The sequence below is a fragment of the Erwinia piriflorinigrans CFBP 5888 genome, from assembly GCF_001050515.1.
Classification (GTDB): Bacteria; Pseudomonadota; Gammaproteobacteria; order Enterobacterales; family Enterobacteriaceae; genus Erwinia; species Erwinia piriflorinigrans.
The window spans coordinates 1-57,671 of record NZ_CAHS01000005.1; the positions used below are offsets into that span (position 1 = coordinate 1).

The following is a 57,671-nucleotide window of genomic DNA, read 5'->3' on the forward strand; positions in this document are numbered from 1 at the left end:
TCTCCCCATGCGAGAGTAGGGAACTGCCAGGCATCAAATAAATAAGGGTGACATTAGTGTCGCCCTTAAAAATTGAGTGTGCTGATATGGCTCAGTTGGTAGAGCGCACCCTTGGTAAGGGTGAGGTCCCCAGTTCGACTCTGGGTATCAGCACCAGTAAAATAGCGTGAGTTCGGCAAATAAAGAATTTGCCTGGCGGCTGTAGCGCGGTGGTCCCACCTGACCCCATGCCGAACTCAGAAGTGAAACGCCGTAGCGCCGATGGTAGTGTGGGGTCTCCCCATGCGAGAGTAGGGAACTGCCAGGCATCAAATAAAGCAAAAGGCCATCCTCCGGGATGGCCTTTTTGCGTTGTGTGCACTCTGCGGTCTGAAGGCAGTTGCCTGCTCGAAAGAGAGTAGGACAGAAGACGAAGTCTTCTGAACGTCGCGCGCGACGGCCCGAAGGGTGAATGACGGAGTCATTCATAAACTGGCAGGCATCAAATAAAGCAAAAGGCCATCCTTCGGGATGGCCTTTTGCTTTATGAAGTCCGAAAACCCCTGTTAAAAAGCACTGCTTGTCGGTAGTTAGATCCATAAGTGATGAATTGCAAATAAAAACTCCCCCCATTTCTGGAAGAGAGTTTTGTATGTTACCGGGGGAGTGAGCTAAGTCAGTGGATCACCTGCGAGAGGAAAGCGCGAGTACGCTCAGACTCTGGATTAGCAAAAAACTGCTGTGGCGGGGCCTGCTCAACAATTTCACCGCGATCCATAAAGATCACCCGGTCGGCAACGGTGCGGGCAAAGCCCATTTCATGAGTAACGCACAGCATGGTCATACCGTCTTCTGCCAGGCTAATCATTGTATCCAGTACTTCCTTTACCATCTCTGGATCCAGCGCGGAGGTCGGTTCATCAAACAGCATAATTTTGGGTTTCATGCACAGAGAACGGGCAATCGCCACGCGCTGCTGCTGGCCACCCGATAGCTGACCGGGGAACTTATGCGCGTGTTCAGCAATACGTACGCGTTCCAGATAGTGCATTGCCAGCTCTTCTGCTTCCTTCTTCGGCGTCTTACGCACCCAAATGGGGGCAAGCGTACAGTTCTGTAAAACGCTCAAATGCGGGAACAGATTAAAGTGCTGAAATACCATTCCCACTTCAGTACGCACACGTTCGATATTGCGCAGATCGTCATTCAGCAGGGTTCCGTCGACAACAATACGTCCCTGTTGATGCTCTTCCAAGTGGTTGATACAGCGTATGGTCGTCGATTTTCCGGATCCAGAAGGGCCGCAGAGTACGATACGTTCGCGTGGTTTTACCTGTAGGTTGATATCCTTCAGCACATGAAACTGCCCGTACCATTTGTTAACGTTTTCAAGCGTTATCATCATCGCGTTGTCAGCCTGGCTCGTTATACTCGTCATATTATTAACCTTAGTGCGGTGTACGCCCGGTGTGGAAGCGCTTCTCCAGATGCTGGCTATAGCGCGACATACTAAAACAGAAAATCCAATAGATAAGGGCTGCGAAAACATAGCCTTCAGTGGACATCCCCAGCCAGGCGGGGTCCACGGTAGCCTGTTGCACGCTGCTAAACAGATCGAACAGTCCGATGATGATCACCAGGCTAGTATCTTTAAACAGGGCAATAATGGTGTTTACCAGCCCCGGTATAACCAGTTTCAGCGCCTGAGGAAGGATCACCAGTGCCTGCGTTTTCCAGTAACCCAACGCCAGCGACTCGGCAGCTTCGTATTGGCCCTTGGGCAGCGCCTGCAGGCCGCCTCGCACCACTTCAGCGACATAGGCAGACTGGAACAGGGTCACCCCAACCAAAGCGCGTATCAGCTTATCGATGGAGCTGCCTTCCGCCATAAACAGCGGTAGCATCACCGAGGACATAAACAGAACGGTGATAAGCGGAACGCCACGCCAGAACTCAATGAATAATACGCACAAGGTGCGGACAACCGGCATTTGCGATCGTCGACCCAGAGCCAATAGAACGCCTGTGGGCAATGCGCCAGCGATACCGACCGCAGCAATAATCAGCGTCAGGGTCAGACCACCCCACTGACGGGTTTCCACTCGATCCAGCCCCAGCCATCCGCCATACATCAGTAGCCATACCAGCAGTGGATAAAGCAGCGCCCAACCAACAATGTAGCTTCCACGACGCGGCAGGTTTTTCAGGAACATCGGGACGATCGACAGCAGGCCGATGACCAGCGCCAGATTAATGCGCCAGCGCAGCTCATGGGGATAAAGCCCGTACATCAGTTGACCAAAGCGTGCATGGATAAATACCCAGCAGGCCCCCTCTTTGCTACAGTCTGCGCGCGTATCACCTACCCAGTTGGCCTGGAATACCAGCCAGCTGAGAGCAGGAGGAAGCGCTTCCCACATAATCCATAGGCATAACAGCGTTAGCAGAGAATTACCGATGCTTGAGAAAAGGTTTTTTCTGGCCCATGCGACAGAACGTGAGAGTGCATTGCTGTCGGGGGGTGACGTTTCATGAGTGATAACAGTCATAATATTCTCGTCTCTAGCGTTCAATCAGGGCGATTTTGCGGTTGTAGATGTTCATTAACAGCGAAATCGACAGGCTGATGATGAGATAAACCCCCATAGTAATCGCGATGGTTTCAATCGCCTGTCCCGTCTGGTTAAGCACCGTACCGGCAAACAACGACACCATATCGGGATAGCCAATCGCCGCTGCCAGCGAGGAGTTCTTGACGATATTCAGATACTGACTGGTCAACGGGGGAATAATAACGCGCATCGCCTGCGGAATAATCACCTGGCGTAGCGTGACCGCATGCGGCAGACCGAGAGAAGATGCGGCTTCATGCTGACCATATGGCACCGACTGGATCCCTGAACGTATCACCTCGGCAATAAACGTGGAGGTATAGATCGACAGCGCCAGGGTGAGTGCGGCCAGTTCCGGGATCAGGACAAAACCACCACGATAATTAAAGCCGCGCAGCTGCGGGATATCCCAGTGCATCGGGCTGCCTGCCAGCAGAAAAGCCACCAACGGAAACAGGATCAACATAGCGACAGCGGCGGGCCATGTATGACGCAGTCGCCCGGTTTTCAGCTGATGCTGTTTGTTGTAGCGGAACAGGCCTGTTGTCATTGCTATCGCCAGCAGCAGAGCAAGCAGGAAGGGGACGGTTCCTGCGGCATATTCAGGCCACGGAATATAGAGTCCACGATTACTGACAAAGGCCAGGTCGAAGGCATTCATCGCCTGGCGTGGCCCTGGCAGGTTGCGCAGTACTGCAAAGTACCAGAAAAAGATCTGCAACAGCGGAGGGATATTGCGGAACGTCTCGACATAAACAGTGGATAATTTACGCAGCAGCCAGTTGTCAGACAGGCGCGCCAGGCCAACAAAAAATCCCAGTAATGATGCGAAAACGATACAGAGCGCGGAGACCAGCAGGGTATTGGTTAACCCGACCAGAAATACGCGGGCATAGCTATCCCCTTCCGAGTAATCAATCAGATGCTGGACGATGCCGAAGCCAGCGCTACGTTCAAGGAAACCAAATCCGGAAGTAATGCCACGGCTGGCAAGATTATTGATGGTGTTATGGATCAAATATCCTGCAACCAGAAGAACCGTGGCGACCGCAACAATCTGGAAAAGCCAGGCGCGCACCGCAGGATGACCAAGGGAAAAGTCCCTTTTTACGGCTGGGCGTGGAGACATGATAAAACCTCAGTGACGAAAATTCACAGGTGGGCACCGGCATTGCGGTGCCCGCTAATCGGAGGTGTTAACGTACAGGCGGTGCGTATTGAATACCGCCATTGTTCCACAGCGCATTCTGACCACGGGCAATTTTCAGCTGGCTGTCTTTTCCGACATTGCGGTCAAAGACTTCCTGATAGTTACCCACTTGCTTAATGATGTGATAAGCCCATTTGTTGTCCAGCTTCAGATCTTTACCGAAGTCACCCTCTGCACCAAGCAGATGTGCCATATCCGGGTTGGATGGCTTAGCTGACATGCTATCGACGTTTTTAGAGGTAATCCCCATCTCTTCGGCATTCAGCATGGCGTACAGTGACCATTTTACGATGGTAAACCAGTCATCATCATCGCGGCGCACCACTGGCCCCAGCGGCTCTTTAGAGATCACTTCCGGCAGAACGATAAAGTCGTCAGGTTTACCCAGCTTGATGCGTAGCGCATACAGCTGTGACTGGTCAGAGGCAAGAGTATCGCAGCGGCCGCTGTCCAGCGCTTTCGCCGATTCGTCAGAGCGGTCGAAGGTTACTGGGGTGTACTGCATTTTGTTTGCTTTGAAATAGTCGGCGACGTTCAGTTCGGTATCAGTACCGGCCTGAATACAGACGGTTGCGCCGTCCAGCTCTTTCGCGCTTTTCAGCCCTGCTTTCTGGTGGGTTAAGAAGCCGATGCCGTCGTAGTAGTTTACGCCAGCGAAAATAAAGCCCATGCCGCCGTCACGTGAGGAGGTCCAAGTGGTGTTACGTGAAAGAATGTCCACTTCACCGGACTGCAAAGCGGTAAAGCGTTCTTTGGCCGTTAGCGGGGTATATTTCACTTTTCCTGCATCACCCAGCACTGCGGCAGCGGCAGCGCGGCAGACGTCGACATCGATGCCGCTGAATTTACCGCTGGCATCCGCATAGGAGAAGCCAGGCAGCCCGTCGCTGATACCGCACTGAACAAAGCCTTTCTTTTTTATTGCATCCAGCGTGGTGCCGGCATGAGCCTGATTGGCAAGCGAAAGCAGTGCTGCTGCGCTAATCAGCGTGGAGAGCATCATCTTTTTCATAAAGCGTCCTGTGTAGCGATTGCATTTATTATTTTTGGCGTACGCTTTGGTGCGCTTTGCCTGTCTGTAGCCGAAGCCATACACAGCATTGCAAGGAGGATGCCAGAGTTTCATCAGTCTGAATTTATTGAATGTTTTAGGCATTTAATACTAATGATTTGCGGTTTAGCCTGATGGTTTGCACCAGGATAGGGCAAAATTAGTGGGGAAGAGCACAAGCGGTGCGAATCGTTTCAGCTGTGGGGACCAGCGGGCGACATGGGGCTATGGACGAGCAAACATTGGGGTTTTGAGGCGTTCAGCGCCCGCAGGCGCTGAGGAGTAGAGGGCGGGTTAATATAATGAGCTGGCACCGGCAGGTCGTGTTTTAAAACGGCGATGCAGCCACATGTATTGGTTCGGCGCACGCATAATTTCGCGCTCAATCACCCGGTTCATATATTCAGCAGCCTGCTGCTCGCTTTCAATCGGATAATCCTTCAGCTCTGGCTGGATCACCAGCTCGTAACCGCTACCGTCTTCTTTGCGCAGAAGTACCACGGTAATTAACGCAGGTTTGGCCATTCGCGCCAGCATCCAGGTTCCGCTGGTGGTAGCTGCCTCTGGGACGGCGAACAGCGGGGCAAAAACGCTGCCTTTGGGGCCGTAATCCTGATCTGGGGCAAACCAGACGGCTTCTCCATGCTTCAGCGCCTGAACCATGCCGCGCAGGTCACGCCGGTTGATCATTGCCTTATTGGAACGCATGCGGCCTTTTGTCTGCACCCATTCCATCAGTTTATTATTGTGCGGACGATACATCGCCATCATTGGCTGACACATGCCCATAGTGCGGCCGCCCAGCTCAAGAGACATGAAGTGCACGCCGATAATCAGTGCTCCGCGACCATTTGCCTGCGCAGCCTGTAGGTTGTGCAGACCTTTGACGCTAAACCAACGTTTCACCCGACGGTCGGACCAGAACCATGCCATGCCGGTTTCCAACAATCCCATGCCAAGCGATTCGAAATTACCGATAATGCATCGTTCCAGATTGTCTTTGTCCATCTCTGGAAAACAGAGTTCCAGATTACGGCGTGCGATTGAGACGCGGCGCTTCATAAAACGCATTGAGGTTCGCCCCATCCAAGTGCCCAGCTTGTGCAGCAGCGGATAGGGGAGCTGGACCAGCAGAAATAAAACGCCAACGCCAAACCAGGTTAACCAGTAACGTGGATGCAGAAAGCTTCTGTGGAAATTCTGTGACTGCTTCATAAATACTCATTCAGACATTAAGGGTAAGAGAACCTGTAACGCATCATGAAGCTTGGCAGTTGCGATACAATGACTCGGACACCTGTTCAGGACGATGGTTTAGCCACATTCTACTCTTGACGAAAACTTTACACTCGTGGGATGTGCGTGCAGCGTAGTAGAGATGGTGAGGGCTCTGCGAAGAGATGTCCATAACGGGCTATTTTATACATAAGATACCGATTCTGCTTTATGAGATTAACAGGTATTTTCTTAAAACAGCGTTTTATGATATCGCTGGCTTTGTGTTGATTGTTTACGCTGCTTCCCGCTGTCGGCCTGGATAATAAAAAAGCGCTTACCCCTAGGGAATAAGCGCTTTTAAAACAACATGATAGCCGGGGGCTATTAGTTCATGCCGTATTTTTTCAGCTTCTTACGCAGTGTACCGCGGTTGATGCCCATCATCAGGGCTGCACGGGTCTGGTTGCCACGGGTGTATTGCATCACCATGTCCAACAGAGGCTGTTCTACTTCAGCCAGTACCAGCTCATACAGATCATTAACATCCTGACCATTTAGTTGAGCAAAATAGTTCTTCAGTGCCTGTTTGACCGAATCACGCAGTGGCTTTTGGGTCACCTGATCCTGTGAGTTTACGGTAGATACGGTCAGTACGTCAGAATTTACGCGTTGTTCGAACATAGTTCTGTCAGCTCTTTATTTCTAATTACGCAAGATTTTCGAAGTATGCCTCCAACGCCTCCAGCTGTTCGCTGGCATCCTCAATGGCGTTGAATGTGCGCCGAAACTGGTCGTTTGGGGCGTGCTCCTGCAGATACCAGGAGACGTGCTTCCGGGCAATACGGTATCCCTTGCGCTGACCATAAAAGTCGTGCAGTTCCCGTAAGTGCCCGATGAGCAAGCGCTTGACTTCAGCCAATGGCATCGGTGCCAGCAGCTCCCCAGTGTCCAGATAATGCTGGATTTCCCGGAAGATCCACGGTCTTCCCTGAGCAGCCCGTCCTATCATCAGGGCATCAGCCCCCGTATAGTCAAGTACCGCTCTGGCTTTATGCGGGTCAGTAATGTCTCCATTCGCGATAACCGGAATGGATACGTTCTGCTTAACTGTCCGAATGCTGTCGTATTCAGCTTCACCGTTGAACAAACAGGCGCGGGTGCGTCCATGAATGGTCAGGGCCTGAATACCACAACGTTCAGCCAATTGGGCAATCTCTACGCAGTTGCGGTTGTCGCTGTCCCAGCCGGTGCGAATCTTTAAGGTCACGGGCACGTCAACTGCATTCACCACGGCTGAAAGGATAGACTTCACCAGCTCAGGGTGTTGCAGCAGCGCCGAACCCGCCATCTTGCGATTCACTTTTTTGGCTGGGCATCCCATGTTGATGTCGATCACCTGTGCGCCTGATGCAGCATTAATGCGCGCGGCTCCTGCCATCTCTGTCGGGTCACAACCGGCAATTTGCACGGTACGAATACCAGGTTCGTCACTGTGAACCATACGCAACCGGGATTTATCGCTGGCCCAGACCTCGGGGTTCGACGACATCATCTCGGAGACGGTCATACCAGCGCCCATTGCATAGCAAAGGGTTCTGAATGGCCTGTCAGTGATCCCGGCCATTGGTGCCGCAATCAAACGATTACGAAGCTGGTGATTTCCTATGCGCATGAAAAAAAAGTGACCATAGTGTGTCCGCAAGGCGGCGTATATTACGCATTTTTTCAGGAAGATGAAAGGCCAAACTTTGAACAATACACCGTTGCAGAGTAAGGTAAAATGAAATCAGCATCGACCTTATGTAATATTATTATGTTTAACAACAAGTTAGGAAAATATGACCAAATTACGTACAGAGAATTTTCTTTTCTTGTCAGTAAGATATCAACATAAACCACGTTATTTTGCCTGTTAAACAAAACATGTGACGTGAAGAAAGCACTGGCACAGCGGCGACAGGCTGTGCCAGTGCCCTGGCTTAACGCCGTATGCCGGTAATGCGGCACCACTCTTCTTTCTCGGCTACGGCATCAAGCTCAAAGAGATCGGCGTAGGCTTCGCAGACGCCCGAAGCCTGGCTGGAGAGCACGCCAGACAGGCCGAGATGCCCGCCCTGTTTCGGCAGAACGCTAATTAATGGTGCCAGCTCACGCAGCGGGCCTGCCAGAATATTAGCGACGACCACATCGGCAATCAGGTTATCCGGCTGCTGATGCGGCAGATAAAGTGACAGACGGTCTGAAACCCCATTACGTTCGGCATTGTCCCGGCTTGCCTGAATGGCCTGGGGATCGATATCAATACCGATAGCGGCGGCGGCTCCCAGTTTCAGCGCGGCGATGGCCAGAATGCCGGAACCACAGCCGAAATCGATAATTGTCTTACCGGTCAGGTCGAGTCCATCAAGCCATGCCAGGCACAGGGCCGTGGTGGGATGGGTGCCGGTACCAAATGCCAGCCCCGGATCGAGCATCACGTTCACCGCTTCCGGGTCTGGCACGTCGCGCCAGCTTGGGCAGATCCACAGACGTTGGCCGAAACGCATCGGGTGGAAGTTGGTCATCCACTCACGCTCCCAGTCCTTATCTTCAATCTGTTCAATCTTATGGTGGAAACCGCTGCCCAGCAGGGGATGGTGTTCCAGCCCGGCAATCACGTCTGCCATCTCGGTTTCGGCGTCAAACAGGCCGATGACGTCGGTATCGCCCCACAGGCGCGTTTCGCCCGGCAACGGTTCAAACACCGGGTTGTCATGGGTATCCTGGAAGGTTACCGACACGGCACCGTTCTCAATCAGCGCGTCACCCAGCTCTTCAGCCTGAGCGCCGCTGGTATTTATCTTCATCTGTATCCAGGGCATAACGGATCTCTTTATTCAAACAGGGTGGAGGCAGACGTTGTGGCGGCCGCCGGGCGGCCAAAACGGTTGCCAATAATAAACGCCAGTAGGCTGAGCAGCAGCGCTGGCACAATCGGGTGGAATCCCCAGGGTTGCAGTGACAGGCTGGCCAGCAGGGTATAACAGGCAGCTCCGCAGATCATACTGCTCAGTGCGCCAGCGGCATTGGCTTTCTCCCAGTACAGGCCGAGCACCAGCGGCCACAGGAACACCGCCTCCAGCCCGCCAAAGGCCAGCAGGTTGAGCCAGATAATCATCTGCGGTGGATGCCATGCCGCCAGCAGCAGCAGCAGGCCCAGCACCAGGGTAACCAGAGAAGAGAGCCGTTTCAGCCGTGGCTCATTATTCATCTGGTGCGGGTATATCCGCAGATAGAGATCTTTCACAATGGTCGCCGACGATTGTAGCAGCTGGGCATTAATCGTCGACATGATCGCCGCCATCGGTGCCGCCAGAAAGATCCCGGCTGCCAGCGGCGGCAATACCGCGATCATCAGCGTCGGGATCACGCTGTCAGGGATCTGCAAATCCGGGATCACCGCTCGGCCCAACGCGCCTGCCAGGTGCATACCCAGCATCAGCACGGCCACCACGATGGTGCCAAGCAGAATGGCCAGATGGACCGCCTTACTGTCCTTATAAGAGATGCAGCGTACCGCCGTATGCGGCAGGCCAATCACGCCAAAGCAGACCAAAACCGAAAATGAGGCGAGGAAAGTGGGGGTCAGAATGTCGCCCACGCCAGAGGGAGAAACTAGTTGGGGATCGATGCGTTGCAGGGTATTCACCGCGTTATGCAAGCCGCCAGCCGCATGTATCACGGCAACCAGCAGCAGGACGGTGCCAGCCAGCATTACCAGCCCCTGCATGGCATCGTTGAGCACGCTGGCGCGGAAACCGCCAAAGGCGGTATACAGCGCGATAGTGCCGCCAAAGATCAGCAGCCCGCTGTCGTAGGGAATACCTGCCGCCGTTTCTAGCAGGCGCGCACCGCCAACGAATTGCACGGTCATCGCGCCAATAAAGGCGATCAGCAGGCTGATGCTGGCCAGCCACACCAGCAGCGGGCTGCGATAGCGCGCATACAGCATATCGTTTAGCGTGACGGCATGGTAACGCCGTGCCAGGATGGCGAATTTCTTGCCGAGCACTCCCAGTGAAAGCCAGACTGCCGGGACCTGTACCATCGACAGCAGAACCCAGCCCAGACCGTATTTATACGCTGCACCGGGGCCGCCAATAAACGAGCTGGCGCTGATATAGGTGGTCGTCAGCGTCATTGCCAGCACGAAGCCGCCCATTGAGCGGCTGCCAAGGAAGTATTCAGTGAGGAAACTCCCTTCGCGCCGTTTGCGCATCGCCCAGACTGACAGGCCCGCCACCAGCAGCAGATAACCGGCCAGCGGCAGAATAATTTCAAGCTTCACCTTTATCCTCCAGAGGGATATTGCGGAAGATAACGCGCACCATTAACCAGCAAAGAAAAATAAACAGCAGCGGCACCAGCAGGCAGGCCATTTCAAACCAGTGGGGTAAACCGGTTAGCCCCTGCTGGTCATCCAATAGCCAGGCGGACAGCGCCCAGCAGGCGAGATAGGCCACCGCCAGCGCGAACGACCAGCGCGCTTCCCGATGGGCCTGTACAAAACGTTTTTCCATGCGCTTCCCCAATAAGAAGGGGCCGATTAATCGGCCCCTGCATCTGTCGATCTCAACCCGGTGAACCGGGCATCTGCCGCACTTACTTCTCTTGCAGGCCGAGTTTCTTCTCCAGATAGTGGATGTTAGTCCCACCGTGCTGGAAGTTCTCGTCCGACATGATTTTCATCTGCAGTTCGACGTTAGTCTTGATCCCGTCAATGATCAGTTCAGCCAGCGCATTTTTCATGCGTGAAATCGCCACATCGCGGTTTTCGCCATAGGTGATCAGCTTTCCAATCATCGAGTCATAGTACGGCGGCACGCTGTAACCGGCGTAAATATGGGATTCCCAACGCACGCCAAAACCCCCTGGCGCGTGGAAGCGGGTAATTTTGCCCGGGCTTGGCAGAAAAGTATTCGCATCTTCGGCGTTGATACGGCATTCCACCGCGTGACCGCGAATAATCACTTCTTCCTGTTTGATCGACAGTGGCTGACCGGCAGCGATACGCAGCTGCTCTTTGATCAGGTCAACGCCAGTGATCATCTCGGTAACCGGGTGCTCAACCTGAATACGGGTGTTCATCTCAATGAAGTAGAACTCACCGTTTTCGTACAGGAACTCGAAGGTGCCTGCGCCGCGATAGCCGATGTCGATACAGGCTTTCGAGCAACGCTCGCCGATATAGCGGCGCATTTCTTCGGTGATGCCCGGTGCTGGCGCTTCTTCCACCACTTTCTGGTGACGACGCTGCATGGAGCAGTCGCGTTCGGCCAGATAGATCGCGTTGCCCTGGCCGTCTGCCAATACCTGAATTTCGATATGGCGCGGGTTTTCCAGGTACTTTTCCATATAAACCATGTCGTTATTGAAAGCCGCTTTGGCTTCCGCTTTCGTCATGTTTATCGACTGTTCCAAGTCTTTGTCGCTACGCACCACGCGCATACCACGACCGCCGCCGCCGCCAGAGGCTTTGATAATCACCGGGTAACCGATGCGTTTCGCAAAGGCACGATTCTTATCCATATCCTCGGTCAATGGGCCGTCAGAGCCTGGCACCGTAGGCACGCCCGCTTTCTTCATCGCGGTGATCGCCGACACTTTATCGCCCATCAGGCGAATGGTGTCCGCTTTCGGGCCGATAAAGATAAAGCCTGAACGCTCAACCTGCTCGGCGAAGTCCGCATTCTCGGAGAGGAAGCCGTAGCCAGGGTGGATCGCTACCGCACCGGTGATCTCGGCGGCAGAAATCAGTGCCGGGATATTCAGGTAGCTCTTTACTGAAGGAGGTGGGCCAATACAGACGGTTTCATCTGCCAGCAGCACATGCTTCAGGTCGCGATCCGCCGTGGAGTGCACTGCGACTGTTTTAATACCCAGCTCTTTACAGGCGCGCAGAATACGCAGCGCAATTTCACCACGGTTAGCAATTACAATTTTATCCAGCATGGTTGGCCTCGTTATTCGATGACGACCAGCGGCTCGTCAAATTCAACAGGCTGACCGCTTTCGAGCAGAATCGCTTTCACGGTGCCGGACTTATCGGCTTCGATCTGGTTCATCATTTTCATTGCTTCAACGATGCACAGGGTGTCACCGACGTTAACTTTCTGACCGACTTCCACAAACGCCTTTGCGTCAGGGCTTGGAGTGCGGTAGAAAGTACCGACCATAGGAGAACGCACGATATGGCCACTGATCTCGGCAGCAGCAGGTGCTTCCATCGCTGGAGCGGCGGCCGGAGCGACGGCGGTTGCCAGAGCGGGCTGCTGCATCATTGGGGCTGCATAAGCCTGCTGCATCATTGGGTAACCGGTATTGACCGGGGCACGGCTGATGCGAACGGACTCTTCGCCTTCAGAGATTTCCAGTTCAGCGATGCCTGATTCTTCAACCAGTTCGATCAGTTTTTTAATCTTACGAATATCCATGAGTGTGGTTCCGTACTCTGTTTAATTAGATGGTGACAGGCGTTTAACTGCCGTCTGTAAAGCCCAGGAATAACCGTCGACGCCAAGTCCACAGATCACACCGGTAGAAATATCAGAAAGATACGAGTGATGGCGAAAAGGCTCGCGAGCATGCACGTTTGACAGGTGAACCTCAATAAACGGTATGCTGACGGCCAGTAACGCATCACGCAGCGCCACGCTGGTGTGGGTGAACGCTGCCGGGTTAATGACGATATAATCGACATTGCCTTTCGCCTGATGAATGCGGTCGATTAGCGCATGTTCCGCATTGGACTGGAGATGGCTAAGCGTGACGCCCAGCGCATTGGCCTGCCGTGTCAGCTCACTGACAATCTCGTCCAGCGAGGTATGGCCGTATTTTTCCGGCTCACGCGTACCCAGCAGATTCAGATTGGGGCCGTTCAAAAGCAGTACATGCAACTTGTCGCTCATTTTGCTGCCATCTCCCGCGATAATTTAGGCATCGCACAAAATACATGGCTAAAGCCAGTTTGTCACCTTTTCAGATGAAAATTGGTGAAAGGCGGCCGGGAAAGGCGGCCATTGTAACCATATCAATGCATTTCGCCGATAAGTCGGGGGCGTATCAGCGAAGTTGGTTATCGGCAGCGAGAGACTGGCAGCAAGAAGCCGGTGATAAAGCACCGTTTACGTTAGCGCGCCAGCCACTTGCGCAGCTTTTTATAGCGCCATGCCAACAGGAACGCGGCGATTAACGCGTAAATCCACGGCTGGGGCGAATACGTTTTTACCGACCACAAATAGTGAATCGGCGCGAGTATTGCCATCAGATAGATGGCGTTATGCAGCGTTTGCCAGCGCTTACCGAGTTTGCGTTGCGCACGCTGGAATGAGGTCAGCGCCAGCGACAGCAAAATCACCCAACTGACAATGCCCAGCGTCAGATAAGGACGCGAAATCAGCTCAGATCCCAGCAGACCCAGGTTATTGATGCCGAGTTCTAGCAGAGAGTAGCTCACCAGATGCAGCGATGCCCAGGCAAAACACCAGAGTCCGAGCAGACGCCTTACGCGGATCAGCAACGGCTGTTTAGCGTAACGCGCCAGCGGGGTCACCGCGAGTGTGGCCAGCAGAAACTTCAGCGCCATCCTGCCGGTAAAATGCTGAATATCCTTCGCCGGATCGGCGCTGAACCCACCCTGATTGAGGGTAAGCAGCAGCCACAGCAGCGGCAGAAAACCCGCCAGATGCAGCAGCACCTTCAGCCAGCCGATCTGGGGTAGGGTCAGGCGCACCATCTCAGAAGTTCTCCCGCAGGTCGAGACCGCGATACAGTGAAGCTACCTGGTCGGCATAGCCATTGAACAGCAGAGTCGGCTGGCGCTGCACATCAAGAATACCGCCGGAGCCAATCACGCGTTCAGTCGCCTGTGACCAGCGCGGATGGTCAACGTGTGGATTGACGTTAGCGTAGAACCCATATTCATTCGGTGCTGACAGGTTCCATGTGGTAGGCGGCATCTCCTTGACCAGGCTGATTTTTACAATAGATTTAATGCCTTTAAAACCGTATTTCCACGGCACGGTCAGGCGGATCGGTGCGCCGTTCTGCGGCGGCAAAGCCTTGCCATAAACGCCGGTGGTTAACAGGGTCAGGGGATGCATGGCTTCATCCAGCCGCAGCCCTTCAACATAAGGATAATCCAGCCCACCGCCAATAAAGCGATCCTGTTGGCCCGGCATCTGGTCCGGCGCGTACAGCGTGTGGAAAGCCACAAAGCGGGCGTTGCTGGTGGGTTCGGCAGCCTGCAACAGCTTGCCCAGCTCAAAGCCAACCCAGGGGATCACCATTGACCAGCCTTCCACACAGCGCATGCGATAAATACGTTGCTCCTGCGCAAAGCGTTTAAAAATGTCATCCATGTTTAGCGTCAGGGGTTTTGCCACTTCACCATCAATTTCAATTTTCCAGTCGGTGGTTTTCAACGTTCCCGCATGGGCGGCCGGGTCGGCTTTATCCAGCCCGAACTCATAGAAGTTATTGTAACCCGTCACTTTCTCTTCCGGCGTCAGCGGCAGGTTGGCCTGGAACTGCTGTGGTTGACTGAAATCAAGCGGTCGGCCTGCAGCGGCGCGCGGACGATCGCTGCCTTTAAACCATGAAAGGAGGTCGGCGTGCGCAGCACCGGGCAGGGACAGCGCCGCCGCGCTCAAACCCAGCATTTTTAGCACCGCACGGCGACGAGCATGAAACAGGCTCTCTGGCGTGACGTCATTTTCTGTCAGTTGGTTAACGGCTTTCATCTGTGGCCCTGCCTGTGGTAATGAATCATTGCGTTTTTCGCGAGCAAACGGTTAACGGATACGCACCAACGTGCGCCCGGTTAGCTGATTATTGAGCAGTTTTTCTGCCGCATCCACCGCTTCAGTCAGTGAGACTTCGGTGGTGGCCTGCTGATAAAACGTCGCGGGCAACACCTGCTGCAAACGCTGCCAGGCCTGATGACGGCGTGCGACGGGAGTCATCACCGAATCGACGCCCTGTAGACGCACGTTACGCAGGATAAAAGGCATGACGCTGGTGGGCAGATCGGTTCCCCCCGCCAGCCCGCAGGCGGCGACCACTCCATTATAATGGGTTTGCGCCAGCACGCTGGCCAGCACCTCGCCACCGGCGGTATCTATCGCTCCGGCCCAGCGTTGTTTCTCCAGCGGACGAGATCGTTCGCTGAACGCGCTGCGCGGCAGAACCTCGCTGGCCCCCAGCTGGCGTAGATAGCCATGGGTTGATTCACGACCGCTCACGGCAACGACCCGGTAACCGAGCGCGCTGAGCAGCGCGACGGCAGTGCTGCCGACTCCGCCGCTGGCGCCCGTCACCAGCACGTCACCGCCATCTGGCGTCACGCCGCCTTCCTCCAGCGCCATCACGCAGAGCATGGCGGTGAAACCTGCCGTGCCGACGATCATCGCCTTGCGGGCATCCAGGCCCTGCGGCATCGGCACCAGCCAGTCTGCTTTGACGCGTGCCCGTTCAGCCAGCCCCCCCCAATGGTTTTCGCCAACGCCCCAGCCGGTCAGCAGTACCGACTGACCGCGCTGAAAGCGCGCATCGCTGCTGCTCTGCACTCTACCGGCGAAATCGATACCGGGCACCATCGGGAACTGGCGAATAATTTTGCCCTTACCGGTGATTGCCAGCGCATCTTTGTAATTAATCCCGGACCAGTCAATGTCGACGGTGACATCGCCCGGCGGGAGGCTGTCATCAGGCAGGTGTTTGAGTGTGGCGATGGTTTCACCTGAAGACTGTTCAAGAACCAGTGCTTGCATAAGGATCTCCTGAAAACGGGATAATCATTCTCTAAAAGCGGTCAGCTGTGACTATACTCGCCAAAATGGATATTGATCTGATTCGAAGCAAGCATTTATTGGACACGATGTGTTATTTTCATCTGCCGCTACAGTCTGACATCCTGTTGCCTACGATCGTTAACAAACAGTTCGCGGTACTGTGTTAATGACATGTCGCCTACCGCATTTAACTGGCATAAGAATGCGATTAACTACCAAACTCTCTGCAATTATTACCCTGCTGTGTTCACTGGCAATGCTGTTAATGTTGGTCGGCTGTGTGCTGAGCTTCTTTTATCTTAGCAACCAGCGGGCAGAGTATCGGGTTCAGCTTATGGCTGATGAAGTTGATAGCGCATTATTTACCCAGTCTCCCCAAGAGATCGCCTCCTGGCTGCGTCCGGTCATGAGTCCGTTGCGAATAGAACGCATAGAGCTTATTAAAGACAACAGGCCGCTGTTTGAGGTGATACGCCATCAGAGGCCGCTGTTGGAGGATGAGCCTAACCGCTATCGCCAAACCGTACTGTTGCTGGCGCAACATGGGGATATGGTTATCCGTATCCAGTGGGTCGACTCTACGCTCACCTGGTTTACGTCATTAATTGGTGCCTCAAGCCTGTCGGCGATTATCGCCGTGGTGGTGATTATGATGCTGCTGCTGTTGCAGGCGCATCGCTGGCTTTACCGGCAGTTACAGGGAATGGAACGCCTGGAAGCGCGCGCCGGGGCGGTGATTAAAGGAGACAGGGCCAATGTGAGATCCGGGTCGGTTCATGAATGGCCGCCGCTGGCCAGCAGCGCCATCGATCTGCTGTTGTCCGATCTTAAAGAAGCGGGCGAACAGCACAACCGTATCGATACGCTGATACGCACTTTTGCCGCACAGGATGCGCGTACCGGCCTCAATAATCGTCTGTTTTTCGATAATCAACTGACCACATTGCTGGAAGATCCCGAAGCGGTGGGGACGCACGGCATGGTGATGATGATCCGTCTACCCGATTTTGACACCCTGCGCGAGCGCTGGGGGCATGTCGAGGTACAGGAATATCTTTTTGCTCTGGCCAATATGCTGTCAACGTTCGTTTTGCGTTATCCCGGCGCATTACTGGCGCGTTATTTCCGCAGTGACTTTGCCGTTTTGCTGCCGCACCGTAGCGTAAAAGATGCGGACGGGATCGCCTCACAGCTGATTAAAGCGGTCGACAGCCTGCCGTCGACACGTATGGTGGATCGCGACGATATGATCCATATTGGTATCAGCGGCTGGCACAGCGGGCAGAGCACGCAACAGGTGATGGATAACGCCGAGCTGGCGACGCGCCATGCCATGTTACAGGGCGGTAACAGCTGGTCAGTCGGCGAAGGTGGGCAGCAGGATCTGGCACGTGGTAGCGTCAAGTGGCGCACCCTGCTGGAGAATACCGTCAATCATGGCGGCCCGCGACTGTACCAGAAGCCCGCCGTAAACAGGCTGGGCCAGGTGCATCACCGCGAAATCATGCCACGTATTTTTGACGGTGAGAAAGAGCTGTTGTCGGCCGAGTATCTGCCCATGTTGCAACAGCTGGGCCTGGCTGAACGCTACGACCGCCTGCTGGTGAAGCGCATCGTGACGCTGACGGAATGGTGGCCTGAAGAGACCCTGACAATTCCTCTGACTCTCGACTCACTGTTGCAACGCCCGTTCATGCGCTGGCTGCGCGATACCCTGCTGCAATGCCCCCGATCGCAAAGAAAACGTATTTTATTTGAACTTGCGGAAGCAGATGTATGTCAACACATTAATCGTCTGGAGCCTGTCTTCCGCTTGCTTTATGGTTTTGGTTGCCGTGTTGCGGTTAATCAGGCGGGTTTGAAGGTGGTGAGCACCGCTTACATCAAACAGTTCCAGATTCGGCTGATTAAACTGCATCCGGGACTGGTGCGTAATATCGACAGACGCACCGAAAATCAGCTGTTTGTACAAAGTCTTCTTGAGAGTTGTAAGCAAACCGCCGCCCACGTTTTTGCGGCAGGTGTACATTCCAGAGAAGAGTGGCAAACGTTGGTAGAGCTGGGCGTTACCGGGGGGCAGGGGGACTTTTTCGCCACTTCCCAACTGGTTAACACCAGCGTAAAAAAATATTCGCAAAGATATCGAGTTTAGTCTCACGCTCACCGGGTTTTCACGTAGAATACCTACGCGGTCGTGGTTGAGAGCGGCGTTATCGCCGACCGAGGCAGAACTAAAAATGTTAATTTTTATGTATGTTATGTCCGTTTATCCGTCTTGAAACCAAGGCTGAATGCCGTAATGACGGCCTCAGTTGCGCCAAATGGCGTACAGGTTGTGTTCTCGGCACGAAATAGCATGATTTTTCACCGGAGCGGGACATTTTTGCGCCTTGTCGCTGCTCCGCGTGGTTGGTAGAGTAAGCGGATTTTATTTTTCGCCCCCAGCTTGCAGGATTATCCTTTAGTATGTTTAAAAAATTCCGTGGCATGTTTTCCAACGACTTGTCCATCGACCTGGGTACTGCCAATACCCTGATTTACGTGAAAGGGCAGGGTATCGTGCTTAACGAGCCCTCCGTTGTTGCTATCCGTCAGGATCGCGCCGGTTCCCCCAAAAGCGTAGCGGCAGTCGGTCATGATGCAAAGCAGATGCTGGGGCGTACCCCTGGCAATATCGCCGCTATTCGCCCGATGAAAGATGGCGTGATTGCCGATTTCTTCGTCACCGAAAAGATGTTGCAGCACTTTATCAAACAGGTGCACAGCAACAGCTTTATGCGTCCCAGCCCGCGCGTGCTGGTCTGCGTGCCGGTCGGTGCCACTCAGGTAGAACGCCGCGCCATCCGTGAGTCCGCTCAGGGCGCGGGTGCGCGTGAGGTGTTCCTCATTGAAGAGCCAATGGCGGCGGCTATCGGTGCAGGTTTGCCGGTTTCTGAAGCAACCGGTTCTATGGTGGTTGATATCGGTGGGGGCACTACTGAAGTGGCGGTGATCTCGCTGAACGGCGTGGTTTACTCTTCTTCCGTGCGTATCGGCGGTGACCGCTTCGACGAAGCGATTATTAATTATGTTCGCCGTAATTATGGCTCTTTGATTGGTGAAGCCACCGCTGAACGCATCAAGCACGGCATTGGTTCCGCCTATCCGGGCGACGAAGTGCGTGAGATTGAAGTGCGCGGTCGTAACCTTGCCGAAGGGGTTCCGCGTGGATTCACCCTGAACTCCAACGAGATCCTGGAAGCCCTACAGGAGCCGCTAACCGGTATCGTGAGTGCGGTGATGGTTGCGCTGGAGCAATGTCCTCCTGAACTGGCCTCTGATATCTCCGAGCGTGGCATGGTTCTGACCGGCGGCGGCGCGCTATTGCGCAACCTTGATCGCCTGCTGATGGAAGAGACCGGCATTCCCGTAGTGGTTGCAGAAGATCCGCTGACCTGTGTGGCACGCGGTGGCGGCAAAGCGTTGGAGATGATCGACATGCACGGCGGCGATTTGTTCAGCGAAGAATAATTTGCCTGAAGGAGCGATGGGCCGCTGCCCGCGCTCCTTTTTCATGTTGTCGAGGAATACGCCGAGTTTATGAAGCCGATGTTCAGCAGGAAATCTTCCCTGCAATTACGCTTATTTTTAGCGATTATAGTGGCAATAGGCGTGATTATTGCCGACAGTCGTATGGGAGCATTCTCCCGGATCCGCACCTACATGGACACGGCCGTTAGTCCATTCTATTTCTTGGCCAACGGCCCCCGCCAGATTTTGGACAATGTTTCTGAAACATTGGCCTCGCGCCAGCAACTCGAGCTGGAAAACAAAGCGTTACAACGTGAACTGATGCTGAAAAACAGCGAATTGCTGATGCTGGGACAGTTCAGGCAGGAAAATGCGCGCCTCAGAGAACTGCTGGGTTCACCGTTGCGTCAGGACGAGCATAAAATGGTGACGCAAGTGATCTCCACCGGCACCGATCCTTACACCGATCAGGTGGTGATCGACAAAGGTAGCATCAGTGGCGTTTATGAAGGACAGCCAGTGATCAGCGATAAAGGTGTCGTCGGTCAGGTGGTTGCGGTGGGCAAAATGACCAGCCGCGTACTGCTGATTTGCGATGCGTCGCACGCGCTGCCTATCCAGGTACTGCGTAATGATATCCGCGTGATAGCCGCTGGAAATAGCTGTACCGAAGATCTACAGCTTGAGCATTTACCGGGCAACACCGATATTCGCGTTGGCGATGTGCTGGTGACATCCGGTCTCGGTGGACGTTTCCCTGAAGGTTATCCCGTTGCGGTCGTCTCGTCCGTCAAACTGGATACCCAGCGCGCTTATACGGTGATTAAGGCCCGTCCAACAGCGGGTCTGCAACGTTTGCGCTATCTTCTGCTGCTGTGGGGGGCCGATCGCAACGGCACCATGCCAATGGCCCCGGATGAAGTGCATCGCGTCGCCAATGAACGCCTGATGCAGATGATGCCGCAGGTGCTGCCACAAACCAGCGACATGGCCGGTCCTCCGACTCCGCCGGCATCAGCCATCTCACCCGCAGGCAGCGTGGCCCCATCGCCAGCGGTGCAGGGAGCTCAGCCTTGAGCAACTACCGCAGCCACGGCCGTTGGGTGATATGGCTCTCTTTCCTCGTCGCGTTAATACTACAAATCATGCCGTGGCCGGATCAGCTGCTGTACTTCCGGCCCTCGTGGTTATTATTGATCATCATTTACTGGGTATTGGCGCTGCCACATCGAGTGAATGTCGGGACCGGATTTGTGATGGGATCCATCATGGATCTCATCTCCGGTTCAACTCTCGGCGTGCGTGCGCTGGCTTTGAGTATTGTCGCTTACCTGGTCGCCTTTAAATTTCAGCTATTCCGCAATCTGGCACTCTGGCAGCAGGCACTGATGGTGATCGTGCTGTCGCTGGCGGTGGACGTCATTGTCTTCTGGTCAGAGTTTTTGGTGGTGAATGTCTCTTTCCGCCCGGAAATCTTCTGGAGTAGCGTTATCGACGGTGTGCTCTGGCCGTGGCTATTCTTACTGATGAGAAAAATTCGCCGCCAGTTTGCCGTACAATAAAGGACTCATATGCTATCCCTGTATCTGGCCTCCGCTTCTCCGCGCCGCCGCGAGTTGCTGACTCAACTGGGCCTGTCATTCGAACGCCTGACTTTGGATGTTGCAGAGCAACAGGGTGAAGGTGAAACGGCAGAACACTATGTTAAACGCCTGGCACGGGACAAAGCGCAGGCTGGCGTGGCCGTTGCCCCGTGCGATTTACCGGTGCTTGGCGCTGATACGATTGTCGTACTCAATAACGACGTGCTGGAAAAACCTGCTGATGCCACCGCTGCCGCTGCCATGCTGGCAAAACTCTCCGGACAGACCCATCATGTTATGACGGCGGTGGCGCTGGCCGATCGTCAACAGACGCTTGATTGCCTGGTGGTGACCGAGGTGACATTCCGCCTGCTCACACCGGAAGATATCTCCCAATATATCGCCAGCGGAGAGCCGATGGATAAAGCGGGCAGCTACGGTATTCAGGGGCTGGGCGGTAATTTTGTCAGAAAAATTAACGGAAGTTATCACGCGGTGGTCGGGCTGCCCTTAGTGGAAACGGCGGAACTGTGGCGTCATTTTCAGGCGTTACGTGAAGTGAGAGGTTGAAATGACAGCTGAACTACTGGTCAATATTACTCCGTCGGAAACGCGGGTTGCCTATATAGACGGTGGCATCCTGCAGGAAATCCATATTGAGCGCGAAGCGCGTCGCGGTATTGTCGGCAACATTTACAAAGGGCGCGTCAGCCGTGTTTTACCCGGCATGCAGGCGGCATTTGTTGATATCGGCCTGGAAAAAGCGGCCTTCCTGCACGCCTCCGATATTATGCCGCATACCGAGTGCGTGGCCGGTGACGAGAAGAAAAACTTTATCGTGCGTGATATCTCCGAGCTGGTGCGCCAGGGGCAGGATTTAATGGTACAGGTGGTGAAAGATCCACTGGGTACCAAAGGAGCACGTCTCACCACCGATATTACCTTACCGTCGCGCTATCTGGTCTTTATGCCGGGCGCTTCACATGTTGGCGTGTCGCAGCGTATTGAGAGTGAAGCCGAACGCAATCGCCTGAAAGCCGTGGTTGCAGCTTACTGTGATGAGCTGGGCGGCTACATTATTCGCACTGCCGCCGAAGGCGTCGGTGAGGACGAGCTGGCTTCCGACGCTGCGTTCCTGAAGCGTCTGTGGACCAAAGTCATTGAGCGTAAAAAGCGCAATAAGACACGTTGCCGCCTGTATGGTGAGGTGGCTTTGTCGCAACGCATCCTGCGTGATTTTGCCGGTGCCGCGCTGGATCGCATTCGTATCGATTCCCGGCTAAGCTTCGAGCATCTGCTGGAATTTACCAGTGAATACATTCCCGAAATGACGGCGAAGCTGGAGCTGTACACCGGCAAGCAGCCGATATTTGACCTGTTCGATGTCGAAAACGAAATTCAGCGCTCGCTCGATCGTAAAGTTGAGCTGAAGTCCGGTGGATACCTGATTATCGATCAGACGGAAGCGATGACCACTGTCGACATTAATACCGGGGCGTTTGTCGGACATCGTAATCTGGAAGAGACTATCTTCAATACGAATATTGAAGCGACACAGGCGATTGCCCGCCAGCTACGCCTGCGTAATCTGGGGGGCATTATCATTATCGACTTTATCGATATGAATAATGAAGACCATCGCCGTCGCGTGCTGCACTCGCTTGAACAGGCGTTGAGTAAAGACCGGGTGAAAACCGGTGTTAACGGTTTCTCTCAACTGGGGCTGGTTGAGATGACGCGTAAGCGTACGCGCGAAAGTATTGAGCATGTGCTGTGCCAGGATTGCCCGGTATGCAAAGGGCGTGGCACGTTGAAAACCGTTGAGACGGTGTGCTACGAAATTTTGCGAGAGATAGTGCGTGTACATCATGCCTATGAGTCTGACCGTTTCCTGGTCTACGCCTCGCCGTCCGTGGGAGAGGCGCTGAAAAGTGACGAATCACATGCTCTGGCGGAGGTGGAAATCTTTGTCGGCAAACAGGTTAAAGTCCAGGTTGAACCGCTCTATACTCAGGAGCAATTTGACGTGGTGATGATGTAAATCTGTCGCCGGTTATCTAAGAAGATGATTGGTCGTGCGTGCATTTTCGCAGAAAACAAGGAGAGGTGAGTGAGGCAACTGCCGAGGATTTTGTTACTGACCTGTGCAACATTAGTGGTTGTTACCGCGCTAGTGGTCAGTGGCCTGCGTCTGCTGATGCCGCACATGAACAGCTGGCGTACGCCGATCCTTGAGTATGTCTCTGCGGCTACGGGCATGAAGGTGCAGGCCAGCGCTTTACAGGGCAGTTGGGAAAACTTTGGCCCGCGCCTTGAGATTGCCGATATTGAGGCTGCTCTCCCTGATGGCGGGGCGTTGAAGATCCAGCGCGTTACGCTGGCCCTGGATATCTGGCAGTCATTACTTCATCTGCGTTGGCAATTCCGCGATCTCACCTTCTGGCATTTACGCCTCTCCACCAATACGGCTCTGTCATTTGGCGACAACCGCAAGTCAGATGTCACTACCGAACGCCTGAACGATCTGTTCCTACGTCAATTTGACCATTTTGACCTGCGTGATAGTGAAATCAGCTTTTTGACGCCTGCGGATCAGCGGGCCACATTGGCTATCCCACAACTGACCTGGATGAATGAAAAGGCTCGCCATCGTGCCGAAGGGCTGGTCAGTCTCTCCAGCATTACCGGGCAGCATGGCGTTGTACAGGTGCGGCTTGATTTGCGTGACAGCAATGGCTATCTCGACACCGGACGCGTATGGATGCAGGCCGATGAGGTAGACGTCAAACCCTGGCTTGGGCAGTGGATGCGCGATAATACTCGCCTGGAAAGTGCTCGTTTTAGCCTTGCTGCCTGGATGGAGGTGAAAAACGGTGACGTTTATGCCGGGGATATCTGGCTGAAAAAGGGCGGCGCTCACTGGCAGGGCGATGCGCAGCCACATCACCTTAGCGTTGATAATCTCACGGCCCATATCAGCCGTTTTAAAGGTGGCTGGGATCTGAAGGTGCCACAGACCCGTTTTATGCTGGACGATCGGCCCTGGCCCCACGGGCAGCTTTCATTGCTGTGGCTGCCAGAGAATAACCAGTTACCCGGGACGGAGGCGCAACCGGAACTCCGGGTACGCGCCAGCGATCTCGATCTTCAACACGTTGAACCGCTGATCCCGCTGTTTGCCAGGCTATCACCAGAGCTGCTGGAGAACTGGCGTGCCTTACAGCCGCGCGGCCAGCTTAGCGCGCTGGCGGTGGATATTCCGCTGCAACAGCCGGAGTTGACGCGCTTTCAGGCCAAATGGCACGATTTAAGCTGGCGGCAGTGGCGGCTGCTGCCCGGCATGGAAAACCTGGATGGCACGCTGGCGGGTGGCGTAGCCGACGGGCGCATCACTTTTGATCTTCATAAGGCGTCGCTGCCTTACGGAGATATGTTCCGTGCGCCGCTCGAGATCAAACAGGCCAGTGGCGCACTGCGCTGGCAGTATGGGCAGGATGGACTGACGCTCTCCGGTCAGCAGCTGGATGTCCAGGCGCGCTCTCTGTGGGCGCGCGGTGATTTCCGCTATCAGCAGCAGAAGGATCGGGCACCCCATCTTACTATTCTGGCCGGTATTAATCTGACTCACGCCGGTGACGCCTGGCGCTACTTCCCTGAACCCCTGATGGGCAAATCCCTCACCAACTATCTGAGTGGGGCGATTAAAGGGGGCGAGGTGAAGAACGCCACGCTGCTCTTCGCCGGCAACCCCCAGCAGTTCCCGTTTACCCATCACGAAGGGATGTTCGAGGTGGCGGTGCCGTTGCGTAAGGCGAACTTTGAGTTTGAGCCGGGCTGGCCAGCGCTGGAGAACCTGGATATTGACCTCGACTTTGCCAACAACGGGCTGTGGATGCAGGCACCGGACGTGAAGCTGGGGGAGGTTAACGGGCGCAATATATCGGCAGTCATCCCGGATTATCTTCAGCAGAAGCTGATTATTGAGGGTGACATCAAGGGCACAGGCCCGCAGATCCGCAATTATTTTAATCACTCTCCGCTGAAGTCATCGCTGGGGGCTGCGCTTGATGAGCTACAGATTGGCGGAGATGTAAGTGGTCGCTTACATCTCGATATACCGCTGGATGGACAGGACGTTCGGGCTACGGGCGATGTCAATTTGCAGCAAAACTCCCTGTGGATTAAGCCGCTGGATACGCGCTTTGAGCAGCTCACCGGGCATTTTGCTTATGATAACGGCAATCTGAAAAGCGAGGCGATGAGCGCCCGCTGGTTCGGACAGCCGCTCGGCGTCCGCTTTACTACTCAGGAAGGCGATAGAGATTACCGCATTGGTGTGGATCTCAATGCAGACTGGCAGCCGGGTAAGATGAAGCCCTTACCGCCCGCCGTACGTCAGCAGTTGAGCGGTAAGCTGCCGTGGCAGGGCAAGGTACAGATTGCCTTGCCGCACCAGGGCGGAGCCAACTATCAGGTCGATATCGACGGCAACCTGAACGATGTAAGTAGTCACTTACCGTCTCCTCTTGACAAGGCCCCAGGCAATGCGCTGCCGGTAAAACTGGCCGCCAAGGGTGATCTAAAGAGTTTTGAGCTGAGCGGTGCGCTTGGCGACAGCCAGCGTTTTAACAGTCGCTGGCTGCTGGGCAATCAGCTACGGGTTGAACGCGGCATCTGGGAAAATAATACGCAGCACATCCCTGCGCTACCGGACAGCGGCGGTATGCGTTTAACCCTGCCGCCGCTGGATGGCGAAGCCTGGCTGGGTCTGCTGGGAGCCGGAACGGGCGCTAATGCTAAAACGGGTAGCACGCTGCTTCCGGGTGATATTCACCTGCATACCCCGGCCTTGTCGCTGGCGGGACAGCAGTGGCGGGATCTTACCGCCACCATCAGTCAGGGGGCGGCTGGTGAGACGAAGGTGAATGCCACCGGCAAGGATATCAAAGGTTCGCTGGCTATCAGCCAGGGCGCTCCGTGGGCGGTTAACCTGAAATATCTCTACTATAATCTGCAGTGGGACGGTAAAGAGAGTGCATCACCTCTGCCCGGCCACGACAGCACGGTGAACTTCAGCAGCTGGCCAGCGCTACGTCTTAACTGCGATGAGTGCTGGCTGCGTGGACAAAATTTTGGTCGTATACGGGCTGAACTGACCCCGTCTGGCGACACGCTGAAATTGCAAAACGGGCTGATAGACAGCGGTAATGCCCGGTTAACGGCCAACGGCGAATGGGTAAACCGGGCCGGGGAGCAGCGCACGTCGCTAAAAGGCGTGCTGAGTGGCCAGAAATTCGATCGGGCCACCAACTGGTTTGGCGTCACTTCGCCGCTGCGCGATGCGCCGTTTAAGTTTGAATACGATCTGCACTGGCGCTCTACGCCGTGGCAGCCATCCATTGAGACATTGAGCGGCGTGCTGAAGTCCCATCTTGGTGCGGGTCAGATTGCTGATGTTTCCACCGGTCGGGCCGGACAGCTGTTGCGGCTGTTCAGCTTTGATGCCCTGCTACGCAAGCTGCGCCTCGACTTCAGCGACACCTTCAGTCAGGGTTTCTACTTTGATGCGATTAATGCCACGGCCTGGATTGAGAATGGCGTGATGCATACCGATAATCTTCTGGTGGACGGCCTGGAGGGGGATATCGCGATGAACGGCGATATCGACCTGGTACAGCGTCAAATGAATATGCAGGCCACGGTGGCTCCGGAAATTTCGGCTTCGGTGGGCGTTGCCACGGCATTCGTGGTTAACCCGGTGATTGGTGCGGCCGTGTTCGCCGCCAGCAAGGTGCTTGGACCATTGTGGAATAAGATTTCCGTCCTGCGCTACCATATCAGCGGGCCCATCGACAAACCGCAAATTGATGAAGTGCTGCGTGAATCGCGTAAGGCCAGCGGGAAGTGAATTTGACGTAGCTGGGGAATTGCCTCAGGCTATCCCTATTGCCATTAATCCAAACCCAGTTAAGTGATCAAGCCAGCAGCAATGACGGGCTTATCCATATAAAGCGAGAGTTCATGAGTCTGAATCTGGTAAGTGAGCAGTTACTAACTGCGAACAATGTGAGTCAAAGCGACCTCTTTTCCATTCTTGGCCAGCTGTCTGAACGCAAGCTGGATTATGCCGACCTCTATTTCCAGTCCAGCTTTCATGAATCATGGGTGCTGGAAGACAGGATCATTAAAGATGGTTCTTACAATATTGACCAGGGCGTGGGGGTTCGTGCCATCAGTGGCGAAAAGACCGGTTTCGCTTATGCCGATCAGATTACGCTAAATGCGCTGCACCAGAGCGCAACGGCGGCACGCAGTATCGTACGTGATCAGGGCAACGGTCAGTCCCGTACCCTGGGAGCCGTTGCTCATCGTGCACTCTATCCGGCACTGGACCCGTTACAAAGTCTGACGCGTGAAGAGAAAATTGCGCTACTGCATCGTGTCGACAGCGCCGCACGCGCCGCCGATAAGCGCGTGCAGGAGGTTTCTGCCAGCCTGACCGGCGTGTATGAGCAGGTGCTGGTTGCCGCCACAGACGGTACGCTGGCGGCCGATGTGCGCCCTTTGGTACGCCTTTCAGTGAGTGTTCAGGTAGAAGAAAACGGCAAGCGTGAGCGCGGCTCCAGCGGCGGCGGCGGGCGCTTTGGCTATGAGTTCTTCCTCGCCAATGAAGCGGGTGAAGTGCGGGCCGAGGCCTGGGCGCGTGAAGCGGTGCGCATGGCGCTGGTCAATCTGGATGCGGTAGCGGCTCCGGCAGGTACTATCCCGGTGGTGCTGGGCGCAGGCTGGCCGGGCGTATTGCTGCACGAAGCGGTTGGACACGGTCTGGAGGGCGACTTTAATCGTCGCGGCACCTCGATGTTCAGTGGCCAGATGGGCCAACTAGTGGCTTCTGAACTCTGTACCGTGGTGGATGACGGCACTATTGATGGTCTGCGGGGTTCGCTTGCCATCGACGATGAGGGCGTGCCTGGTCAGTATAACGTGCTGATCGAAAACGGTATTTTGAAAGGCTATATGCAGGATAAACTCAATGCGCGGCTGATGGGCGTTGCGCCAACCGGCAACGGTCGCCGCGAGTCTTATGCGCATCTGCCGATGCCGCGTATGACCAACACCTACATGCTGGCGGGCCAGTCCACGCCGCAGGAGATTATCGAAAGCGTCGAATACGGCCTGTATGCACCTAACTTTGGTGGTGGTCAGGTGGATATTACCTCCGGTAAATTTGTCTTCTCTACTTCAGAAGCCTATCTGATCGAAAATGGCAAAGTCACCAAGCCGGTAAAAGGTGCAACGCTAATCGGTTCGGGTATCGAGGCGATGCAGCAAATTTCGATGGTGGGCAACGACCTTGCGCTGGATAAAGGCGTTGGCGTGTGTGGCAAAGAGGGACAGAGCCTGCCCGTCGGCGTTGGTCAGCCTACCCTGAAGCTCGACAAACTGACCGTGGGCGGTACGGCCTAACGATCCAGTGATGCCCCTGCTGCGGGCGTGCGGTCATGGGCGGATGGAAAAAGTGCCTGCCCTGGCCGTTCTGCGTATTTCTCCCCCTGCTAACCCTTGCGAAATTCTCGCCAGATGTCCGCCACTCTGTCGACATAGTCGGTCAGCTAGTTGATACACAACCTGGACGCTCAGCGGCATCTGCTGTGCCGCTGCGGTGAATGCGCCCAGCTTAACCACTTTGGTAAAAACGGACATCCCCTTGCGTCTTTGCACTATTAACCCTGACTTAAAAGTGATTTAGATCACATTTAGTAGATAACTTATAGTCAACCGCGTTACTATAGTGGAGATGAGTTACCGCCAAGTTGTCCCACTGCGGTTATAGGCGGGTTGCGGTTAAGCTATCATTAAAAAGCCGCGCTCCCGATCGATGTCTGAATCACTTTCCGTCGATCGATTATCGTTATCAGCAGGCGTACTACCCTGAAACGGGAGGAGAGCGAGTGACGATAGTGAGATGGCCCGGTAGCGTATTTACAAGGATAAAAGATGAGTGTACTTCCGGTTGTTGTCGTCTTTGGGCTGTCATTCCCCCCCATTTTTATTGAAATTATTGTGTCACTGATGCTGTTCTGGCTGATACGGCGTGTGATTACGCCAACCGGTCTTTATGACTTGGTTTGGCATCCGGCCCTGTTCAATACTGCGCTTTACTGCTGTTTGTTCTACGTTGTATCCCGATTGTTCGTCTGAGGTCATAGTGAAAACGCTAACAAGAAAAATTTCTCGTACTGCCATTACTTTGCTGCTGGTGATTATCGCTATCGTGTTGATCTTCCGCGTCTGGGTTTTTTACACCGAATCCCCGTGGACGCGTGATGCTAAGTTTACCGCCGATGTGGTGGCGATTGCTCCCGATGTCAGCGGGCTGGTTTCCGAAGTGCGCGTGCGTGACAACCAGTTGGTGCAAAAAGATCAGGTGCTGTTTACCATCGATCGACCGCGTTATCAGAGAGCGCTGGATCAGGCACAGGCCGATGTGGCTTATTACCAGGCGGTAATGGGTGAGAAACGGCGTGAGGCGGCACGCCGCAATCAGCTGGGGGTTTCCGCCATGTCGCGCGAGGCCATCGAGCAGGCGAATAATGATTACCAAACCACGGAACACCAGCTGGCAAAAGCGGTTGCGTCACGCGATCTGGCACAGCTGGATCTGGATCGCACCGTGGTCAAAGCACCATCAGCAGGTTGGATTACCAATCTGAATGTCTATACCGGCGAATTTATTACCCGGGGATCGACGTCGGTGGCGCTGGTAAAACAGAACTCATTCTACGTGCTCGCCTATCTTGAAGAGACCAAGCTGGAAGGCATTCGTCCCGGCTATCGCGTCGAGATTACCCCGCTGGGCAGCAATCATGTGCTGCGCGGTTCCGTTGACAGTATTGCTGCTGGCGTAACCAACAGCAGCAGCACCGTTGACGGTAAAGGTATGGCGACCATTGATTCGAATCTGGAATGGGTACGTCTGGCGCAACGTGTGCCGGTTCGCATTCATCTTGACACCCAGCCGGGTAATCTCTATCCGTCGGGAACCACCGCAACCGTGGTAGTGACGGGGGCTAAGGACCGCCAGGATAACGATATGCCGCCGCTGATGAAGCTGATGCATCGTCTGCGCGAGTTTGGTTGAGGCGGGGGGATCATGCCGTTTTATCGTCTGCGCTTTCCGATCAAACTGACCTTCGCTATTCTGCTGGCACTGTTTGTCGGCTTTGAATTCAACCTGGAAACGCCGCGCTGGGCGGTGATGACCGCCGCGATTGTGGCGGGCGGCACGGCGTTTGCTGCCGGGGGCGATCCGTTCTCCGGCGCGCTGCGCCACCGTGGGATGTTGCGAATAATCGGCACCTTTATCGGCTGTATTGCCGCACTGGCGATCATGATTGCCACCATTCGTGCACCGGTGGTAATGCTGCTGCTGTGCTGCATCTGGGCTGGGGTCTGCGTATGGGTTTCTTCGCTGATCAAAGTTGAAAACGCTTATGCTCTCGGACTGGCTGGCTATACCGCATTGATTATTGTGGTCAGCCTGAACGCCAGTGGTTCACTGCTGCTGGCACCGCAGTTTGCCGTGGAACGCTGTAGTGAAATCATCATCGGGATTGTTTCTGCGATCCTCGCCGATATGCTGTTTTCACCGCGATCGATTAAGTTGGATATCGATCGCGAAATTGATTCGCTGCTGGTGGAGCAGTACCGTCTGATGCAGCTGTGTGTGGCACATGCCGATAAAGAAGAGGTCGATAAATGTTGGGCCGGGCTGGTGCGACGTACTAACGCTCTCAACGGAATGCGTACTCACCTAATGATGGAAGCCGGGCGCTGGCATAAAATCGATCCACGCCTGCGGGTGCTTCATACCCTGTCACTGACGCTTATCACCCAGGCCTGTGAAACTTTCCTGATCCAAAATAATCACTCTGATTTTGTCCCCCCCCAGTTCCAGCTGTTCTTTGAAAAGCCGGTCAAAAACGTTGCCGATATTCACAAACGCATGAAAATCATGCGCCGGGTTATCTCCGTCAGCGGCAGCAGAAACACCCCGAACACCATCAGCAGTTGGGTGGTCGCGGCCAGCCGTTACCTGCTGTTGATGAGGGGTATCCATAATAACAGCCGTATCAGTCGCCTGGAGGAAGAGGTGCTGAACGCCGATCCGGTGGTGAAGATGCGACCGGCGGAAACACGACATGCGTTGGTGAACGGCGTGCGTACCTTTGTCGCCACCGCCGTGGGGTCGCTGTTCTGGCTGTGGACCGGATGGACGTCGGGCAGTGGGGCGATGGTGATGCTGGCCGTTATTACGTCATTGGCTATGCGTATGCCTAACCCGCTCATGGTCGCTAAAGATTTTCTGTATGGCATGATCGTCGCTATACCGCTAGGTTCGCTCTACTACATGGTGATCATGCCGAATACCCAGCAAAGTATGCTGTTGTTATGTATTGCCCTGGGGGCGATGGCATTTATCAGCGGGATACTGATCCAGCGGCGTCAAATCGGTACGCTAGGCGCGCTGGTTGGCACCATCAATATCCTGACGCTGGATAATCCGATGAAGTTTGAGGTCAGCACGTTTCTGGATAATGCCCTTGGCCAGGCGATTGGCTGTTTTGTCGCGCTGCTGGTCATTCTGCTGATCCGCGACACCTCTAAGGCACGCGTTGGGCGCACCTTGCTCAATCGCTTTATGTATGCCGCCGTGTCGGCGATGACCACCAATACCGTGCGGCGTAAAGAGAATCACCTGCCTGCGCTCTATCAACAGCTGTTTATGCTGATGAACAGCTTCCCTGGCGATATTGATAAGTACCGGTTGGCGCTAACGTTGATCATCGCACACCAGCGGCTGCGCGCCGCAGATGTGCCGATCAATGCCGACCTGTCTGCCTTTCACCAGCAGCTGCGCCACACTGCCGATCGGGTTATCTCTGCCAGTAGCGATGAGAAGAGACGTGACTATTTTGCGCGTTTACTTACCGAGTTCGATGTCTATCAGCAGAAGCTGCAACAGTACCAGGCTGCGCAAAGCGTGACTGAACCCGTTGCGCGTCTGGCGATAGTGTTAAAGAAATATCAGCAAACGCTGATCCGGGTTTGAGTGTGTCTGCGGCAGGCCATAATGCCTGTAGTACGACCTGGTGCTGCCATGCATGTCTACCGTCTGGTTTTCACTTCCTGGTGGCTCTGGAGTCTGGACAAAAAAAAGCCCCGGCGAACGGGGCTAAAGGGATTTTCTGTCAGGTTTATAGGAAGAGCTGAACGAGCAGTGGCATCAGGATAGCGGCGCTGATGCCCAGATTGACGCAGATTATTTATAAAGCTCGGCTGTGGCGTGGTAGTTACCATCGATACGCGCTTCAATAATTCGATACGCCGATGCGCCCTGCTCATCGGCTTTTTGCGACAGCTGATGACGGATATCTGAGGGTGCTCCGTGAAGGCCACTCACACTCACGCTGCCAACCGGCTGCAAATTCTGACTGTTAACCTGTTCGTTAGTGACCAGGTTCGCCGCATTGGCGGCAAACGAAAGCACGGAAGCAAGCGTTAAGGTCGCAATAGTTAATGTTGTTTTCATGGTGATAGCTCCAGAATAGTGGTTATGCGGTAATCGAAAGGGTTGAAAAACGTTTTTTATTCTTGGGATTACCGTACGGATTAATACGTTGGTTAAATTGACAGCTTCAATTATTGATAAAGCTCGGCCGTGGCGTGCCAGTTACCGTTTTGATAGTTTTCGATCACGCGGTAGGCATTTGCCCCTTTCTCGCGGGCTTTATCATTCAGCGCCTCGCGGATATCCATCGGCGATCCTGCAACGCCACTCACGCTGACGATACCCATTGAATGAAGATCTTTTGCCTGATCGGCGTTGACCAATTGAGCGGCAAAAGCGCCGAATGACAGTGTAGAAAGCACGCCTAAGGCAGCAATAGTGGTTTTGATATTCATCCTGTTTCCCTCGTTAACCGGTGTTAACTTTTAAATGGTTTGATTTACATCACGGAAAGAATTATAGATCTAATAACGTAAAAAATTAATAGCCTGCTAATAATATTAATGCGCGTTTAAGGCATTGGATTAGCGCTTTTAATAACTTTTTGTCATAAAAAACGATGAAATATTGTTCATTTACGGGAAATTTTTTTCTAAAACAGAGCGATGGGTGAATTTATCTATTTGTGCTCTTATTTGCGGTAGATCACATTGTTACGCGGAGAGTTTGCAGATTTCAGATAAAACATCTTCCATTACAGGCAGTGAGATGTGCTGCTATTCACGATCATACCGACATAAAGAAATCAGGGTCGATGCTCGGTTGACCCTGTTTAAAGCGATGAAAGAATGGAAAATGCCTGATGCAGACGGCGCCAGGATCTCTCCTTTGTCCAGTCGCACTAATGAGGGAAGCGGCGCTACGATCTCTTCTGCCAGTAGAATGGCAGAAGTTAAAGTTCCTGTTCGAACAGCACCAGGATCGCGTCATGCAGTTGCTTAACGGTGAATGAACGTGCCGGAGTAATAAAAATGGTGTCATCCCCGGCGATGGTGCCGAGTATGCCTTCCGCTTTGCCGAGTGAGTCCAGCAGGCGAGCAATCAACTGTGCTGCACCCGGGCTGGTGTGGATCACCACCAGTGCGTCATTAAAGTCGATGTCTAACACCAGGTTCTTCAGCGGGCTGGTGGTGGTGGGAACACCGAGTTCAGCAGGTAAGCAATAAACCATTTCCATTTTCGCGTTGCGCGTGCGCACCGCGCCGAATTTTGTCAGCATACGTGACACTTTCGACTGATTGATATTTTCGAAACCTTCTTCCTGTAGGGCGTTGACAATTTCGCCCTGTGAGCTGAATTTCTCTTCTTTCAGCAAGGCCTTGAATGCCTTAATCAGGTCTTCTTGTTTTGATGAATTACGCATAGGTTACCGATAAAAGGGGTTATTAAGGGATACCCGCAGCGGGATATTACATTATTATGCAATTAAATGAATTTTTATTCAAATGTCAAATGATGCGTTGACTCGTTAACTCACCGCAAGGTGGCGGAGTCTAACAAATTTTGGCGAGAAAAAGAATTTACTGACTATGTCGTTCCGCGCACAAAAAGTGAACAAGTTGTTATAATATGAAAGTTGTTCCGGTTAGTGTTAAGGGTGTAATGTATCGCCAAATCACGGTAATACCCTGAATATCTGTAGTTGTCGCTCTGTTTGCCGCCGGTGTTCATCCCCGGTAACCTGGCGTTAACAAAGCCCGGTGATCCTCGCATTCGTTGCTATGCGGCCACTCCCGCCATTTCAGAGCGGTATTTCCGGGTTGCCCGGCTCACAAAATGCGCAAAATATAATAAGGAGTATAGGATGAAAGTTACAGTTCTCGGTGCAGCAGGTGGTATCGGCCAGGCGCTTGCCCTGCTGCTAAAGGTCCAACTCCCGGCAGGTTCAGAACTCTCACTGTATGACATCGCACCCGTTACGCCGGGCGTCGCGGTTGATCTAAGCCATATACCGACCTCGGTTAAGATTGAAGGCTTTAGTGGCGAAGATGCCACTTCGGCGCTGAAAGGTGCTGATGTGGTATTGATTTCGGCCGGCGTGGCGCGTAAACCGGGCATGGATCGCTCCGATCTGTTTAACGTGAACGCCGGTATCGTACGCAATCTGATTGAGCAGGTCGCTGCGACCAGCCCGAAAGCGCTGATCGGTATCATCACTAACCCGGTGAATACCACGGTGGCAATCGCTGCGGAAGTGCTGAAAAAGGCCGGCGTTTACGACAAAAATAAACTGTTTGGCGTCACCACGCTGGATATTATCCGCGCCAATACGTTTGTTGCGGCATTGAAAGGTAAGCAGCCTGAAGAAGTCAACGTCCCGGTTATTGGCGGTCATTCAGGCGTGACGATCCTGCCGCTATTGTCCCAGGTTCCGGGCGTGAGCGTCAGTGAGCAGGAGGCCGCTGACCTGACTAAACGCATACAGAACGCGGGTACCGAAGTGGTGGAGGCGAAGGCCGGTGGCGGCTCAGCAACACTGTCAATGGGTCAGGCGGCGGCACGTTTTGGACTGTCACTGGTGCGTGCGCTCAAAGGTGAAAGCAACGTCATTGAATATGCTTATGTTGAAGGGGATGGAGAATATGCGCGTTTCTTCTCACAGCCGCTGCTGTTAGGTAAGAACGGCATTGTTGAGCGTCGTCCTGTCGGAGAACTCAGCGCGTTCGAACAGCATGCGCTCACCAACATGCTGGATACGTTGAAAAAAGACATTGCGCAGGGTGAAGAGTTCGTTAAATAGCATCCTTTTGTGTGACCGGCCCTGTCGCCCGATGGGGCCAACCCGGCTTGCTTACTGACTCGGTTCCTCTTCTGGATACTCTTGCACAGTGACGGGAAGCGTCAGCTTTTTCTCATTACGACTGATTTCAACGTTAATCACGGTTCCAGGACGTATTTCTGCTACCTGATCCATCGTTTCCTGCGGGGACAAAGCCGCTACGCCATTCAGGCGGGTGATGACATCGTTAACCTGCATACCGGCTGCGTAAGCCGGGCTGCCAGGCTTGACCTCTGTTATGGCAATACCCTGACCCTGAATGTTGGTCATATTGTTATTCGGGTCGCTGAAACGCTGGATCGCCTGCCCGGTAATCCCGATATATCCACGAATAACCCGACCATCACGGATCAATTTTTCCATCACTTTGGTCGCCAGCTTGGTGGGGATAGCAAAGCCCAACCCTTCGGGTGTCTCACCATTACTGCTTTTATCAAATGACAGCGTATTAATCCCCACCAGTTCACCCAGTGAGTTAATCAGCGCGCCGCCCGAGTTGCCGCGATTGATTGAGGCATCCGTTTGCAGAAAATCCTGGCGGCGTGAGGGGCTAAGACCCACGCGTCCGGTTGCACCAATAATCCCCTGGGTTACCGTCTGGCCAATGTTATAGGGATTACCGATCGCCATCACCAGGTCGCCAATATGTGCAACACGGTCTGGGTTGATGGGGATCACTGGCAGATTAGTGGCATTAATTTTCAGCACCGCCAAATCGGTCACATAGTCAGAACCGGCTAAAAGTGCTTCAAAAGATCGCCCGTCCTGTAGATTAACGATAATTTGGCTGGCCGCGTTGATCACATGCTTATTGGTCAGAATGTAGCCGCGTGGGTCCATAATCACCCCAGAGCCGAGGGTATCGCTGGCACCGTTAGCGTTGTGGTTGTAGACATAGACGACGGCGGGCGCGGCGCGGCGTACCCCAGGGTTATAGCTGACCGGCTGCTGACTGCTGCTATCCTCGGTTTGCGAAAACAGATCGCTGCCGAGTCGAAGACCCGGTATCGCTAATAGAAGAATGCCGGCTATAAGGAGCCCGTAGATCGCTGAACGTATGAGTTTGGGAATCATGCTTATTCACGATGAATGAAAAAACGACTGGCAGGATAGCATGAGTTACGCGGACACAGTACCCCGTGTCCGCGCAGGGGCTACTGTAGTAACAGGTAGATGTTCTGGTCGCCGCGCATAACGCTGAGCACCAGCAGCAGAGGTTTCGTCGCCAGTATCTTGCGCAATTCAGCCAGGTTTTCTACCGGAGTACGGTTAACCCCGACAATGACATCCCCCTTTTGCAGGCCGAACTGGGTTGCCGCCGCGCTTTTCTCGACGTTATCCACCATGACACCTTTAGTGCCGTTTTTCGCCGTCCCATCGCTCAGGGCCACTCCCAGTAACGCTGGCGTCATCAGATCAACGTTGGCGCTGGTCTGGATACTGTTATCCAGCGTCACGCTAAGGGTCAGTGATTTACCTTCGCGCACCAGCCCCACCTTAACTGCCTGCCCGGGGGGGGTGATACCAATCTTGACGCGCAGTTCGGCAAAGTTGGCAATCTGCTTATCATCGATGCGGGTGATGATATCCCCGGCTTTTATTCCGGCCTTAGCGGCAGCAGACTGGGGTAAGACTTCATTGACGAAAGCACCACGCTGAACATCGATGTTAAAGGCTTTGGCCATATCGGCGGTCATCGCGGTGCCTTTAATACCCAGCTGGCCGCGTTTGATTTCGCCAAACTGGATCAGCTGCTGCGCCAGGCCCATTGCCATATTGCTCGGAATGGCAAAGCCAATGCCGATATTGCCGCCGCTCGATGCCAGAATCGCCGTATTTAGTCCGATTAGCTCGCCATTCAGATTGACCAGCGCACCGCCGGAGTTACCACGATTAATGGCTGCATCGGTCTGGATAAAGTTTTCCAGCCCTTCCAGATTCAAACCGCTGCGGCCCAGGGCAGAAACAATGCCCGAAGTGGCGGTTTGACCCAGACCAAAAGGATTGCCGATGGCAACGGTAAAATCCCCGACTTTCAGCTGGTCGGAATCGGCGATTTTCACCTGGGTCAGATTGCTTGCGCCGTTTAGCTGAATAAGTGCGATATCGGTTTGCTCATCGCGGCCGACCAATTTGGCGGTAAACTCGCGACCGTCGCTTAGCTGCACGCTGATCTTATCTGCCCCTTTGACAACATGATTATTGGTCAGCACGTAGCCTTTTGCCGCATCAATAATCACTCCGGAAGCCAGTCCCTCAGACACGGGGGGGCGGTTATTGCCGGGTGTGACTTCCTGACCTTTCTGGTCAAAATAGCGTTTCAACGGCGCAGGCATTTCCTGCTGCGGGTCGGCGCCTGGCGCTCCCTCGACATGTACGCTAACCACGGCAGGTAACACCCTCTCCAGCATCGGTGCCAAACTTGGCAACTGTTGCCCCTGAATCTGCGTGGGGAGAGAGGCGCTGGCGGCACAGGTCACGTTCAGTTGCAAACTGATACTTAATGCTAATGCGCTTAACAGATAGGATTTTTTCTTCATCGGAGTCAGCTCTCGCAACCAAAAGTAGGCCAGGTACAAAGTATGGCAGGCAGTGTGTTGATGGGCAGGGTGCGGTCGTCAGGCAAAAAAGGGGTGCTGCGCACCCCGATTTATTTACTTAACGGCGCGATCGCCACGAAGCAGACCAGAGGCGCTGTCCGGGTAATCACGCGGCATCTGCACCGGCACCTGATCGTTATCCGCTTCAGATTCGGTTAGCTGGTAAGCAAACGGGTTCTTCTCTCCCGGCAGATTAGGCAGCAGGTCATTAGATCCCTTTGCCATATGCTGATACAGCTGGCGATAGTCGCGTGCCATATTGTCCAGCAGCTCGGCGCTATGGGCGAAATGGTTGCTCAGTTCCTGATGGTAATCCGCCAGTTCTGCTTTGCTCTTCTCCAGCTCGTACTGCAGGCTATGTTGCTCACGCAGTTTTCGATTACCAAAACGCATTGCCACCGCGCCGATAATAACTCCAACGACTAGTCCAATTAGCGCGTATTCCCAGGTCATAATTACTCCCGTTTTGTCTTCGTTGTTCAGTAGGGCTGTTCCATTCAATACCCGTCACTATAACCGCTAATCTGATGGAAGTGGAATCCTGTGGCGGCTTCGCTTAGTGTAGAACGACTTTTTTTTCGACGAACTGCCATCTGGCCGGGTAATTTTCAGGGAATGTAACTAAATTATGCAAACGATGTCTCCACTGGCGCTCTATCAACAGGCGCTGGACGACGGCGAGTATCAGCCCGATGACGTACAGCATGCCGCCGTCACCCGTTTAGACGGTATTTATCAGGTATTAAGCCATGCCAGCGCACCGCCTGTTCCCGCCAGCGCCGGTCTGTTGGGTAAGCTACATAAGCTACTGACAAAAACGAAACCCGATGTTCAGACACCGGCACGCGGGCTGTATATGTGGGGTGGCGTGGGGCGCGGTAAGACCTGGCTGATGGATATGTTTTTTCGGGCCATTCCTGGTGAGCGTAAACAACGCCTGCACTTTCACCGTTTTATGCTGCGCGTGCATCAGGAGCTGACCGAGTTACAGGGACACAGCGATCCGCTACAAATTGTTGCCGACCGTTTTAAAGCCGAGACCGATCTGCTGTGCTTCGACGAGTTTTTTGTCTCTGACATCACCGATGCCATGTTGCTGGGGACGCTGATGGAGGCGTTGTTCAGTCGGGGTATTACGCTGGTGGCGACCTCAAATATTCCGCCGGACGATCTCTATCGTAACGGTTTGCAGCGTGCGCGTTTTATGCCGGCGATAGCAATGATCAAGCAGCACTGCGAAGTGATGAATGTGGATGCAGGGATTGATTACCGCCTGCGCACGCTGACTGCCGCACACCTTTGGATCACCCCGCTGGGCGCGGAAGCGTCTCAAGAGATGGATAGCATGTTTGTTGCGCTGTCGGGTAGGGCACCCCAGGCTAATGAATCGCTGGAAATTAACCATCGCCAGCTGCCGACGCTGGGCGTGGCTGACGGGGTGGTGGCAATGAGCTTTCTGGCTCTTTGTGGCGAAGGGCGCAGCCAGCACGACTATATTGAGTTGTCTCGCCGTTTTCATAGCGTATTGCTGTATGATGTGCCGGTGATGATCTACAAAACCGAAGACCAGGCCCGGCGTTTTCTGGCGCTGGTAGATGAATTCTACGAGCGTCACGTTAAGCTGGTGGTCTCGGCGGAAACCTCACTGTTCGAGATTTATCAGGGCACACGGCTGAAGTTTGAATACCAGCGCTGCGTTTCGCGCCTGCAAGAGATGCAGAGCGAAGAGTATCTGCGTCTGGCGCATTTGCCCTGAGACAGATGTGGGCTTGATAACATCGCAATTTTATCGCAGAAAACGTTCGATCTTTAAGAGCGACTTCTCTATAATCTTGCGACCCCACGTTACAGCAAAGGTTTTTTTCCCAAAACTCTTTGTGTTCCAGTAACTCTATCCGAAGGGGTGGGCTTGCTGGTCAAGATGGTCGTGTGAGCTCCAACCGTTTATTCAAGCGTTTGGGATTTCACCAACGTGTAACTTAATTTGGGTAAGCTTTTAGATGAAAACTTTTACAGCTAAGCCAGAATCGGTCCAACGTGACTGGTATGTTGTTGACGCAACAGGCAAAACCTTAGGTCGTTTAGCGACTGAACTGGCTCGTCGTCTGCGCGGTAAGCACAAAGCGGAATATACTCCGCACGTCGATACTGGTGATTACATTATCGTTCTTAACGCTGAGAAAGTTGCCGTAACCGGTAACAAGCGTAGCGATAAGATTTATTACCATCACACCGGCCACATCGGTGGTATCAAGCAAGCGACCTTCGAAGAGATGATTGCTCGCCGTCCTGAACGCGTGATTGAAATCGCGGTTAAAGGCATGCTGCCAAAGGGCCCGCTGGGCCGTGCTATGTACCGTAAACTGAAAGTTTACGCGGGCAACGAGCACAACCATGCGGCACAGCAACCGCAAGTTCTTGACATTTAATCGGGATTACAGGCAATGGCTGAGAATCAAAACTACGGCACTGGTCGCCGCAAAAGCTCTTCCGCACGCGTCTTTATTAAGCCGGGTAGCGGTAACATCGTTATCAACCAGCGTTCATTAGAACAGTACTTCGGTCGCGAAACTGCCCGCATGGTAGTTCGTCAGCCGCTGGAACTGCTGGACATGGTCGGTAAATTCGATCTGTACATCACCGTTAAAGGTGGTGGTATCTCTGGTCAGGCTGGTGCGATCCGTCACGGTATCACACGCGCTCTGATGGAGTATGATGAGTCACTGCGTGGCGAACTGCGTAAAGCAGGCTTCGTTACTCGTGATGCTCGTCAGGTTGAACGTAAGAAAGTCGGTCTGCGTAAAGCACGTCGTCGTCCTCAGTTCTCCAAACGTTAATTTTTTCTGCTTCGGCAGATTCAATTATCGGAAAACCCGGTGCCCAGGCACCGGGTTTTTTATTTGTCTCTCGCAACAAAATGCGCCCAAGACACGGGGCTTTATCATTTTCCCGGCAATTGCGTATTCCCATCCCCACAAGCAGGCTAAAATCTGGTAAACTATGTGTCACTTTGTGCCCATTAGTCGGGCAAAGATGCGTCTATCCTGTATGGGTAGGGAGCGTTTGTCTTCAGGCTAATGGCAATGATGAGTCGCCGTGTGATGGCTATTCGCAGTAATTTTCTCGATAAACTTGGAGGTTTACATGGCTGTCGCTGCCAACAAACGTTCGGTAATGACGCTGTTTTCTGGTCCGACTGACATTTTTAGCCATCAGGTACGCATTGTACTGGCTGAAAAGGGTGTGAGCGTCGAGATCGAGCAGGTTGAAACGGATAACCTGCCACAGGATCTGATCGACCTCAACCCATACCGTACCGTACCCACCCTTGTCGATCGCGAGCTGACGCTGTATGAATCGCGCATCATCATGGAATATCTGGACGAACGTTTTCCACACCCACCGTTGATGCCGGTCTATCCGGTTGCGCGTGGTGAAAGCCGCCTGATGATGCACCGCGTTGAGCAGGACTGGTACAGCCTGATGCGTAAAGTCGAAAACGGCACGGCGCAGGAAGCGGAAGCTGCACGTAAGCAGCTGCGTGAAGAGCTGCTGGCAATCGCTCCACTGTTCGCGCGCACGCCTTTCTTTATGAGCGAAGAGTTTAGCCTGGTTGACTGCTATCTGGCTCCGCTGCTGTGGCGTTTACCGCAGATGGGCATTGAGCTGCTGGGCGCAGGTTCAAAAGAGCTGAAAGGCTATATGACTCGTGTATTCGAGCGTGATTCCTTCCTTGCTTCCCTGACGGAAGCGGAACGTGAAATGCGCCTGCACACGCGGGGCTGATACGATGGAAATGACTCAACTGACGGCACGCCGTCCCTACCTGTTGCGCGCTTTTTATGAGTGGTTGCTTGATAACGATCTCACGCCGCATCTGGTCGTCGACATTAATTTGCCCGACGTGATGGTTCCTCTGGAGTATGCGCGTGATGGTCAGATCGTTCTGAACATCGCACCCCGCGCGGTAGGGGACCTGGAGCTGGGCAATGATGAAGTCCGTTTCAGCGCACGTTTTGGTGGCGTTCCGCGCCAGGTTTCCGTCCCGTTAGCGGCGGTGTTGGCGATTTATGCCCGTGAAAACGGTGCCGGCACCATGTTTGAACCTGAACCCGAGTACGATGGAATAGACGAGGATCAGGCCTCAAACGGCGAAGATGGCGGCCCGGAAACGGTCATGTCGGTGATTGACGGCGATCGTCCCGATGACAGCGCGACCGATGATGACGGCCCTGGTGACGAACCGCCTCCGCGCGGCGGTCGTCCGGCGCTGCGCGTGGTGAAATAAAGCACCGTCCAGGTGGCTTAAGTCACCTGAATCAAAACGGTGATGGAATAAGTATCCGGTGACCTGAGGGTTGCCGGATTTTTTTTTTGCTGTATCCGTGCGTTTTCGCCGTCGGCCAATAAAGAACATGGCCGACGGAGGACGTCATCAGGTTTTAGTAGACGTCGCGCAGATAGCGTTTCTCTTTCTTCAGCTGGTCAATGTAATCCGCTGCGCGCTCCGATGACATGCCGCCGAACTGGCTAACTATCTGGTACAGCGCTTTATCGACATCTTTCGCCATACGTGACGCATCGCCGCAGACGTAGAAACAGCCACCTTCCTGTAACCAGGCAAACAGCTCTGCCCCCTGTTCCAGCATCCGATCCTGCACGTAAATTTTATCCGCCTGATCGCGTGAGAAAGCCAGATCGAGGCGTGTCAGCAGGCCGTTTTCCTGCCACTTAGCCAGTTCATCGCGATAGATATAATCATGCTCCTGATGCTGATCGCCAAAGAACAGCCAGTTTTTACCTTTCGCACTTAACGCTTCACGCTCCTCAAGGAAGGCGCGGAACGGCGCGATGCCGGTCCCTGGTCCGATCATAATCAGCGGAGCATCGTTATTCGGCGGCAGGCGGAAGGCTTTATTTGGCGAGATAAAGATGGCTGGCTTTTCACCACGCTTCACGCGTTCTGCAAGGTAAGTCGAGCAGACGCCGCCGCGTGCACGCCCGCCGCTGTGATAACGCACGGAAGCGATGGTCAGATGCACCTGGTTCGGATGCGCTTTCTGGCTGGAAGAGATCGAGTAGGCGCGGTGTTGTAGCGGTCGCAGCAGAGCAACAAACTCAGGAATGCTTAACGGGCGGGTCGTATCGAGCTGTAACAGGTCGAGAGTATCTTTCCCCCACAGCCAGACGCCCAGCGCATCCCTGTCATCGTGTTGCAGCACATGGCGCAACTCCTGATTGCGGGTGTTCTGTCCCACCCATTCGATCAGCTTGCGTGAAGGTTCAGAAATCTCGAACTGATAGGTTAACAGATCGCCCAGGCTTCTCTCAAAGCCCGGCACCGGGGTGTCGTAATCGGATTTAAGCTGGGTCAACAGCAGGTTAACCAATGCAGGCTCGTTCACCGGGATCACGCCTAGCGCATCACCGGCCTCGTACTTCAGGCCGCTGTCGCTCAGATCAAACTCAAAGTGACGAATGTCCTTGCCGGAATCTTCGCCGGAAAGACGTTTGTTGGTGACCAGTGTTGCCGCATAGGGGTTATTTTTGTTGCTGCCGGGGATAACCGGCGCTTCCGGTGCGCTGTCCAACACCTTGCCACTGCTGCCGGCGCTGGCGGCGAACTGCGGCATCGACTGGTCGAGCCATGCGTTGGACGGCTCCTCAAAGTCGATATCACAGTCAATGCGTTCATAGACCCGTTTCGCGCCCAGCTGCTCAAGACGCATATCGATGAATTTACCCGCCTGACAGAAGCCGTCATAGCCGGTATCGCCAATCGCCAGCACCGCAAAGTGCATCTGCTCAAGGCGTGGCGCGGTGCTGGCAGTGATGGCCTGCCAGAACAGCTGGGCATTATCCGGCATTTCACCTTCGCCGTAGGTCGAGGTGATCACCAGCACGTGGCGCATGGTGGCGAATACGTCGAGATCGACTTCATCCAGGCCCTGAACCACCGGCACCAGGCCTTTCGCGCGCGCGACCCTGGCGGCGCTTTGCGCCAGCGCTTCGGCGTTGCCCGTCTGCGAACCAAACAGAATATGCAGCTGGGTGGTGGTGGCCGATGCCGATGCCCCGGCTGCCTGGGGCTGATTTTCCAGTACCAGCAGGCGTGAGTGTAATCCGGCAAGAAAACCTGCCAGCCAAAACTTCTGCTCGCCATTAAATGGCGCATCTTCAGGAATATAAGGAATTTTCATCGCTTTTATTTACTCAATCCCGTTGCTGATTCTGTTGATATTCAGTGCATTATCCGGCTAATTTGCCGACCGCTGCCGCTAACTCCGGCAGTGCCGCTCGGGCAAACAGCTCTTCAAAGTCAGGCAGTCGCCCCAGTACTTCTCTGTTGCGCGCATCCTGATACAGGATCCAGCCATATGTGGCCAGGCTGTCCATCGAACGGATATTACGTTGCGTCAGAGCCGCTTTGTAATCCGCCATGCGTTTGGCACCTATCAGGCAGGCCAGCTGCTCATCGCTGTAGCTTTCAATCGCCGCACGGCCGTGACGCTGCAATTTACCGATCAGAGTAAAGTCCTCTGTCATCAGCAGGTTACGTACCGCTTTCTCCACCGCCGGCTCCTGCACCGGCGTGCCTTTCGGCAGACGGGAGAGCGCCAGCTGCTGTGCGCAGCTCAACACGGTGTAATTATTCAGCAGCACCAGCATTTCAGGGGTGTCCATTGCGCCGTAAACTGGAACCGATCCGTTGGCGATAGGTTTACCCGCACGCCACGCGGCTTTAAATTTCGCCACCTGGTGACCCGCAAGCGAGGTAGACAGCTCTTCCAGCAGGTCTTTACGCGCTTTTGCCTTGAGGATTTCCGCAGCGTCCTGATACAGCAGCAGCGAACGTGGCATCACGTAGACAAAATGCTGGCTTTCCGTTTCCCAGTGGTCGAGTAACCACTGGGCGCGTGGCGAACCGGTGGCTTCCAGGTGCCAGTTCAGCATCGTCAATACCGCCTGTTGATGCACGCGAGCCATCTCATTGTCATCACTGATGGCTCCAAGCATCACCGAGTCAGCGGCAGCGGAACCCGCCAGCGTGCCATACGGATCGTACTGATAGGCGAAACCGCCGCTCATACCGTTACCGAAGCCTGTGCCATAAGTGCCAAGGTTCAGTACCGCGCCGTTGGTCATATACTCACAGCAGAAATCACCAACGCCTTCGACCACCGCCGTGGCTCCCGAGTTACGCACGGCAAATCGGTCGCCCGCCTGACCTTGGGCAAACAGACGCCCGCCGGTGGCACCAAACAGCGCAAAGTTGCCGATCAGCACGTTCCCTTCCGCATCCTGCGAGCCGCCGCCTGGCGATATGACGATAATTTCGCCGCCGCACTGGCCTTTACCCACGCCGTCGTTACAGGTGCCCTGGTGCTGTAGTTGCATACCGTCATTACAGAACACGCCGTACGACTGCCCGGCAGAGCCGGAGGTGACAATAGTCACCGTGGCCGGTGCAAGATAGCGGCGACCGCGATCGTCCTGTAGCGCCGCCGGAATGCGGGCAACATGTTCGGCGTTCAGCTGGTGGTTGAGCAGGCGTTCGATATCGATAGCCAGCTGTCCACCGACGCTTTTATGACGGTTATTCAGGATTATCCCGTTGCCCAGTTCTATCGCGTTCGATCCCTGGGTGACCAGCTGTTCCTGCAAGCGGTCGATCCAGCCGTTATCCAGCGTAAAATCTTTTTCCAGATACACCGGATGGCTGATTTTCATTTCGGGAACCACCGTCAGCATGGCGCGCAGATCGAGCTTGCCCACTTCCAGCGGATGATCCATCAGGTGCAGCAGGTCGGAGCGGCCACGGGCTTCGCGCAGTGAACGCAGACCGAGCCGCGCCAGCATCTCGCGCACTTCGTGTGCCACATTGATGAAATACTGCGCCAGCTGACGCGGATCGCCATCAAACGCCTCGGCGTTGGTGGTCAGTCCCGCCGGGCATTTCACATTACAGTTTTTCGCCATCACGCACTTCAGCATCATCAGTGCCGTGGTGCCGAACTCGAAGCTATCACCGCCCAGCAGCGCGGATTTCACCACATCGCTGCCGGTCTGCTGCGCGCCGGAGCAACGCAGCAGGACTTTCTCACGCAGGCCGTTGGCGCAGAGCGCCTGATGGACTTCAGCGATGCCGATTTCCGCCACGCGCCCGGTGTATTTCAGGCTGGTGACGGAGGCTGCCCCGGTGCCGCCGGTATTACCGGCCACGTTGATCACGTCAGCTCCGGCTTTTGCTACGCCAACCGCAATGGTGCCAATCCCTTCCGAAGAAACCAGCTTGACGATGACGCGCACGCGCGCGGCTTTACAGTCGTGGATCAGCTGCGCCAAATCCTCGATGGAGTAGGTATCGTGGTGCGGAGGAGGGGAGACCAGCTCCACGCCCGGCGTACCGCCACGGGCTGCGGCAATTTCCACCGTCACTTTGGCCGACGGCAGCTGGCCGCCTTCGCCGGGCTTCGCCCCCTGACCAATTTTAATTTCCAGCTCTTCCAGCATCGGGTCAGCCAGATAGGCGGCCCAGACGCCGAAACGACCGGATGCCAGCTGCTTAATACGTGATGCACGGATGGTGCCGTGACGCGAGTAGTGTTCGCCCCCTTCGCCACAGTTGCTCATGCCGCCGACCATATTGGTGCCGTGCGCCACCGCTTCATGCGCCGGAGCGACCAGCGCGCCGTGGCTCATCGCCCCGGAGGCAAAGGTGCGGGTAATTTCGTGCGCTGGCTGTACTTCGCTCATTGGCAATGCCGGGGCAATAGTGAAGATGCGCGCCAGATACTCTGCCGCTTTGCCATGTGCCGTGAGATGCAGCGCGTCTGCTGTCACCTCAGCATGCTCGATGGCATCACCGAAGCGTTTGGTCAGTACGCCGCACAGCGTGGTCAGGCGCTCCTGCTCGCTTTTCAGTCCGGCTACCGCATCGGTCAGGCGCAGTCTGAACTGGCCTTCGCATTCTGCGAGGGCCTCGCACACCAGCCCGCGCACCGCAAAGCCGTTGTTAACCAGCGAGTAACGGCCCAGCTTGCGGGTGAATTCCGCCTCGCTGTCAACGTGGGTTAAATCTGCCGGGAAAGCCAGAATATCGCGTAGCGCCGCCGGACGGCGTTTGCGCTCTTCCAGCATCAGACTGGAGAACTGGCGATAGTCAGCGGTAATGGTAAAGTTATCGATAACCTCGTCAGGAATACGTTCAAAACTGCTGTCGGCGAAGGATTTCGTTTTGATATGAAACGCATTATCCAGTTTTGCCAGCGTCATCAGGCGGATAAAGTTATCCTCCTCGCGCGGTTTATCGGCAAAGCGGATAGGTTGCTCTGTCATATCAATAAAGGTACGCACCGCAATGGTGCCGTAGGAGTGACCTGCCCCTTCCGCCCGCTCTTTGAACAGGCCGAGTAGCGGAACGTCATTTTCCCCCTGCACGCGGAGCGCACTCTGGTGCCAGTCAACCGCCATCTGCGCGATAGAGGCAAAGCCTGCACCGCCTACCGGGGTTTTGATGTTAGGGAAGTACTTTTTCAGCACGCGATCTTCGGTATCAAGGAAGTTCGGCTCAAAGAATTCGCCGCAGCTGTAGCTCTCCACGGTACACAAGCCGACTTTGCCCATCGTTTTCATCAGGGCTTTCTCGGCGGCTTTGGCGTAACGCTTAAAGGCTTTATTGCCGCTTTCACCCTCGCCATATTTCTCTTCGGCACGCATCTGCACGCCCAGTGGATAGATGGCGGAAGCCCCAAAGCCCAGCGCCGCCGCGATATGGTGGGAAGAGATGCTCTGGCCGCTTTCCACCACCAGCGAGACGTCCAGACGCAGACCTTCCTGCACCAGGCGCTGGTTAATGGCGGATACCACCAGCAGCATCGGGATAGCGGCGCTGGTGCTGGAGAGATGACGGTCGGTGATCACCGCGATGCCACCCTGTTCACGGGCGAAATCAACCACCTGCTGTGCCAGCTCATCAATGGCGTGTTCCAGTGCATCAGCATTGGCCGCGCGGCTTGCGGTATCGCTGCCGATCACCGGCGTATAGAGCATTTCAAAGCGAGCATATGGCGCTACGGTCTGCTCACGCAGTTGCAGCATATCAAGGTGCGTCAGGATCGGCGTGGGAACAACGATCTGTTGACCCTTGCTGCGACCTAAATGCGGTTTGGCACCCAGGGCCACCCGCAGGGTCATACCGTCAACCTCACGGATGGAATCCAGGGGTGGATTGGTGACCTGGGCAAAGCGCTGGGAGAAATAGTGCGCCATGCCGCCTTCATGGTCGGACAGGGCGTTGATGGCGTTGCCGTAACCCATGGCGGAGATTTTCTCTGCGCCGGTGGTGAGCATCGGGTCCATCATGAATTTGAAGCTTTCCTGATTGTAGTAGTAAGCGACAAATCGCTGCCAGGTTTTAAGATCGCCGCTATAACGCAATGGCGATCCCTGTTGTTCAGCCGGGATCACCGGCAGATCTTGCAACAGCACGCGGGACTGCGCCAGCAAGGCCGGATAGTCAGCCACCGCCGCCAGTTTTTCCAGCGCTTCAAGCGTGGTGTAGCTGCGTTTTTCGCGGTGATCGTAATACAGCATCCCGCCCGCTTCGATACGGCCACGGCGCAGCACGCTTTCTGGCGGGAAGGCGATCTGACCCGCTTCAGACATGGCACCAATATAGTCGGCGGTTTCCACCGAACGCAGCGGACGCAGGCCGAGGCGGTCCAGACGCGCGCCGATCACTTCGCCATTACCGAAAATCAGCGCTGCCGGGCCGTCGTTCTTCTCTTCATAAAGAGAGAAGTACTCCAGCATGGCGCGCACTTCGGTCGACAGTGTCGGATCGTTTTCCCATGCGGGCGGCATCATGGACACCACGGCGGTGATCAGGTCGAGATTGTCTTCCATCAGGCGGCTGTGGATACTCTGATCGAGACGCGAGCTGTCCGATTGTCCCTTAGGCCGCACGATGTTCTTACCACGCGCCAGCGCCAGTGCGGCTTCCGCAATACGGTTTTTACGGTCGGTGTTTAACTCACCGTTGTGCGCCATGAGCCGGAACGGCTGTGCCATCGTGGTATGTGGATCGGTATTGGTTGAGAAGCGCGTATGGAAGAACAGACCGCGTACCTGATGATCGGTATCGGTCAGATCCTTGAAATAGGGGATCACTTCATTCGAGTTTAGGCGTGCTTTCAGAACCTGAGTGCGCGAGGAGAGTGACAGCGGGTAGAGTCCGCCGAATTCACTTTCGCTAAAGGCGCGGGCTTCGATTTGCAGCAGGGCGCGATAAATGCGCTTCTCAAAATCAATTTGGCTGGTGATATCGTCGGGAGCAGCAAAGATCCATTGCGCGATGGGCAGCTGGAAAGAGATCGCTGCCGGACGTAATACGCTGTTATCCAGCGGGATATCACGCCGGGCAATGATCTTGAGGTCGCAGGCGTGTAGCGTATCTTCAACCAGACGCTCGGCATTGGCGCGCAGCGCGCTGTCCTTCGGCACAAAGAAGTTACCCACGCCAAAACGGCCTGCTTCCAGCGCTTGCCCGGTGATTTTACGGAAGAAGTGCAGCGAGAGATCCACGTTCACCCCGGCTCCATCACCCACGCCTTCGGCAGACATTCCCCCACGATGCGGAACGGTGCACAGGGCGCTGTGTGCCATTTCCAGCACCTCATGAGTTTGCGCGCCATCCTTACGCGTAATGAAGCCCACGCCGCAGCTGTCGCTGTCTTTCGATGGGTCATACAAGCCATAAGGGAAAGGTTTTGAGTTGGACATCGTGGGCCTCCTGAACTTCTTTTGACATTACCTGTATTTTTTCAGGCACAGAGCACAACGGAGTGTTGCCTCAGGCTCTGTATCATTTGCTTGCCGCTAAAATGCGGACACTGTGGCTCCGGGCATTTCATTATCAGACACGTTCTTGCCGTCCTTTAATGTCTTGCTCGCTAAAATCCTGGTCTCAAATTGGAGATAACTTGCATCACGAGGGAATCGTCTTGCTGCATAGATATGCCGACACACTGGCCCATCAGGAAAGCTTCCGGCGAATTCCCAACTTATCGGGAAAGCTGACTCAGGTCAAATGGTCGCTTTACTTATGATTTTTAGCGCTTATTGTGGGTTATTAGATTGATTTGTAAGTGTTTAATGTCTTTTTATTCTCTGTTTAACGGCCGCCCGGCAGGCTAAATAGTGTGAGCTGACTCACTATAGGGCAGTGAGCAAATCTCTGCACCATGCTGGTGCTGGGGGTATTGCTGGCATAATGTGCTGGAAATTTGAGTAAAACTGCATAAACGCACTGTTTTTGTGCTGTCGGTGTATTTGAATAAAAAGGGGCTAAGATATTAGAAAAATTAATTACCAGCGATGTGGTTAATATTTCATAAAATATGAATGGTTATGCGTCAGGCAAGGTTGAAGAGGGCGGTAGTGGTCAGCGCATCGGCAGAAAGAGGCATACTGAATTCGGAACGGCCCTACAGATTATGCAGTTATAAAATTTAGTCAATACTTTTCCGATCAACTTTTCCACAACTGGCAACCTGTCCGATGATGCCGACGGCGAAACAGCGCTTTGCTGGTCTGTTGGTAGGTAGGCAGACGATAATTCTGCTCTATCTTCTGCGTGAGATAAGCTGGGATGCACGATTAACGTGCACAACCGTGGTTCTGCGTGGATTGCACGGCGCATTGGTGTTTGAAACAATTCCGGTATGATTGCCGCTATCAGGCTGAAAAGGACCTTTTATGAAGCAAATTCGTTTGTTAGCGCAGTACTACGTAGATTTGATGGTAAAACTTGGACTCATCCGTTTTTCGCTACTGCTGGCTTCTGCGCTGGTTGTGCTGGCGATGATTGTTCAAATGGCCGTCACGATGGTGCTGCACGGGCACGTTGAAAGCATTGATATGGTGCGTTCGGTGTTTTTCGGCCTGCTGATAACTCCGTGGGCGGTCTATTTTCTCTCGGTCGTGGTTGAACAGCTGGAAGAGTCGCGCCAGCGGCTGGAGCGGCTGGTGGATAAGCTGGAGGAGATGCGTAAGCGCGATCTCGAGCTGAATCAGCAGATGCAGGGCAATATCACCCAGTTAAACCAGGAGATTGCCGATCGTATCAAGGCTGAAGAGGAACGTTTGCAGGTCATGACGCGGCTTAAAGATGAGATGGTGCGTCGTGAAGAGGCGCAGATTGAACTCGAACAGCAATCCTCGTTTCTGCGCTCTTTTCTTGATGCCTCACCGGATCTGGTATTCTACCGCAACAGCGATCGTCAATTTTCCGGCTGCAACCGGGCGATGGAGCTGCTGACGGGCAAAAGTGAAAGACAGCTGATTGGGTTGTCGCCGAAAGAAGTCTATGACGACGATGCGGCCACCAAAGTGCTGGAAACGGATGAAAAAGTCTTCCATCACAACGTCTCGCTCACTTATGAACAGTGGCTGCAATATCCTGACGGGCGCAAAGCCTGTTTTGAAATCCGCAAAGTGCCCTATTACGACCGGGTTGGCAAACGGAGCGGGCTGATGGGCTTCGGACGCGATATAACCGAGCGTAAGCGTTATCAGGACGCTTTAGAGAATGCCAGCAGGGAGAAGACCACTTTTATCTCAACGATCAGCCACGAGCTGCGTACGCCGCTTAATGGTATTGTCGGTTTAAGTCGCATCCTGCTGGATACCGATCTCGATCAGGAACAGCTCAAGTACCTTAAAACTATCCATGTGTCGGCCATTACCCTCGGCAACATTTTTAATGATGTGATCGAAATGGACAAAATGGAGCGACGCAAAGTTCAGCTGGATAACCAGCCGATGGACTTCACCGGTTTTCTTGCCGACCTGGAAAATATCTCCGGCCTGCTGGTCGAGCCAAAAGGACTCAGGTTTGTACTGGAGCCCCAGCTGCCGCTGCCACACAAAATTCGGGTCGATGGCACCCGACTGCGCCAGATCCTGTGGAATCTGATTGGTAACGCCGTGAAATTCACCCAGCAAGGAGAAATTGTGGTGCGTGTCGGCTATCAGAGCGAAGAGTGCCTGCGTTTTGATGTTCAGGATTCCGGCATCGGCATCCCAAAGGATGAGCAGGACAAAATTTTTGCCATGTATTACCAGGTGAAGGATCGGCACGGCGGTAAACCTGCCACCGGCACCGGCATTGGGCTGGCCGTTTCACGCCGCCTGGCGCAAAGCATGGGCGGTGATATCAGCGTCTCCGGCGCGCCGGGTAAAGGCTCATGTTTTACCCTTACGCTTAACGCACCACGTATCGCGGAAGTTTCACCAGACGAGCGGGCGGAAGAGGAAATGCCGCTGCCCGCGCTGCATGTGCTGCTGGTGGAAGATATTGAGTTAAATGTCGTGGTAGCCCGTTCGGTGTTGGAAAAGCTGGGTAACAGCGTGGAGGTGGCGATGACCGGTCAGGGCGCGCTTGACATGTTTGACCCGGATGAATTCGACCTGGTATTGCTGGATATCCAACTACCGGATATGACCGGACTGGATGTAGCACGCGCTATTCATCAGCGTTATCCCCATGCGCAGCTGCCACCGCTGGTCGCGCTGACGGCCAACGTGCTGAAGGACAGGCGGGAATATCTGGATGCGGGTATGGACGACGTCTTAAGCAAACCGCTGGCGGTTCCTGCGCTGACAGCCATGATCAAGAAATACTGGGATGATCAGACAGAGGAGAGTCCGGCGGCTCCTGAGCAGAGCATGGGAGAGAAAGAACTGGCGTTACTCGATTTACCGATGCTGGAGCAGTATATGGAACTGGTCGGCCCCCAGTTAATCCACCAGAGCCTGGCGATGTTTGAGCAGATGATGCCTGGATACCTGGCGGTGCTGGACTCGAATATGATGGCGCGTGACCAGAAAGGCATTGCGGAAGAGGGGCACAAGATTAAGGGTGCAGCGGGTTCGGTCGGACTGACGCATTTACAGCAGGTGGCAAAACAGATTCAAAGTCCGGAGTTGCCGGCATGGTGGGACAACGTTCAGGAATGGATCGACGAGCTTAAACTTGAATGGCGGAATGATATGGAAGTTTTACGGAAATGGGTAACAGACGCTGAAAAAAAATGACCCCGACCGAAGCCGGGGTGCGCGAAGACTGCGCCAACACCAGGGAAATTGGTAATCTGTGCTGTTCTGATAGTTATCATCGGGAGCACAGATTTGGTATTGGGTAAAACTCAAAACGTCCGGTCATTACCTTAGCAAATTCTGAATCACATGTTACCAGATTCATTAAAATGTGTGATGTTGAACAGCGTTTGTCAACAGGAGACCCGAATTTGAACATATAGTCAAGCTCGGAATCAATTTACGCGTTAGATTGCTTGCTTTTTAAGCGCTTCTGTATTTTATTTGACCAAGAAGATTAGGATGAACACGTAACTTGAAGAGGTTTCTCATCGTGACCGATCTTAACTTTGCCAAAATGGCATAAACTCGACTTAACATTCTGTTTTTGTTTATTTTATTTTTTATTTTTACGCAATATCTGAATAGATTTGACTTATGCTGTTGCAAATTATCCGATAGTGAGTGAGAAACATTTAAAAGCTGAGCCTGTTATCGTGTTGAAACTCTCTGACCAGTACCTTTGCACGACGAAATAAGTAGCATAATGAAAAAATCTGCATGAAGTTATTTCAAAGGATGTCAGCTTATATTAATTAAACACCGTGAATCATAAGATATTTAAATCAATCGTGCAGAGTGCGATAGTCCGTTATGCCGTCAAATTATGGTTTTTAGCCCAATCGGGTGCCTCTATGGAACCGATTCCGCTGAGAACAGATTAACTTATCTTTATGGAGAAATCCTGTTGTATTCTTATGCTGAACGAAATTTAGTGGTTCCAGGTGTATGAGTCGCCGTCAAAAAAGCCGTTTAGCGCGCATTAAGAGCTGGCTCTTCCGTCTGGTACTGGGTATGGCGGGTTTATGGCTCAGTGGCATAGTAATTTTTGCTTTTGTACCGCTGCCGTTTTCTGCCGTCATGGTTGAGCGACAGCTAGGTGCCTGGTTTAGCGGAGACTTCCACTATGTTGCTCACTCTGATTGGGTAGGGATGCCGGAAATTTCTCCGTGGATGGCGCTGGCGGTTATTGCCTCCGAAGATCAAAATTTTCCCACCCATTGGGGATTTGACGTGGAGGCGATTCAGTTGGTTCTGGACGGTGATGGCAAGAAAAAAGCCCTGCGTGGTGCTTCGACGTTATCACAGCAAACCGCGAAGAATGTCTTCCTCTGGGATGGGCGCAGCTGGATTCGTAAGGGGTTGGAAGCAGGATTGACGCTGGGCATCGAGACCCTCTGGACCAAACGGCGCATTCTTACCGTTTATCTTAACGTCGCTGAAATGGGGGAAGGCGTTTTTGGCGTTGAGGAGGCCTCGCAGCGTTATTTCCATAAACCTGCCCGTCGTCTGACGCCGTCTGAAGCGGCATTGCTGGCGGCTGTTCTGCCTAATCCTCTGCAATTTAGGGCCGATGCGCCGTCTGCCTATGTGCGCCAGCGCCAGCAATGGATTTTACGCCAAATGCGCCAGTTAGGCGGGGAAGATTTTCTACAGAAACATAAATTGCGATGAAAATTATCTGTCGTTTTATGGAAACGCAGTAGCAATAAGAAGGCTGACTGAAAATGCCAGCCGCTTATCCGTGGCTCAGTCTTCGTCAAAGCCCGCGTTAAACAGATCGATGACGGCTGCCAGTGCTTTCTCTTCTTCCGGGCCGCTGGCTTCCACCTCAATATGGCCGCCTTTAGCAGAGTCAAGCATCAGCAGGGCAATCACGCTGCTCGCTTCAGCTTCAGTACCACTCTCATTGCGCAGCAGCACTTCAGCATCAAAACTTTGTACCAGCTCGAACAGTTTCATTGCAGGGCGGGCGTGCATACCCAACTTATTTTTGATCTCAACGGTCTGTTTTATGCTCATGATCTGCGTTTTTCCAACGTACGATGGCGAGACTGCACGTTTTTGCCGCGCGAACGGAAATAGTCTGCCAGCTGCTCGGCAATGTACACCGAGCGGTGTTTGCCACCGGTACACCCTATGGCTACGGTGAGATAGCTGCGATTGTTGGTTTCCAGCATCGGCAACCACAACTCCAGATAACTGCGCGTCTGATAAATGAAATTATGGACTTCAGTGTGACGGTCGAGGAACGCGGCGACGGGGCGATCGAGACCGGTCATCGGACGCAGCTTCGGGTCCCAGTGCGGGTTGGGTAAGAAACGTACGTCAAAGACGTAATCGGCATCGATTGGAATGCCGTGCTTAAAGCCAAAAGATTCGAAAACCATCGTCAGTTCGCGCTCACGCTTACCCAGCAGGCGGGTGCGCAGCATTTCTGCCAGCTCATGGACTGACATTTCTGACGTATCAATAATCAGGTCGGCACGGGAGCGTAGCGGCTCCAGCAGAACGTTTTCTTCATCAATCGCACTTTCCAGCGAGAGGTTTTTGCTGGAAAGTGGATGGAGACGCCGGGTGTCGCTGTAACGTCGGATCAGGGTGTTGCGATCGGCATCAAGAAACAGCAGCTGCGGCGAAAAGCTATCGGGCAGACTGGTCAGGGCGTTTTCGAATACTTCCGGAGATTCCGGCATGTTACGCACGTCAATGCTTACCGCTGCCGACATATTACGTTCCGCCAGCGAACGAGCCAGATCGGGCAGCAATACCACTGGCAGGTTATCCACGCAGTAGAAGCCCATATCCTCAAGGGCTCGCAACGCCACTGATTTCCCTGAGCCTGAACGACCGCTAACGATCATCAGCACCATTTACTTTTCCCCCAGTTTAGCCGTTTGAACCTTTGTGCCTGAAGCAGCAACGACATTCGCTGTCTGAGCCGGACTGTCACCGTCCATACGGATAACAGCGTTGCTATCGTTCACTTTCTGACGTTCTGCTGTGATCTTATCGATCGCATCAATGATTTTGGCAATATCATTGTTCAGTTACGTCTCAAGGTTACCTTCCGTGATGATTTGATACAGTTCTTCATCACTCCGCGCGGCGCGCAGGCGGCGCAGGACGGTTTTATCCGCCAGACGTTTGGCGACCAGAGAAAGCGTGTGCAGATGTGTTTTACACTGATCTGCCGGTACCAGCAGAGCAAAAAGTAAATCCACTGGCTGATTATCAATGGCATCAAAAGCGATGGGACTTTCAAGGCGAATAAAGACGCCTACGGCGCGTAGCGTATCTTCTTCAAGCTTGCCGTGCGGGATGGCAATGCCATTACCGATTCCGGTACTGCCCATTCTTTCGCGCGTCAGAATAGCATCAAAAATTATCTGTTGTGGCAGGTTAAGCTGTTTAGCCGCCAGCTCGCTGATAATTTCCAGTGCGCGTTTTTTGCTTTGGCAATGTACGTCATTACGCGTGCAGGAGACGCTTAGCACTGAGCCCAGTTCCAGTTTTAGATCATTGTTCATCATAGTTTCACTTACTTATTCACTTTTGCAGGATGAATGCATTTTATTCGCGTTGAATCAGTAGGTTATCACGCAGAACGGCGTAAAGGCCCGTCTGATGAATCACCAACGGGCCATCAACCTCTTTCAGCCTGAATCATGATCCCGGCGCTAAAAAATCACTCGGTGCTTAGTGAAGTTTAGTGTTGTTTTAACTTGTCTTTATGTTTATTTAACTGACGCGTTAGCTTATCAATAAGGCCGTCAATTGCCGCGTACATATCTTTTTCTTCCGAGGTGGCATGCAGCTCTCCGCCGTTTATATGCAGCGTTGCGTCTGCAATTTGCGTCACTTTCTCCACTTTTAAAACAATATAGACTTGGTTAATTCGGTCAAAATAGTGTTCCAGCTTGGCAAATTTGGCAGTAACAAACTCGCGCAATGGTTCAGTGATTTCAACGTGTTGTCCAGTGATATTGAGCTGCATGGTGTCTTCCTTCTCAGTTCGTTCAGACCAGCTGTTTACGTTGGTTTGATGGCGGGATGGATAAAGACTCTCGGTATTTTGCCACAGTGCGCCTGGCGACCATGATCCCCTGTTCGGAAAGCATGGCGGTGAGCTTGCTGTCGCTCAGCGGTTTGGCAGGGTTTTCCGCCGAGACTAATTTTTTCACCAGTGCACGAATGGCCGTGGACGAGGCTTCGCCTCCGCCTTCAGTGCTGACGTGGCTGGAGAAAAAATACTTGAGTTCAAAAATACCGCGCGGGCTATGCAGGTATTTTTGCGTGGTGACACGCGAAATAGTTGATTCATGCATTTCGACTGCGCTGGCGATATCGGCCAGTACCATCGGGCGCATAAACTCTTCACCCTGTTCAAAAAAAGCCTGTTGCCGATCGACAATGCAGCGGGTCACTTTCAGCAGGGTATCATTTCGGCTTTCCAGGCTTTTGATCAGCCACTTCGCCTCCTGCAGGTTACTGCGGATAAACTGCGAGTCGCTATCGCTACGAGAACTTGAGCCAAGAGAAGCGTAATGCTGATTAATTTTCAAACGTGGCACGCTGTCAGCATTGAGCTCGACCGCCCAGCGATTGCTGAGTTTACGCACCAATACGTCAGGGATGACATATTCGGGTTCCTGAGTATGAATCGACTGGCCTGGCCTGGGATCGAGTGTCTGAATCAGCTGCATCGCGCTTTTCAGCACGTCTTCCTTCAGGCGCGTGACGCGCATCAGGCTACGAAAATCGTGGTTTGCCAGCAGATCAAGATG

At 53.9% G+C, this 57,671-nt stretch carries 48 protein-coding genes, 1 tRNA gene and 1 rRNA gene (1 of these 50 running past the window's edge); 21 read left to right on the forward strand and 29 right to left on the reverse strand.

The window, feature by feature from the left end; translation table 11 throughout:
• Nucleotides 1-80 precede the first annotated feature (80 nt).
• Nucleotides 81-156, forward strand: a tRNA-Thr gene (locus tag EPIR_RS01340).
• A gap of 35 nt (nucleotides 157-191) precedes the next feature.
• A 5S ribosomal RNA gene (gene rrf / locus EPIR_RS01345) occupies nucleotides 192-307 on the forward strand.
• Between the two features lie 348 nt (nucleotides 308-655).
• Here rrf and EPIR_RS01350 read toward each other — a convergent pair.
• The 16 genes from EPIR_RS01350 to acuI all read right to left on the reverse strand — a co-directional run bounded on the left by EPIR_RS01350 (nucleotide 656) and on the right by acuI (nucleotide 15,879).
• Complete coding sequence (locus EPIR_RS01350; RefSeq protein ID WP_023653486.1) at nucleotides 656-1,417, reverse strand: amino acid ABC transporter ATP-binding protein; 762 nt, start codon at nucleotides 1,415-1,417, stop codon at nucleotides 656-658.
• A 10-nt stretch (nucleotides 1,418-1,427) separates the two neighbouring features.
• On the reverse strand, nucleotides 1,428-2,528 hold the full coding sequence (locus EPIR_RS01355) for an amino acid ABC transporter permease (protein WP_023653487.1): 1,101 nt from the start codon (nucleotides 2,526-2,528) through the stop codon (nucleotides 1,428-1,430).
• 13 nt (nucleotides 2,529-2,541) lie between these two features.
• Nucleotides 2,542-3,720, reverse strand: coding sequence for an amino acid ABC transporter permease (locus tag EPIR_RS01360; protein WP_023653488.1), 1,179 nt, complete (start codon nucleotides 3,718-3,720; stop codon nucleotides 2,542-2,544).
• A gap of 67 nt (nucleotides 3,721-3,787) precedes the next feature.
• A complete protein-coding gene (locus EPIR_RS01365; protein ID WP_023653489.1) occupies nucleotides 3,788-4,813 on the reverse strand; it encodes an amino acid ABC transporter substrate-binding protein in 1,026 nt (341 codons plus the stop codon).
• A gap of 333 nt (nucleotides 4,814-5,146) precedes the next feature.
• A complete protein-coding gene (gene lpxP / locus EPIR_RS01370) occupies nucleotides 5,147-6,067 on the reverse strand; it encodes a kdo(2)-lipid IV(A) palmitoleoyltransferase (protein WP_023653490.1) in 921 nt (306 codons plus the stop codon).
• Between the two features lie 387 nt (nucleotides 6,068-6,454).
• On the reverse strand, nucleotides 6,455-6,751 hold the full coding sequence (fis, locus tag EPIR_RS01375; protein WP_000462905.1) for a DNA-binding transcriptional regulator Fis: 297 nt from the start codon (nucleotides 6,749-6,751) through the stop codon (nucleotides 6,455-6,457).
• A 25-nt stretch (nucleotides 6,752-6,776) separates the two neighbouring features.
• Nucleotides 6,777-7,742, reverse strand: coding sequence for a tRNA dihydrouridine synthase DusB (gene dusB, locus EPIR_RS01380; protein WP_023653491.1), 966 nt, complete (start codon nucleotides 7,740-7,742; stop codon nucleotides 6,777-6,779).
• A gap of 307 nt (nucleotides 7,743-8,049) precedes the next feature.
• Entirely contained in the window at nucleotides 8,050-8,931 is an 882-nt protein-coding gene (gene prmA / locus EPIR_RS01385; RefSeq protein ID WP_023653492.1) for a 50S ribosomal protein L11 methyltransferase, read from the reverse strand.
• 11 nt (nucleotides 8,932-8,942) lie between these two features.
• Nucleotides 8,943-10,397 carry a sodium/pantothenate symporter gene (panF, locus tag EPIR_RS01390; protein ID WP_023653493.1) on the reverse strand — a complete coding sequence of 485 codons (1,455 nt, stop codon included), beginning with the start codon at nucleotides 10,395-10,397 and terminating at the stop codon, nucleotides 8,943-8,945.
• A complete protein-coding gene (locus tag EPIR_RS01395; protein ID WP_023653494.1) occupies nucleotides 10,387-10,629 on the reverse strand; it encodes a YhdT family protein in 243 nt (80 codons plus the stop codon). The genes panF and EPIR_RS01395 overlap by 11 nt, the downstream gene beginning before the upstream one ends.
• A gap of 82 nt (nucleotides 10,630-10,711) precedes the next feature.
• Entirely contained in the window at nucleotides 10,712-12,061 is a 1,350-nt protein-coding gene (accC, locus tag EPIR_RS01400; protein ID WP_023653495.1) for an acetyl-CoA carboxylase biotin carboxylase subunit, read from the reverse strand.
• Between the two features lie 11 nt (nucleotides 12,062-12,072).
• Nucleotides 12,073-12,543 carry an acetyl-CoA carboxylase biotin carboxyl carrier protein gene (accB, locus tag EPIR_RS01405; protein WP_023653496.1) on the reverse strand — a complete coding sequence of 157 codons (471 nt, stop codon included), beginning with the start codon at nucleotides 12,541-12,543 and terminating at the stop codon, nucleotides 12,073-12,075.
• A 21-nt stretch (nucleotides 12,544-12,564) separates the two neighbouring features.
• Entirely contained in the window at nucleotides 12,565-13,017 is a 453-nt protein-coding gene (gene aroQ, locus EPIR_RS01410; protein WP_023653497.1) for a type II 3-dehydroquinate dehydratase, read from the reverse strand.
• A gap of 221 nt (nucleotides 13,018-13,238) precedes the next feature.
• Nucleotides 13,239-13,841, reverse strand: a complete 603-nt coding sequence (msrQ, locus tag EPIR_RS01415; RefSeq protein WP_048696685.1) for a protein-methionine-sulfoxide reductase heme-binding subunit MsrQ — start codon at nucleotides 13,839-13,841, stop codon at nucleotides 13,239-13,241.
• A 4-nt stretch (nucleotides 13,842-13,845) separates the two neighbouring features.
• A complete protein-coding gene (gene msrP / locus EPIR_RS01420) occupies nucleotides 13,846-14,850 on the reverse strand; it encodes a protein-methionine-sulfoxide reductase catalytic subunit MsrP (RefSeq protein WP_023653499.1) in 1,005 nt (334 codons plus the stop codon).
• 51 nt (nucleotides 14,851-14,901) lie between these two features.
• Nucleotides 14,902-15,879 carry an acrylyl-CoA reductase (NADPH) gene (gene acuI / locus EPIR_RS01425; RefSeq protein ID WP_023653500.1) on the reverse strand — a complete coding sequence of 326 codons (978 nt, stop codon included), beginning with the start codon at nucleotides 15,877-15,879 and terminating at the stop codon, nucleotides 14,902-14,904.
• 223 nt (nucleotides 15,880-16,102) lie between these two features.
• Here acuI and csrD point away from each other — a divergent pair, with 223 nt between their 5' ends.
• The 11 genes from csrD to aaeB all read left to right on the forward strand — a co-directional run bounded on the left by csrD (nucleotide 16,103) and on the right by aaeB (nucleotide 32,106).
• Nucleotides 16,103-18,052 carry an RNase E specificity factor CsrD gene (gene csrD / locus EPIR_RS01430; protein ID WP_048696663.1) on the forward strand — a complete coding sequence of 650 codons (1,950 nt, stop codon included), beginning with the start codon at nucleotides 16,103-16,105 and terminating at the stop codon, nucleotides 18,050-18,052.
• 314 nt (nucleotides 18,053-18,366) lie between these two features.
• A complete protein-coding gene (gene mreB / locus EPIR_RS01435) occupies nucleotides 18,367-19,410 on the forward strand; it encodes a rod shape-determining protein MreB (RefSeq protein ID WP_004155044.1) in 1,044 nt (347 codons plus the stop codon).
• A 69-nt stretch (nucleotides 19,411-19,479) separates the two neighbouring features.
• Nucleotides 19,480-20,487 carry a rod shape-determining protein MreC gene (gene mreC, locus EPIR_RS01440; RefSeq protein WP_023653502.1) on the forward strand — a complete coding sequence of 336 codons (1,008 nt, stop codon included), beginning with the start codon at nucleotides 19,480-19,482 and terminating at the stop codon, nucleotides 20,485-20,487.
• Complete coding sequence (mreD, locus tag EPIR_RS01445) at nucleotides 20,484-20,972, forward strand: rod shape-determining protein MreD (RefSeq protein WP_023653503.1); 489 nt, start codon at nucleotides 20,484-20,486, stop codon at nucleotides 20,970-20,972. The genes mreC and mreD overlap by 4 nt, the downstream gene beginning before the upstream one ends.
• Before the next feature lie 9 nt (nucleotides 20,973-20,981).
• Entirely contained in the window at nucleotides 20,982-21,563 is a 582-nt protein-coding gene (locus tag EPIR_RS01450; RefSeq protein WP_023653504.1) for a Maf family protein, read from the forward strand.
• A 1-nt stretch (nucleotide 21,564) separates the two neighbouring features.
• Complete coding sequence (gene rng / locus EPIR_RS01455; protein ID WP_023653505.1) at nucleotides 21,565-23,034, forward strand: ribonuclease G; 1,470 nt, start codon at nucleotides 21,565-21,567, stop codon at nucleotides 23,032-23,034.
• 69 nt (nucleotides 23,035-23,103) lie between these two features.
• The gene (gene yhdP / locus EPIR_RS01460; protein WP_023653506.1) at nucleotides 23,104-26,901 is read left to right on the forward strand and encodes an AsmA2 domain-containing protein YhdP; all 3,798 of its coding nucleotides are present in this window, start codon (nucleotides 23,104-23,106) and stop codon (nucleotides 26,899-26,901) included.
• Nucleotides 26,902-27,014: 113 nt separating this feature from the next.
• Nucleotides 27,015-28,460, forward strand: a complete 1,446-nt coding sequence (gene tldD / locus EPIR_RS01465; protein WP_023653507.1) for a metalloprotease TldD — start codon at nucleotides 27,015-27,017, stop codon at nucleotides 28,458-28,460.
• A gap of 531 nt (nucleotides 28,461-28,991) precedes the next feature.
• Nucleotides 28,992-29,195, forward strand: a complete 204-nt coding sequence (aaeX, locus tag EPIR_RS01470; protein ID WP_023653508.1) for a p-hydroxybenzoic acid efflux pump operon protein AaeX — start codon at nucleotides 28,992-28,994, stop codon at nucleotides 29,193-29,195.
• 7 nt (nucleotides 29,196-29,202) lie between these two features.
• The gene (aaeA, locus tag EPIR_RS01475; protein WP_023653509.1) at nucleotides 29,203-30,135 is read left to right on the forward strand and encodes a p-hydroxybenzoic acid efflux pump subunit AaeA; all 933 of its coding nucleotides are present in this window, start codon (nucleotides 29,203-29,205) and stop codon (nucleotides 30,133-30,135) included.
• Between the two features lie 12 nt (nucleotides 30,136-30,147).
• Entirely contained in the window at nucleotides 30,148-32,106 is a 1,959-nt protein-coding gene (gene aaeB / locus EPIR_RS01480; protein WP_023653510.1) for a p-hydroxybenzoic acid efflux pump subunit AaeB, read from the forward strand.
• A 210-nt stretch (nucleotides 32,107-32,316) separates the two neighbouring features.
• Here aaeB and yhcN (EPIR_RS01485) read toward each other — a convergent pair whose 3' ends face one another.
• The 3 genes from yhcN (EPIR_RS01485) to argR all read right to left on the reverse strand — a co-directional run bounded on the left by yhcN (EPIR_RS01485) (nucleotide 32,317) and on the right by argR (nucleotide 33,928).
• Nucleotides 32,317-32,586: a peroxide/acid stress response protein YhcN gene (gene yhcN / locus EPIR_RS01485; protein ID WP_023653511.1), complete on the reverse strand. Its 270-nt coding sequence runs from the start codon at nucleotides 32,584-32,586 to the stop codon at nucleotides 32,317-32,319.
• A 110-nt stretch (nucleotides 32,587-32,696) separates the two neighbouring features.
• Nucleotides 32,697-32,960, reverse strand: a complete 264-nt coding sequence (yhcN, locus tag EPIR_RS01490) for a peroxide/acid stress response protein YhcN (protein WP_023653512.1) — start codon at nucleotides 32,958-32,960, stop codon at nucleotides 32,697-32,699.
• A 497-nt stretch (nucleotides 32,961-33,457) separates the two neighbouring features.
• Nucleotides 33,458-33,928 carry a transcriptional regulator ArgR gene (gene argR, locus EPIR_RS01495; RefSeq protein WP_012440061.1) on the reverse strand — a complete coding sequence of 157 codons (471 nt, stop codon included), beginning with the start codon at nucleotides 33,926-33,928 and terminating at the stop codon, nucleotides 33,458-33,460.
• 441 nt (nucleotides 33,929-34,369) lie between these two features.
• Here argR and mdh point away from each other — a divergent pair, with 441 nt between their 5' ends.
• Nucleotides 34,370-35,305: a malate dehydrogenase gene (mdh, locus tag EPIR_RS01500; protein ID WP_023653513.1), complete on the forward strand. Its 936-nt coding sequence runs from the start codon at nucleotides 34,370-34,372 to the stop codon at nucleotides 35,303-35,305.
• A 51-nt stretch (nucleotides 35,306-35,356) separates the two neighbouring features.
• Here the strand turns inward: mdh and degS are convergent, their stop codons facing one another.
• The 3 genes from degS to zapG form a co-directional block, all read right to left on the reverse strand.
• Nucleotides 35,357-36,418 (reverse strand): outer membrane-stress sensor serine endopeptidase DegS, encoded by a 1,062-nt coding sequence (gene degS, locus EPIR_RS01505; protein ID WP_023653514.1) that lies wholly within the window; start codon nucleotides 36,416-36,418, stop codon nucleotides 35,357-35,359.
• Between the two features lie 80 nt (nucleotides 36,419-36,498).
• Nucleotides 36,499-37,884: a serine endoprotease DegQ gene (gene degQ, locus EPIR_RS01510; protein ID WP_023653515.1), complete on the reverse strand. Its 1,386-nt coding sequence runs from the start codon at nucleotides 37,882-37,884 to the stop codon at nucleotides 36,499-36,501.
• Nucleotides 37,885-37,998: 114 nt separating this feature from the next.
• A complete protein-coding gene (gene zapG / locus EPIR_RS01515; RefSeq protein WP_023653516.1) occupies nucleotides 37,999-38,397 on the reverse strand; it encodes a Z-ring associated protein ZapG in 399 nt (132 codons plus the stop codon).
• A gap of 175 nt (nucleotides 38,398-38,572) precedes the next feature.
• Between zapG and zapE the strand changes: the two genes are divergently transcribed.
• From zapE to sspB, 5 genes are all read left to right on the forward strand, one after another.
• On the forward strand, nucleotides 38,573-39,700 hold the full coding sequence (gene zapE / locus EPIR_RS01520; RefSeq protein ID WP_023653517.1) for a cell division protein ZapE: 1,128 nt from the start codon (nucleotides 38,573-38,575) through the stop codon (nucleotides 39,698-39,700).
• 244 nt (nucleotides 39,701-39,944) lie between these two features.
• The gene (gene rplM / locus EPIR_RS01525; protein ID WP_004155066.1) at nucleotides 39,945-40,373 is read left to right on the forward strand and encodes a 50S ribosomal protein L13; all 429 of its coding nucleotides are present in this window, start codon (nucleotides 39,945-39,947) and stop codon (nucleotides 40,371-40,373) included.
• Between the two features lie 15 nt (nucleotides 40,374-40,388).
• Entirely contained in the window at nucleotides 40,389-40,781 is a 393-nt protein-coding gene (rpsI, locus tag EPIR_RS01530) for a 30S ribosomal protein S9 (RefSeq protein WP_004168023.1), read from the forward strand.
• A 307-nt stretch (nucleotides 40,782-41,088) separates the two neighbouring features.
• Nucleotides 41,089-41,730, forward strand: a complete 642-nt coding sequence (gene sspA, locus EPIR_RS01535) for a stringent starvation protein SspA (protein WP_023653518.1) — start codon at nucleotides 41,089-41,091, stop codon at nucleotides 41,728-41,730.
• Between the two features lie 4 nt (nucleotides 41,731-41,734).
• Nucleotides 41,735-42,232: a ClpXP protease specificity-enhancing factor gene (gene sspB / locus EPIR_RS01540; protein WP_023653519.1), complete on the forward strand. Its 498-nt coding sequence runs from the start codon at nucleotides 41,735-41,737 to the stop codon at nucleotides 42,230-42,232.
• Between the two features lie 154 nt (nucleotides 42,233-42,386).
• On the opposite strand, the gene EPIR_RS01545 is transcribed toward sspB, so the two are convergent.
• Nucleotides 42,387-44,144, reverse strand: a complete 1,758-nt coding sequence (locus EPIR_RS01545; protein ID WP_023653521.1) for a sulfite reductase subunit alpha — start codon at nucleotides 44,142-44,144, stop codon at nucleotides 42,387-42,389.
• 49 nt (nucleotides 44,145-44,193) lie between these two features.
• Complete coding sequence (locus tag EPIR_RS01550) at nucleotides 44,194-49,728, reverse strand: glutamate synthase-related protein (protein WP_023653522.1); 5,535 nt, start codon at nucleotides 49,726-49,728, stop codon at nucleotides 44,194-44,196.
• Between the two features lie 975 nt (nucleotides 49,729-50,703).
• Here EPIR_RS01550 and arcB point away from each other — a divergent pair.
• Complete coding sequence (arcB, locus tag EPIR_RS01555) at nucleotides 50,704-53,043, forward strand: aerobic respiration two-component sensor histidine kinase ArcB (protein WP_023653524.1); 2,340 nt, start codon at nucleotides 50,704-50,706, stop codon at nucleotides 53,041-53,043.
• 789 nt (nucleotides 53,044-53,832) lie between these two features.
• A complete protein-coding gene (mtgA, locus tag EPIR_RS01560) occupies nucleotides 53,833-54,558 on the forward strand; it encodes a monofunctional biosynthetic peptidoglycan transglycosylase (protein ID WP_023653525.1) in 726 nt (241 codons plus the stop codon).
• 75 nt (nucleotides 54,559-54,633) lie between these two features.
• Here the strand turns inward: mtgA and npr are convergent, their stop codons facing one another.
• The 5 genes from npr to rpoN form a co-directional block, all read right to left on the reverse strand.
• Nucleotides 54,634-54,906 (reverse strand): PTS phosphocarrier protein NPr, encoded by a 273-nt coding sequence (npr, locus tag EPIR_RS01565; protein ID WP_004155080.1) that lies wholly within the window; start codon nucleotides 54,904-54,906, stop codon nucleotides 54,634-54,636.
• Nucleotides 54,903-55,757 (reverse strand): RNase adapter RapZ, encoded by an 855-nt coding sequence (rapZ, locus tag EPIR_RS01570; protein WP_023653526.1) that lies wholly within the window; start codon nucleotides 55,755-55,757, stop codon nucleotides 54,903-54,905. The genes npr and rapZ overlap by 4 nt, the downstream gene beginning before the upstream one ends.
• Nucleotides 55,758-55,934: 177 nt before the next feature.
• Nucleotides 55,935-56,417: a PTS IIA-like nitrogen regulatory protein PtsN gene (ptsN, locus tag EPIR_RS01575; protein WP_023653528.1), complete on the reverse strand. Its 483-nt coding sequence runs from the start codon at nucleotides 56,415-56,417 to the stop codon at nucleotides 55,935-55,937.
• Nucleotides 56,418-56,593: 176 nt separating this feature from the next.
• Entirely contained in the window at nucleotides 56,594-56,881 is a 288-nt protein-coding gene (gene hpf, locus EPIR_RS01580) for a ribosome hibernation promoting factor (RefSeq protein WP_023653530.1), read from the reverse strand.
• A 22-nt stretch (nucleotides 56,882-56,903) separates the two neighbouring features.
• Nucleotides 56,904-57,671, reverse strand: partial view of an RNA polymerase factor sigma-54 gene (gene rpoN, locus EPIR_RS01585; RefSeq protein ID WP_023653531.1) — the 3' portion only. The gene runs 666 nt beyond the window's last position; 768 of the gene's 1,434 nt are visible here — the last part of the coding sequence; its start codon lies beyond the right edge, outside the window; its stop codon occupies nucleotides 56,904-56,906.

Bases quoted from the DNA above. Each gene is read 5' to 3' on its own strand.
- zapE (WP_023653517.1), top strand. From the start codon at position 38,573: ATGCAAACGATGTCTCCACTGGCGCTCTATCAACAGGCGCTGGACGAC.
- aaeX (WP_023653508.1), top strand. From the start codon at position 28,992: ATGAGTGTACTTCCGGTTGTTGTCGTCTTTGGGCTGTCATTCCCCCCC.
- degQ (WP_023653515.1), bottom strand. From the start codon at position 37,884: ATGAAGAAAAAATCCTATCTGTTAAGCGCATTAGCATTAAGTATCAGT.
- rpsI (WP_004168023.1), top strand. From the start codon at position 40,389: ATGGCTGAGAATCAAAACTACGGCACTGGTCGCCGCAAAAGCTCTTCC.
- csrD (WP_048696663.1), top strand. From the start codon at position 16,103: ATGCGATTAACTACCAAACTCTCTGCAATTATTACCCTGCTGTGTTCA.
- EPIR_RS01545 (WP_023653521.1), bottom strand. From the start codon at position 44,144: ATGAAAATTCCTTATATTCCTGAAGATGCGCCATTTAATGGCGAGCAG.
- dusB (WP_023653491.1), bottom strand. From the start codon at position 7,742: ATGCGCATAGGAAATCACCAGCTTCGTAATCGTTTGATTGCGGCACCA.
- arcB (WP_023653524.1), top strand. From the start codon at position 50,704: ATGAAGCAAATTCGTTTGTTAGCGCAGTACTACGTAGATTTGATGGTA.
- degS (WP_023653514.1), bottom strand. From the start codon at position 36,418: ATGATTCCCAAACTCATACGTTCAGCGATCTACGGGCTCCTTATAGCC.
- yhcN (WP_023653512.1), bottom strand. From the start codon at position 32,960: ATGAATATCAAAACCACTATTGCTGCCTTAGGCGTGCTTTCTACACTG.
- sspB (WP_023653519.1), top strand. From the start codon at position 41,735: ATGGAAATGACTCAACTGACGGCACGCCGTCCCTACCTGTTGCGCGCT.
- argR (WP_012440061.1), bottom strand. From the start codon at position 33,928: ATGCGTAATTCATCAAAACAAGAAGACCTGATTAAGGCATTCAAGGCC.
- yhcN (WP_023653511.1), bottom strand. From the start codon at position 32,586: ATGAAAACAACATTAACTATTGCGACCTTAACGCTTGCTTCCGTGCTT.
- prmA (WP_023653492.1), bottom strand. From the start codon at position 8,931: ATGCCCTGGATACAGATGAAGATAAATACCAGCGGCGCTCAGGCTGAA.
- msrP (WP_023653499.1), bottom strand. From the start codon at position 14,850: ATGAAAGCCGTTAACCAACTGACAGAAAATGACGTCACGCCAGAGAGC.
- mreB (WP_004155044.1), top strand. From the start codon at position 18,367: ATGTTTAAAAAATTCCGTGGCATGTTTTCCAACGACTTGTCCATCGAC.
- EPIR_RS01350 (WP_023653486.1), bottom strand. From the start codon at position 1,417: ATGACGAGTATAACGAGCCAGGCTGACAACGCGATGATGATAACGCTT.
- aaeB (WP_023653510.1), top strand. From the start codon at position 30,148: ATGCCGTTTTATCGTCTGCGCTTTCCGATCAAACTGACCTTCGCTATT.
- EPIR_RS01355 (WP_023653487.1), bottom strand. From the start codon at position 2,528: ATGACTGTTATCACTCATGAAACGTCACCCCCCGACAGCAATGCACTC.
- mtgA (WP_023653525.1), top strand. From the start codon at position 53,833: ATGAGTCGCCGTCAAAAAAGCCGTTTAGCGCGCATTAAGAGCTGGCTC.
- fis (WP_000462905.1), bottom strand. From the start codon at position 6,751: ATGTTCGAACAACGCGTAAATTCTGACGTACTGACCGTATCTACCGTA.
- accC (WP_023653495.1), bottom strand. From the start codon at position 12,061: ATGCTGGATAAAATTGTAATTGCTAACCGTGGTGAAATTGCGCTGCGT.
- lpxP (WP_023653490.1), bottom strand. From the start codon at position 6,067: ATGAAGCAGTCACAGAATTTCCACAGAAGCTTTCTGCATCCACGTTAC.
- sspA (WP_023653518.1), top strand. From the start codon at position 41,089: ATGGCTGTCGCTGCCAACAAACGTTCGGTAATGACGCTGTTTTCTGGT.
- rapZ (WP_023653526.1), bottom strand. From the start codon at position 55,757: ATGGTGCTGATGATCGTTAGCGGTCGTTCAGGCTCAGGGAAATCAGTG.
- mdh (WP_023653513.1), top strand. From the start codon at position 34,370: ATGAAAGTTACAGTTCTCGGTGCAGCAGGTGGTATCGGCCAGGCGCTT.
- acuI (WP_023653500.1), bottom strand. From the start codon at position 15,879: ATGCAAGCACTGGTTCTTGAACAGTCTTCAGGTGAAACCATCGCCACA.
- EPIR_RS01365 (WP_023653489.1), bottom strand. From the start codon at position 4,813: ATGAAAAAGATGATGCTCTCCACGCTGATTAGCGCAGCAGCACTGCTT.
- EPIR_RS01395 (WP_023653494.1), bottom strand. From the start codon at position 10,629: ATGGAAAAACGTTTTGTACAGGCCCATCGGGAAGCGCGCTGGTCGTTC.
- accB (WP_023653496.1), bottom strand. From the start codon at position 12,543: ATGGATATTCGTAAGATTAAAAAACTGATCGAACTGGTTGAAGAATCA.
- aroQ (WP_023653497.1), bottom strand. From the start codon at position 13,017: ATGAGCGACAAGTTGCATGTACTGCTTTTGAACGGCCCCAATCTGAAT.
- rplM (WP_004155066.1), top strand. From the start codon at position 39,945: ATGAAAACTTTTACAGCTAAGCCAGAATCGGTCCAACGTGACTGGTAT.
- hpf (WP_023653530.1), bottom strand. From the start codon at position 56,881: ATGCAGCTCAATATCACTGGACAACACGTTGAAATCACTGAACCATTG.
- tldD (WP_023653507.1), top strand. From the start codon at position 27,015: ATGAGTCTGAATCTGGTAAGTGAGCAGTTACTAACTGCGAACAATGTG.
- npr (WP_004155080.1), bottom strand. From the start codon at position 54,906: ATGAGCATAAAACAGACCGTTGAGATCAAAAATAAGTTGGGTATGCAC.
- mreC (WP_023653502.1), top strand. From the start codon at position 19,480: ATGAAGCCGATGTTCAGCAGGAAATCTTCCCTGCAATTACGCTTATTT.
- EPIR_RS01360 (WP_023653488.1), bottom strand. From the start codon at position 3,720: ATGTCTCCACGCCCAGCCGTAAAAAGGGACTTTTCCCTTGGTCATCCT.
- EPIR_RS01450 (WP_023653504.1), top strand. From the start codon at position 20,982: ATGCTATCCCTGTATCTGGCCTCCGCTTCTCCGCGCCGCCGCGAGTTG.
- rng (WP_023653505.1), top strand. From the start codon at position 21,565: ATGACAGCTGAACTACTGGTCAATATTACTCCGTCGGAAACGCGGGTT.
- ptsN (WP_023653528.1), bottom strand. From the start codon at position 56,417: ATGATGAACAATGATCTAAAACTGGAACTGGGCTCAGTGCTAAGCGTC.
- zapG (WP_023653516.1), bottom strand. From the start codon at position 38,397: ATGACCTGGGAATACGCGCTAATTGGACTAGTCGTTGGAGTTATTATC.
- EPIR_RS01550 (WP_023653522.1), bottom strand. From the start codon at position 49,728: ATGTCCAACTCAAAACCTTTCCCTTATGGCTTGTATGACCCATCGAAA.